We start from the raw sequence: 57,671 nt of genomic DNA, 5'->3' as shown, positions 1-57,671 counted from the left end.
GAAAGTAAAGACGCCTTTGCCAATGCCGAAGTCGCCAAGGCGGCGAAAGCTTTCCTAAAAGAGCAAAAAGAGACCAAAACTAAGTTCTCAGCCGACAGCCCTGAGCCAGAGGAAAGTTATAAAGCAAAAATCATTAAGGCTAATAAACTCATCGATGAAGAAAAAGCTCTGAAAAAAGCGGTCAAAGTAGCACAAATCGCACTGCACTTAAAAACGAAAACCACCATCGAAGGTTTAACCGACGAGCAAGTGAACGAATTACTGCGCTTAAAATGGATCGCGCCATTAAGCCAAGAGCTTGCCGCCATGCCAAGCGCCGTGATTACTCAGCTCACCAGCCAAGTACAAGCCCTTGCCGATAAATACGCGGTGACCTATTCGCAAGTGGCGAATGAGATTAAAAGTACGGAGATTGAGCTGGCAGACATGATGGGCGAACTTACGGGCAATGAGTTTGATCTGCAAGGTTTGGCTGAACTGACTAGCTTATTGAAGGGCGCATAAGATGAGTATGGAAAAGAATGTGCCTGAAATTCGCTTTAATGGGTTTAGTGGGGAGTGGCGAAGGAGAATTTTGGGGCGCCTCTGCGATATTGGAGATATAGACCATCGAATGCCGGAATCTAAAGCAACGGGTATTCCCTACCTAATGACTGGTGACTTCTATGGAATTAACGGGCTTGATTTTAAAAGTGCCAAGTTGATATCAATTGAAGATTACGAGCAATTATCAAAAAAAATAAAACCTGAATTTGGCGATATAATATTTGCTCGTTATGCGTCAGTTGGGTCTGTGAGATATGTTGAAACAAAAATTAGATTCTTAATTTCTTATTCTTGTGCAATTCTAAAAACGAAGAACACCTCTTATGGCAAATATTTGTTCTATTTTTTTCAAACAACCAGAGCCAAAGAACTAATTGAATTAGATATAAATACAGGATCTCAAAGAAATATTGGCACTGACTCACTTAAAAAGTTGGCGGTTTCTTTACCAAAACCTAAAGAACAAACCCAAATCGGCAACACCTTCCAAAAACTCGATAACCTAATCAACCAACACCAACAAAAGCATGACAAGCTCAGCAGTATTAAAAAAGCCATGCTGGAACGCATGTTCCCCAAACAAGGCGAAACCATCCCCGAAATTCGCTTTAAAGGGTTTAGTGGAGAGTGGGTGGAAATGTCCTTTAGGTCATGCTTTGCCAATGTACCAAACAATACTCTTTCTAGGGCAGAACTAAACTACCAATCAGGAATAGCAAAAAATATTCATTATGGAGACGTATTAATTAAGTTTGGTGAGACTCTTGATGCTGAGAGTGAACTGATACCATTTATTACAAATAATGATGTATCTAATAAACTAAAACATACTGCTTTACAGGATGGCGACATAGTTATTGCTGATGCGGCTGAGGATAATACTGTTGGCAAATGTTTAGAATTATTCAATGTAGGTGAGTTTTTGGTTTTTTCTGGATTACACACGATTGCAGTAAGGCCTATTTTACCCTTTGCATCAAAATATCTAGGCTACTATTTGAACTCAGTCTCATTCCACGATCAGCTTTTATCGTTGATGCAAGGTACAAAAGTACTATCAATATCAAAAACTGCAATACAGAATACCTATGTAGTATTTCCAAAAATGGTGGAAGAACAAGCAGCAATAGGTGGGTACTTTCAAAAACTAGATGAACTTATCAATCAACACCAACAACAAATCATTAAACTCAATAACATTAAGCAGGCCTGCTTGAGCAAAATGTTTGTTTAGCAGGGAGCACAACCATGACAACGTTTAAAACCGAAGCGCAATTTGAGCAGGCCTTTATTGAGGTGCTTACCCACAAGGGCTGGGAAAGTGAGATACTTAAAAACAAAACCGAAGCGGATTTACTACAAAACTGGGCGAACATTTTATTTGAAAACAATCGCCAGCAAGACCGTTTAAACGACGTGCCACTGACGGCAACGGAAATGCAGCAGATTATTGAGCAGATCAAAGAGCTAAAAACACCGCTTAAACTCAATGGGTTAATTAACGGCAAAACGGTAGCCATTAAGCGCGATAACCCCGCCGATGCCTTACATCTTGGCAAAGAAGTCAGCCTAAAAATCTATGATCGCCAAGAAATTGCTGCTGGTCAAAGCCGTTACCAAATTGTGCAACAGCCGAAATTTGAACGCGGTAGCCCACTGCGTAATGACAGACGTGGTGATGTGCTGTTACTGATTAACGGTATGCCGGTTATTCATGTGGAGCTAAAGCGCAGCGGCATACCGGTAAGCCAAGCGGTTAACCAGATCGAAAAGTATTCCAAAGAAGGTATTTTTAGTGGCCTATTTTCACTGATCCAAGTGTTTGTCGCTATGGAGCCAGACGAGGCCAAATACTTTGCTAATCCCGGCTCTTATTCAGGGAGCGATGGCAAATTTAACCCAGACTACCAATTCAATTGGGCCGATTTCAATAACGAGCCCATGAACCATTGGAAAGATATTGCCTCGACGTTGTTATCCATCCCCATGGCGCACCAGTTAATTGGCTTTTACACTGTTGCCGATGATACTGATGGTGTGCTTAAAGTGATGCGCAGTTATCAGTATTACGCCGCCAATGCGATATCGGATAAGGTAGCCAAAACCAACTGGCAGCAATTGGGTAGCGCTGCTAATAACCCAGACCGCTTGGGCGGCTATGTGTGGCATACCACGGGTTCAGGCAAAACCATGACCAGCTTTAAATCAGCACAGCTCATTGCCCAATCGAAAGATGCCGATAAAGTCATTTTTTTGATGGATCGCATCGAGCTGGGCACCCAGTCGCTGGCGGAATACCGTAATTTTGCAGGCGATGGTGAAGATGTACAAGCCACCGAAAATACCCATGTATTGGTAACCAAGTTAAAAAGCACGTCACCTGCCGACACCCTGATTGTTAGCTCTATTCAAAAAATGAGTAATATTTTTGAGGCGATGGATGACGAGGGGGTAGCCACCAATAGTGCCGATATTGAAAAAATCCGCGCTAAACGCTTGGTATTTATTATTGATGAGGCGCATCGTTCAACCTTTGGTGACATGCTAATTGTTATTAAACGTACTTTTCCTCGTGCCTTGTTTTTTGGTTTTACTGGCACGCCGATCCAAGAAGAAAATGAAAAAAACGGTAATACTACCAGTACCGTATTTGGCAATGAGTTGCACCGCTACAGCATAGCTGATGGTATTCGAGATGGTAACGTACTCGGCTTTGATCCCTATAAAGTGCCTACTTTTAGAGACAGCGACCTAAAACAAGCCGTTGCCCTAGAGCAAGCTAAGGCGGGATCTGTAGCGGAAGCAATGGATAATCCCGCCAAAAAGAAAAAATTTAATTATTTTATGAATGAAGTGCCTATGGCTGGCTACAAAGACGCCACAGGTAAATACCACAAAGGTATTGAAGATTATGTGCCAAAAAGTCAGTACCTAAGCGAGACTCACCAAACCAAAGTGGTAGAAGATATTCTGCATAAATGGAATGTGCTAAGCCAAGGCAATAAGTTTCATGCGATTTTGGCGACTAACAGTATTGCTGAAGCCATTGATTATTACCGTCTGTTAAAGGCTGCTAAGCCTGATTTAAAAGTATCAGCGCTATTTGACCCCAACATTGATAATGACGGCAGTGGCGACCGTGGGCCAACGTTTAAAGGTGATGGTCTGGATGAAATTATGCGTGACTATAATTCGCGTTATGGCCACGATTTTGATTTTTCCCGTCATGCAGCATTTAAGAAAGACCTAGCTGCACGCCTTGCTCACAAAAAACCTTATGAGCGCATTCATACCGATCCTACAAAACAGTTGGATCTATTGATTGCGGTTGATCAAATGCTCACCGGTTTTGACTCCAAGTGGCTGAATGTCTTGTATTTAGATAAGGTAATAAGATACCAAAATATCATCCAAGCCTTCTCTCGTACCAATCGATTGTTTGGCCCCGATAAGCCTCATGGTGTTATCCGTTACTATCGTTACCCGCATACGATGGAGCAACATATTAACGATGCAGTAAAACTATACTCTGGCGACAGACCCATAGGGTTATTTGTTGATAGGCTAGAAAGTAACTTAGAAGCAATGAATGAACTATTCGGTGATATTACCGAGTTGTTCATCAGTGCCGGTGTGGCAAATTTTGAAAAACTGCCAGAAGATGTTGAGGCGTGCGCAAAGTTTGCTGAACTATTTAAAGTATTTAACCAGCATCTAGAAGCCGCGAAGGTACAAGGTTTACATTGGGAGCAGTCGGTCTATACATTCACGACGGACGCTTCAACAGGCGAAAATGAGACTGAGCATGAGGTGACTCTGGCCATTAATGAACAAACCTACCTGAGTCTTGCGCTGCGTTATAAAGAGCTCGCATCAAAAGGTGATGGTGGTGGTGCGGGTGGCGGCGATGTGCCTTTTGATATTAGTGGCTATTTGACGGAAATTGATACTGGAAAGATTGATGCCGACTATATGAATAGTCGTTTTGATAAATATTTAAAAGAGCTAAATCAGCATAATGATCAAGCCAGCATTGAACTTACGCTCAACGAACTGCACAAGTCATTTTCTTCACTAACGCAAGTTGAACAAAAATACGCCAAGCTTTTCTTACATGATTTACAGCGTGGTGATGCAAAGTTAATAGAAGGCCATACTTTCAGAGATTACATCAACACCTACAAAGACAATGCTGAAAATGCCCAGATTAATGCCATTGTTAATGCGCTAGGTTTAGATAAAAGCCTGCTTGTAAGCTTATTAAACGATAGTGTTAATGAGAAAAACCTTAACAATTTCGGTCGCTTTGATGCGCTTAAAGACACTGTTGATAAGGCAAAAGCCAAAGTTTATTTTGAAAAACTAGATGGCCTAAGCATTCAACCCTTTAAGCTCAATATTCGCATCGATCAGTTTTTAAAGCAGTTTATTTTTGCTCAGTTAGATGAGATAGAAGATACTGAAGAAATTGTTTTGAGTATGGTTGCAGAAAAAGAATCTACGATGTCAGAAAAAGAGATTTATGACAAAAAAATACGAAAATATGTAATAGATAAAGATGGAAACGGAGTATATGAAGTATGACAACGGACTTGCATTCAGTAAATATTAGTAAAGAAGCCCTCTTTGATATGATCTTGGCAGGACTTGAAGCTTATTCGATAAAGCATGATGGCCAAGATATCGTTGCTATCGAGACTTTTGCGCATATGTGGGGAAGAGTTAATAAAAACTTACCCTTTAAATGCTATGTTGATCATCTAACACCGGAAACATCTGCAACTCGGACGAGAGGCTCCGTTGCCGCATTTGAAATTTCATTGGAGCTCAAAAAAGATATTGCTGCCGTTTTTGGTAAAGGCTTTGAATATATTGGCACAATGCATTCACACCCTTACCTTAAGATTGAAGAAGAAGAGGGGATTGTTTACGAGTATGATGCAAAATCTATTCGTAAGAAAAAGTTTTACCAATGTTCAGATGGTGATCATGAGTCTGAGTTTACAAGCTCAACTGTCACGGTTGGCAAGCGCGAATACAGTGTCGCGATTATTTTAACGGTACATGCGATGGATAGGGCCAGGGATGAGCTCGATGGTGTAATTGATGAACAAGTTTTTGAGTTTTCGTTGGGGAATTTAAAAATGTGGCTTTTCGCACAGGTTTTCGAGCATGTTCATAATGATGACCTAACTGATCAAGATGCCTTTGAATTTGGAAAGTTTAAACTTGATATTAATGAATTTGAAGATGAGTTTACTTTTCCAATCCCTGTATCGACTCAATTAAATTGCGAAGCCTTAGGCACATCAGGTTTTTTATTTGAAGGATTTGGGCGTTTAAAAATAAGCGATAAGGATTCTCTATACACAAATAAGAGACAAGCAGAGAAGCGATTCTGGCATAATATTTAGCTTGTAAAAAATCAACTCAAAGTGTGAGCTTCACTTTGTCTCTTGGCTTGATTTACTAATCCATAACCTCAATCACGCTGGTACCGTAACAGGTACTTTCATATATGAAGTATCTTTGCTTGATCTGATACTCTGAGCACTTAAAGGAAATTAAAATGAGTACAACTGCAACATCACGTATCTTAACGAAATATGGCATCCTAATTGAAGATATCTATGGAGATGTAGACCAATTAGGAAGGGTCCCTCATGCAATTCCAGATGAGACCTTTAAACAGTGGAAAGTGCGCTTATTTGGTGAAAATTTACCTGATATGGCTATATATGTACCTTGGATTCCTACTCAGCAAACACGAATGTCAACTTTAAAAGACATGTGTGCAAGTGAGTACATCCTACGAGCCATGAAAGAATATCGTGCGCTATCAAAAGAAGAAGCTGAGTCGGTATCTCAAGATGCTAAAAAGCAAATTAAAGAAGCTAAAAGTCAGATAAAGGATGCGAAGGCTTCTAAAGAAGTTTTAGAAGCTCAGCTTGCTGAAAAAGATAAAGAGCTGAATGCTATGTACATGGTTCCAATGGAGGTATTGGAAGATCTTGTTGTTCAAATGGGTGATGATATTCAGCCTTCAGTTAAAGAATTTATGGATCGCCACTTAAGAGAAGATCATGAAGAAGTCGATACTAAGAAACTGTTAGCACAGTTGTTAAACCTGTATAACCGTGCTGTTGCTCAATATCGAAAAATTGATCCTGATCTTAAATAAGTGACCTCTAATCACTCATCTACTATCTCCGTCACGCTGGCGCCGTAATAGGTGTCAGCGTCGACGAAGTGCCTTAGCTTGATCTGATATTCTGGCATCTAACTGTCATATTAGGGGCTGTGCAGTTCATCTTCGATTTATCACCAGCCGATTCTGTGATCACAATTTGGTGATTTAATAAATCATTTTCTAATGTAGTGGACGGGATTTTAAGTGCTTCTGGCGTTCCGCTACCTTGTGTATTTCCCAAACTGGTTACGTTTTTAGTTGATGTTTATTTAGTTAGAACGTAAGCTAATGGTTACAAAGATAGTTAACGTTTTTCTTTTATTTCAATAACTTAGGGCGACATGTTTTGTCGTTCTGCACTGCTATAGTTGTCCCTGTTGAACGTCAAACATGAGGACACTTCTATGATTATCCATTCTCACAATTTACGCTTTTTTCCAGATTCAAACTCAGTTCACCGTATGGGTAAGATCGCGCCGGACTTCTATATTCCCCGTGTGAAGTATGTGTACGAGCTTGATTTGTACACCTTTGATGAGTGCAGTGATCACGGTAATTATTTATTGGGCAGAGCGGTACAGGGCCTTAAAAACGCCATAGTCGATGCTTTGGAGGAGCGAGTCTATAACGAGGCTAACTTGGCAGCTACTTTTTGGGTATCGCGTCAGCGTGTATCGGATTCAATCGCGACGGATCCGATCTACATTGCTTCAGTGGAGGACCTAGAAGAGTGGATTGACTTTGAGGAACTAGCAGAGCGCTATGAAGAATGTTTTAGTTTAGAGGATTTAATCAACGAGACTGGGTTTATGCGTTCTGTCAATGTGTATATTTGGCGGGAAAGCACCTTCAAAGTCGAGCCATTGCTTCACGTTGAGAACAGCCAAATCTGGTATCCAGATCAACAGCAGAAGTGGTTCCTATGGGATAACGGTGAAAGAGTTGAGTGCGGTAGTTTTAGTTGCTTCGATGAGAAAGGTGGCAAGGTGAAACTTTCTCGTAAGAACATTTTGAAAGATGGCGACCGTACCATGGTGGAGTACGGTGGTGAGCAGCACGCGCAAGCAGAGCTCTTTTATTTACTAGAGCATATGCTGGCTAAGATCGTTGGTCATCGCTCGGATTGTATCAGCGTTAAATCGATTAAGTTTGAGCTGCATGATAAGCCAGGCGAAAAGAAAGAGCCGCTAAAGGCTGTGCCGAGGTCGTCTGAAGAGTGGGTGCCTCGCAAGATCAATCGTAATCCATCACGTAAGTCTAAGAAGTAGGGAGACTGACTATGGCTATCTTACGTGAACACATAGCAGCCCGCGGCAAGCGATTAGCAGAGCTTGTCGATAAGCAAACTCAAGATGGGGCATTCTATCTAGAGGACTCAGCACTGATTTGGGACATTACAAACCCAATCAAAGAGAAGCTGCTTATCATGCCATATTTACCGATTCAAGAGGGCATCGTCATTAAGCGCAGAAAGCTTAATGACGAGCGTTGGCAGGAAGTCGAGCAGGACGCAGGCCTGCCATTGCTCACTTGGGCTCAGACCTGTCCGATATTGGCTGAGGTCGTACGTTTTTTGCCGGAGGACGCAAAGAAGATGGCGCTGTTGGTTCGCTACCTTCAGATCTCGATGCTGAATACTTGCCTTCAATCTGATGCGTTCAAACAGCTGTGTGAGTCAGATTTTAATTTGGCTTGGCTTTTCTTGGGCTGTGCTCAAAAGGCGCAACTGACCGAAAAGGACATTGAACATTGGCTGACACGGCCGCGTTTAGATTTGTTAGAGCTGGTCGCTGGGCATCGACAGAAATGGATGCTGAAGTGGCTACGTAAAGTGACAGCCAGTATTGGAGATGTGCACGAATGGGAGCGCTTACAGAAATGGATTCGTGATCCGCAGCAAGTCGCTTATTTAAACGGCTTTGAGGCCGTCAGTGTGTCATTTTTGCAGATCATGACGTTGTTGGATTTGCCGATTGATATTCGCAAATGGCGTGATGACTTGGAAACACTTAAACCACTGTCTGGCAAAGATGTACGCAGTTGGCTTTGGCAAGTGAGAGAAACGGCAGAAGATGTTCAGCGCATGGGCAAGGCGTTAGGTATTCCAGCTTATAGTCATTTTGATAACGTGCATTCGTTTGCAGGTTTAAAACGTCGCCATGATAAATGGATGAAGCGATTGCTTTTGTTATTACCGGAAGAGGAAGGTTTAAGGGGCGTGTTTCCCATGCCTCCGTTTGAGGGCACAGAGACTATCCAACCGATTTTGACGTTTATGTCGTTGTGCAAGGAGGGGCAACGTATGAGGCATTGTGTCTCTAGTTATCGTGAAAATATTGAGCAGGGCGAAAGCTATATTTATCGTTTCCTAGGTGCACAGCGTGCCACGGTTGAGCTGATATGTTCAAAGGGAGGGTGGAGTCTTGGGCAGATCAAAGGGCATCATAATACTGAGCCCACTGCAGAAACGTTAAGTGACATTCAAGCCTGGTTCGACCAGTACGAAGGTTCGAAAGTGTCCTATCTAGAGCGTCGACGCTCTTTGTCTGCTCGGCCCAATGATGTGTTTTTTCCGTTGCCTCCATTCGTCACCGAATCGCCACTTATTGCGCTTGAGAGTGAACAAATGTACGAGCGAGAGCAGCGCTACATGAATGGACAAATCCAAAGCACTGTGGAGCAAATACACAAAGGCGAGCGGTATGTCTTTCGAGTAGAGCGCCCTGAGGCTGAGCGAGTCATTGAGTTTGAATGTGCGGCTAATGGCCAGTGGCAAGTCGTAAATGTGGCGTGTCGTGAGGTTGCTCGCAACCAAAATGATGTGGATCTATTGGATTGGTGGCTTGCTATGAGCGACATACCTGAAGGTTGGTCGGTATTGGAAGTAGGGGATGATCAATGAATACTAGTAATCAAAATAGCGTATTTGAATTGGTCGATGATACCACGCCCAAAATACTCTTGGTTGGCATTGGTGGCTGTGGGTGCAGTGCAGTGGAAGTGATGGGACAAACGGCCATCGCTTCAAAGGTCACGCTGGCTGCGGTTAATACCGATCAACGTGAGCTCAAGTTGACGCAAGTTTCGTTACAGGTTCCGATTGGAGACGTTATTACGAAAGGACTGGGTGCGGGCTCTATGCCGCATGTTGGGGAACAGTCTGCGCGAGAATCGCTGAATGCTCTGCAAGACATGATTCATGGATATGATCTGGTGATCACCATCAGTGGCGGTGGCGGTGGAACCGGTACAGGCGCGACACCCGTGGTATTAGAGCTGTGCGAACAGCTTAATGTGCCGACGATTGCGTTTGTCGTGCGTCCATTTGCATTTGAAGGAAAACGTCGCTTGCTGTTGGCAGACACGTTAATAGAGCGTTGCCGACAGTCTGCTGGCACGACTTTTGTTTTAGAAAATGCCAAGCTTCAACAAGCGCTAGGCCAGAATGCCAAACTTGATGATGCCCTCGATGCGGCAAATCAGTATATCAATGAATTGATATCTGGACTGTTGGCAATGGTGGACAGTGATGCGGTGGCTCGGATCGACTTCGCCCATTTCATCATGGTTCTATCTGGGCGAGGTGTGGGCTATGGTGCAGTGATTGAAGCGGGCAACTATGGCGATATCGTCGATAAACTGACCGATTTTCCTTTATTGCAAGGTATGCAGGATGCACATACTGAAGCCCATGTGATTATGCATATTTGGGCCCCTGAAAGCTTTACCTTGTCCGAATACTCGAACCTCAGCGAAGCACTGCATGGGCAGTTAAGCGGTAATTTGGATGTGTCTAGCGGGTTCAGTGTATGGGAAAAAACGAGTTTCAAAGTAGTGTTGTTTGTGAATCATACTGTGTAGCAGCTTAGCTTCTTATGTGGTGGAGCGTGCTGTTTTTTATGAATGACACAACACGCTCTGTTACTCATTTTCTTTGCTATCCTTCAACTAACGAACAACAACCGGCAGCGGACCAAACTGAATTTGGCTGCTTTACTTGCTGCTGAATTCTATTAACCCCCACACACCGCCCAGTCACTGCCGTCGGTCCAGACTGTTGCTTCTTGTTTTTCAATGTCTTGGTTTGTAGGGGTGGCGCCGAAGAAGGCGCCGTAGGTGGTTGACGGCGCGCGTCCATGAACGTTGATTTGGATGCGGTCTTTTTCCACCGCTGCGACGTGTCCAATGCTGTTTTGCCATGTGCACACTTGTGTGCCGACCGATTTAGGCTGTTTTAGGTTGTGTTCGAATCGTGCCTGACGAGACTGCGCTTCTTGCTCTACTTTCGATTGCTTTTGTTTGGCTTGTTGCTGGCTCTGTTTGATGTCTGCAATCAGTGACATAGCCTTTTGCTTCTAAAAATGCGGCTTGGCAGGCTTTCTATAGAGTTGGATCGAATGCACACCCAGTGCGATACCAACGCAGGTAATAATGGCGATAGAAAGCGATAGCGGCCAGAGCTCGACCATAATAGGTGACACCTGTGAGCAAATGGCACCAAACGCCAGTTGCAAGAACCCCATTAATCCTGCGGCTAAACCGCCATTACTGCCGACACCACCAATCGCCGCCGATTGATAAGACGGCTGACTGATGCCTCGACCAAGAGTGACTAAGCACATCGGTAGAAAAAGCGTTAGGTAGTGGGTATAGGTGATCATTGGGATCAACAGCAATAATAGTGCACCGAGTAACGCGATCCCGTTACCTAATCCAATGGCGCGATCTTCATTGACGTACTTTGTGACCCGTGTGCTTAAGAAGCCACCTAACATGAAGCACAGGGTGATGCTCATAAACCAATAGCCAAATAAATGACTTGATTGATCAAAGGTCGCGGTGATGTAAGGTGAAGCACTGACAAAAAAGTAGAAGCAGCAGGCAATCAACGTATTGGCAATGGCGTAGCTGCGAAACGAGGCGTCTTTAAGTAAAGTTTGATAGAGCGTTAAGGTGTCGCGAAAGGAAAACCGTTTTTTGGTCTCCGATGTTGCTTGTACATATCGTGTGGCCAGCAGAAACAATAAACCGCCAAGCACTCCGGTCATCACAAAAATATACCCCCAGCGTAAGCGCCCTTATATCAGCTCCTATAACGATACGATCAGTTCTGCTAATCTAGCTTGCTTTCGGCATGTTCTAGGGCAACAGCGCTTCGAGTTTTTCTAAGGTATCCGCGTCAGCTATATGATCGAGCACGTATTGGATATAACCCGATGGCTCTAGGCCATTGGCTTTGGCGGTTTCTATCAGTGAGTAGCAGGTCGCGCTGGCACGGGCGCCTCGGGCGGAGTCTGCAAACAACCAATTGCGTCTGCCCACCGCGAACGGGCGGATAGCATTTTCGGCCAAGGCGTTACTGATGTGGACGAAGCCATGGTCGCAGTAAGCGATCAGAGATTCCCACTGATTGAGGGTATATTGGATCGCTTTGAAGGTCAGCGAGTCTTTGGGAACCTTAGGGTGATTGGTTTCCAACCATGCTTTGAGGTCTTGCAGCACTGGCAAAGCCAGTTCTTGGCGAACGGTGTATTTTTCCGACTCGCTTAAGTTCTCTATTTTGCTTTCGATGGCATAGAGCTTGCGGATTTTACCGATGGCGACATCGGCTTTCGATGGTTTGGCCTTATTGCTTTTTCCTTTTCCTTTCTGAGGCGCCGCACCGCGCGCGGCTTCGACAAACTTACGTCGCGCATGATCCCAGCAGCCAATGCGAGTGATATCAAGCTCTCGGCAGACCTTGCCATAGCCACTGTAGCCGTCCACTTGTAATACGCCACTAAACCCTTCCAATAGGCGTGCAGGAACGTGACCCGCTCGGGTCGGATCATACTCAAACAACACGGAAGGTGTATCCGGTGGTCCGCCCCGCGTGACCCACATCCATTTATCACTTTGAGCAGTTTTACCCGTTTCTTTCAACACTTGGATACGGGTCTCATGCGCTTGGATATAACGACCGTGGTTTTGTTGTTCCCGCATTAAGTTGATCAGAGGCTTAAAGACACCATCCAGTCGGATGATCCAATTCGCCATATTATTGCGACCAATTTCATGACCAAGACGAGATAACATGCCATCTAAGCGATACAGAGGTAAGCCATCGGCATATTTTGACGTGATGATGTACGCCAACAAGGAGGTAGTGGCAACGCATTTACCCAGAGGATGAGTTGGCCGTTTTGCTGCGATGATTTGCTCGCCAGTCAAAGATTCAAACACCGCTTTTTCTTGCCAGATCTCGATCACGTTAAGCTGAGCGGGGATAAACTCCAGCTCTTCTTTCACTTTGGTGAAGAAGGTTTTGGCTGCACCAGCTTTCTCGTCATCGCTTAGACTGATCTCACGACGGATTCGGTTTAATGAGAACGAGAACCCCCGCTGACGCTGACGACTTTTCTTGGTTTGCGCAAGCTCCTGGCTCAATGAGTCTTCTGGAATTTCATCAATCAGATCGTCAATCGCACTTTCCAGCTCCACTTCATCAAACAAGGTGATCTGCAACGGCTGCTTCTCACTCTTGGCGGCGAAGCGTTGTACTTTTTGCAGACGGATGATCTCTTCAAGACGCTCGATATAGGCATCGCGCTGAGCTAAGACCGAGTCTTTTTGCAACAGCAAAGACATCAGCTCAGCTTGTGATAACTGACTGTAATCTGGCGTTTTGCAATGAGATTTGGGAGCGATTTTCATGACGCTATGATAGCAGAAATGACCGCCAAAATCCTCAGCAAAGTGCCTCATAATGCAAGGTTTTATGGCCTTGCATTAGGCTAAGATCGTAGCCATCTAACAGCCAATTTATCTGCTCGCCAGTGAGGGATACCAACTCATCTGAGGCTTTGGGCCACTTAAACTTTTCCTCTGCGAGGCCTTTGTAGTAGAGCACGAAGCCATTGTCTTCCCACATCACGCATTTGATTTTATTGCGATGCCGGTTGGTAAACGCGTACAAGGCTCCAGAAAACGGATTGTGTCCTAGCTCTTGCTCGATCAGCACCGCCAGTCCATGGGCCTGCTTTCTAAAGTCCACCGGGTCTCGGTATAAAAATATCTGGGGTAAATTTAACGCAGGGCGCAGATAACGGGGCTTCATAAAGCGGTGACCAAGCTAGTCACTAATGAAATATTACCCGCATCAATGCCACGTATGACCACCCCACTGGGGGGCAGCATTTCTAGATCGAGAGCCTGCTGAGAAGGCGTTGCCAATGCTACCGGCACTAATTTTGATTCATTTGGCTAGTCATCCGCAGATGAAAACTTCTGCCGCCAATAGCCGAACTGGTGATAGACCAACCCTTCTTGCTCACAAAAAGCTTTGGCGGATAGCCCAGATGACCGCCACTTTTCGATATGGGCAGCCCAAGTTTGGTTTAATACAGTGTTTGTGCTCATGTTGATTACTCCGTCGATTATTGGGACGAAGCACAGTGTGGAAGGGACTAAGCACGAAAACTAGAGGCTGATTTAGTGACGCTTACTTTAATGTTGCGGTAGTGGCATTGGCGAATAAGTTAGCACGGATAGCGTGGTCAGTATTAAAGACACAACAAGCGTTTGAAATCAGAGTATAACCCGAGTTTGCAGATGATAAAGAAGATGACAGAACGGTCAGACCACTAGATTGAAGACCTGACATAAAAAACAGCAGAAAATGCTATGGGCTTTTTGAGGACAATCTAGCGCGGATCTCATCGTGGAGCGAGGTGAAGCCTAATAACGACTCCGAATACATTAGCGCAAACCAACCTCGTTATCGAAAATATCATTTGCAATAACGAGGCGGACCATACATTTTTATATCAGTTAAACTTATAGCTGACGCGAGCAAGAACGCTACGCGGTGTGCCTGGCATAGAGCTAGAACGCCAGTATTCTTTGTCTAATAGGTTGGTGATGGCCAACGAGGTGCGCCAAGGCCCAATATTGTAGCCAACGGCTGCATCAACACGATTGAAGCCTTCTAGCTTGCTGGTGTTGTCCGAATTGGTCCATGTATCGCCCACGTGTGTCACACCCACCTCTGTGTAAGAGCTCTCAGTTGGCAAGTATCTTAAGAACAGGTTCCCTGTATGACGAGGTACGCCAGATAACGTTTTGCCTTCATTTTCAGGGCTTGTTTTATCTTCTTTTACGGTTGCTTTGTTGTAACCATAGCCACCACGTAAATATAGGTCCTCCGTAACGCGGCCGATAAAGCTCAGCTCAACCCCTTGTGATTCTTGTTCGCCTTGAATCGCCCAGTGGTAAGGATCGTTATCTGGGTCAGGGCGGTAACGAATATTACTTTTCTCAATGTTGAAGACTGACAGCTGTGTCATTAATCGTTGGTTTAACCAATCACTCTTAACGCCCACTTCATATTGGTCGTTGTATTGTGGTTCGGCATTGAAAAGATCCAAGTCTTGGCTCGAACGGACGCTGTTTACACTGACGCGTCCGCCAAATGGCGCAAAGCTACGACTGTATGACGCATAGACCGCGTGCGCGGATGCGGGACGCCAGACAATGCCTACGTTTGGACTGAAGGTGGTATCATCAACGCTGCGTTCGAAGTTTTCATCACTGGCATTAAGCAACTTATTCTGAGCCGTACTTTCATATCGGTCAAAGCGCGCGCCGATCATGACATCGAGATTAGATGTTAAGCTGATTAGGTCTTGAGCAAAAAGACCAACGTTGACCGAATCATAGTAATTGTGGGTATTGATCAGTAGATCACCAGTACCGCGAGTGCTTTGTTTCTCTCCTGTTAGAGGGTTAACATAACCATAAATGCTGGAGCCATCTTGATTCGTATTTGCCAGTTTGGGCTCACGCTCTTCAAGAGACATGTCGAGTCCGACGACCATGCGGTGACGTAACGTGCCGGTCATAAAGTCACCCAGTAAGCTGACATTATTGCTTAGCGTGTTATTGCCTGTTTCTTGCCAGTAATAAACCTGATTGATATCGCCAACATGGCCGCTACAACTCCCGCCGAGTAGTGCTCTTGCCAAAGCGGTACAGTACAGTCTCAATCAGTGGGGCAAGCTGATGCAATATCTTACATCTCCTGAGCTTCAGCTGGACAACAATCGAGCGGAAAGGGCGATTAAGCCGTTCGTCATTGGACGTAAAAACTGGTTGTTCTCAAACACAGGTAACGGCGCGAAAAGTAGCGCGGTGCTCTACAGCATTATCGAAACAGCGAAAGCGAATGGATTAATACCATACGACTATCTGGTGACACTGTTTGAAGAATTACCAAAATTAAACGATGAGAATAAAGAACACGAGTTAGAAAAGTTACTGCCGTGGAATATCAAGTAGAGAGAACTGAAAAGAGTATTTTCCGCTGCCTCCTTGCAGCACAGTATCATCCTGAAAGCGACAGAGCCTCCATCCTGGAGGCTTAGACCAATCCGTTAGCCCTCTGTCTGAAACCAAAAATAGTACACTAAACGACCCATTACAAGAGCTCATTTAATTAATGATACTTTACTAGGTGTGGTTTGCCGGACGCTTACATTTCACTTAACGATTTGGCCGATTTGATTAATTCTTCTTCATCAGTGTAAATTGAAAATGACTCCGCGGCTGAAACAATGTTTCGAAAGAGTGAAAGTATTTTCGTTTTCGTGTCAGCCTTAGTGCCGCTAATAGGGGTTATGTTTCCCGTTTGTAATTGGCATTCAATGAATTGATACGCATAATTGCCAACGACATTGTGGTTGGCGTCCATATCTGGATCTGTTGAATGTACTGCATAAGCTGTGCAAGCGGCGATAATGGCGTAGCCTTCTAGTTTTGACGAAAGTTCCATGTTTTTCTTCCTATTTTAAAGTATTAATGGTGTAGAGAATATTCTAAGGCAGACAGTGTTGCTCCTGAATCAAACCGCACCTTGCATTTAGCCTCCCTCAAAGCGTTAAAGGAGAAGCCTTAGTATGTGATTTCTAATGGCATGACTAAAGTTCAGCTTTAAATAAAAAGGGATAGAAGATAGGCAGTTCGCTTGGAACGCAGCCATGGTTTACAGCAAGAAACTCGATGCATTTTGCATAGATGCTAGACGCAGATAGCGAGGAGAGGGGGAGAAAATATTTTTCTTCTTTAGAAAAGTTGAAATAGGCCAAACAAATCGGGTCGTTGGCCTTGTGTTGAGACATGTCTTTGAGCTGAAGTGTAAAGTTACGACCACCGCGAGAGCAGATTGTGATGTTTGTGGATTTGGTTACTTTTTTAAACGCATGGACTCGAAGCCGGTTAAGGCTATAAGCAAGGTTAAGTATGTCTTCAACATCTAACAGAACTGAAAAAGGTGAAAAACCGGCGGCATTTGATACTAACGACAACATGTATTCGAAGGACTTTATCTCATTTTCATATATGTTGTTCTTTTTTGTGATCGTGAATGAGGCGGTGCCTTTGGCGTTGCTAATGCTAACAGATGACCTGTCTACTGTTTCGTATTGAGAGGGGGAGTCGTTTTTTGGCTTCATTTGCCATCATCCTTTTTTTCTGGAAATAGAGCAAACCAGTTTTGATCTTTAACCAATCTGATTGCGTTCATTTTTTTACGACTGGTTGTTTTTTGTTTTGGGACGATTTCACCGGCCACCAGCGTCACCTGGAGACGCGGAAGGGTCACCCTGAACTCGGAATCGCTTGCAATTTTGTAAATAATCAGGGGGGAAACGATGGGGAAGGATTTTTCCCATGACTTTTCTTCTTCGTATTTAACAGAGAGTACTGGAGCAGGACGTTGCTTAAATCGGACGACAAATTTAGCGTCTGGATATTTATGGATGGCGTTCATTAGCTTGATTTGCTTCTCAGTGCGTAGTGAGTGTTCTTCAGGAAATCTTTTTAGTGCTTCTTGATAGTTCCCCCTTGATTTTTGAGTATCCCCTGAGGTTTTCCAACTGAGTGTCATACGTTCAAGTGTTTTGTCGATAGCGGCTTGTCGTGCGTGTCGAGTAATGATCTCAAAGTTATCTTGTTCGAGAATGATGTTTCTTGAGATAAGCATGTTGTTAATGGAATCGTATTGGGAGCGATAGATTTTAAATTGTTCGGAAGCCAGGGCTTTAAACTCGTCTTTACGCAGATTTAATGCTACGACGTTATTAAATGTGTTTGTTTGGTTCTCAGAGCAAATGATATAGCCCACATAGCGGTGGTGAGCATTGAGGGCGCGGTGAGGAAGAGAAGAAAAGCCATATATGTCATGTATGGATTCGCTAAGATTTCTAGGTTGAGGGTTGTAGTCGAGATTGGTCAATTCGATAGAGACTTCGCCATCGTCACTTTCGGAAACCTGTAGGGGTTTTATGTAATAAATATGGTGTTGATGAATGGGGTCGAAAGGGGGTTTAACTTTGTTATAGCCAGATCGATGGGGTTGAATGGCGGCTTTTTGGAAGAAGGGAGGTTGATTAATTAGAGAGGACTTTATTTCGTGACTAAGACGTTTGATTTCGGAGAATAGAGAAAGTAGTTGGTTATCGATAGGGTCGGACATGAAGAGAACCATTGCGATTAAAGAGGTAGTTATCATATCACATTGGCGAGGAGCATTACTATTTTTATACGGAACATATTGATCAACCTATCTAACCATTCCTTTCCCTTTCCATTCACTTTCTCTTAACCTCATGAAATCTTGCTAAGCCCACACGCGAGCTTTTGCTTTTTTCACTTTTTCTCTTTTTCTTTTTTTTCTTTTTTCGGGGAAGGGCGGAAGACAGGGCCACAGCGTTAATAGGAAGGATTGCATTTTTGAGGCCAATTTACTTTGGTGGTTTGACCTTGGTTAAGGTAGAGTGAGTGGGTGTGTTGTTAGATGGGAGGGGAAATAGGAAGAAAGGAGTGTTTTGATGAGATGAATGCAATGGAATATGTTCCGTATAAAAAATGCTTGCAGCACTTGATGTATTTCTGAGGTATTATGTGAAACAACAAAATCACAAGTGGGTAGATGGTTCAGCTCTAAAGACCGAGTTAAAAAATAATTCATTACGAAAGGCCATTCTTAATTATACAAACGTTCAAGGAGTGAATATATGAAAAATTTACAAATGCTATTAATTAGCTTAGAACAAATTACACTTCAAGACATTTCAGAAATCCCCCATGACAAGCAGCATGAAGTAGCCATTCAGGTTGAAAAACTACAAGAACAGTTGCGTCAAATTCAAAAAGAAAGAACAATTTATCGTTGTGCGACCATGTCTGCTATTTAATATTAATGTTTGATGATTTCAAAGAGTGATCACTAGCCATGTGAAGCTTGAAAATATCAAACTTTAATATCGTCGTGCACCAGGTATTCAGTACTTGAGTTTTGCTTGTAACACTTGTTGCGTGTGCTACAATTAAATGATGCATTGGACACAGTATGAGGTGTAGTCATGACCATCCGTTCATTTAAACCATCAAAAGCAAAACATAATCGCGGCCTTCTGTCTGAACTGGCTCTTTCGGCTGATCCGGTTAGCGCGTCTACGCAAATCGAGTCGGGGTTTGATCCAGACTTTGTTAGTGTCGTCGTAACGAAATCTAAAATTGCGTCTCGAATAGTTGGAAAAGCGATTGGGGTTGATAGAGCTACAATCACCAGGCATGCAAAAGGCCGACGATGGGAGGGTAAAGCCGCTGTCAGAGCCTACATGGGAGCGCGTTTGCTTGATTCAGTACTTTCACTTTTCGACAACGATAAGGATAAAGCAGAGGCTTGGCTGGAAAAACCAGCGATGGCGCTTGGAGGTATTAGCCCAGCGAATTACGCTAAAAAACCACTTGGCCAAGAGGCCGTAATTGACTTGATTGGTAAAATAAAAAATGGCGTGATCGTGTAATGATTTTTTACCGATTGTGCGAAATGAAGTTTGCTGATTCTGCATTCAGTGGTTTTGGCGCAGAACAGTATGGTGGGCGTTGGAACAACAAAGGTTTAAAATGTGTTTATTTAAGTGAGTCTAAGTCGTTGTGCATACTTGAGACAGTTGTTCACTTAGACACCCAAACTGTTTTGAGTGACTATGCTATGCTTAGCATTGAGGTGCCAGATGACGAAATTATGAGGCTAGCGAGTAGCGATTTACCTAATAACTGGCGATCGTATCCAGCGCCAAAAGAATTGGCTGATTTGGGGAGCGATTGGATTGAGAGCCAGCAAAGTCTCGTTTTGTTAGTGCCCAGCGCTATTTCTGGCGACTGGTGTGCACTGCTTAATCCAGCGCACCCAAAAAGCAATGAGTTCGTAAGCCAGGCTCAGAGAATGGCCTTCGGTATTGATTCTCGGCTTGTCAAAGGGGTTTAATCAAATCAGGTTAAATGCTGGTGGTTTTTCTTTCTCTGTCGGGCTGAATCCACACATATTAAGCACATCTCATTGTGTTTCTAGAGATGGGGAGAACACCAACACTGTCTTACCAAATTATAGATGGTTACGTTTTCATATTATTCCCCAAACCCATCAAAGCCGATCGGTGCTAAGGTAATGTCGGATATTTCAACCGCACTTTGCTTGCAGTGCTTAGCAATCTCTTCTTGAGCGATAGATGCGCCAACGATAATACCAACTTTATGTAATTCATCTGCCTGTTTATCAATTGTTTTTATTGAGAATGGCTTGTTTTTGTTAAAATTCATATACCCTTCAAGCAAGCCTTTAGCAGAAAAGATAGCTTTTTCACTATGTGCGTAGTGATACGGATAGAAATCAACAAGCATTGCAATGGGATAGACTTAGGATAAGTGATCTTACTACAGCAACTTATTTTTTAGGACATCCAGATTCAAAGAATTTGACAGAGAAAGAAGCATGTGAGGCATGGGCAGCGAAAACAAAGAATAAGTTATTAAGTCTTTAGGGGTTTAAAGTAGTACCTCAATGAAGTGTCTAAGATCCAATCTTAGGTTTGTGGTAAAAAAGGGGCCGTTCAAAATTCTGTGTCAGCTTAAAAATTTAAATATCGAGCACACTATCTAAACTGTAGTAGCTCAAATCTAAACTAACAGATACCGTTCAAAACGGGTAACTGTCAGATCGGGTCTGAGCTACTACACCTTATGTGGTCGTTCGTTATTGTAAAACCATAACCACTTAGTTGCATAGCATTCTACTTCATTTAATGTTTCAAAAAGGTGTTTACTCACCCATTGGTCGTTCAGTGCTTGCCGGCGATTAAATTGTTTTTCTTTGTCACGCTTACTTTTCACTTGAGCTAGTTGTTTATTGAGGATTTCTATTTCAGCAAGGGCTGCCAGCTTTTCTTGTAAGCTTGGCGGCTGTACTGTTTTCACAATAGTTGGTGATTTTGAAATTGAGCCAGATTCTTCTATCGCTTTGCTCGTTAGTGTTTCATTTATGCCAGGTGCTTCTGTTCTTGTAGCGGTTTTTGTTGGCACTTGGTATGAAGGCAGCTGCGGTAGTAATGCTTCTAATAATAACTGATATAAGCCTTGTAAGGTGGTAGCTGCTGGTAATGGTAAAACAGCGGTATTATCTTCAGCTAGCCAAGGAAGATGCGAATAAGTCCTTCTCATGAGACAATTCATTTTTAACCTTCGAGCTTGACCATGTCACATCAACTCACTTTTGCCGACAGTGAATTCAACAATAAGCGTCGTAAAACACGCAAAGAAATTTTTCTTTCTCGGATGAATGAGTTGATGCCTTGGGATCAGCTTGAAGCGGTAATTGAACCTTTCTACCCAAAAGCCGGAAAAGGAAGAAGACCGTATCCGTTGTCCATCATGTTTCGTATTCACTGCATGCAACATTGGTACAACATGAGTGACCCTGCCATGGAGGATGCGCTTTATGAAATCACGTCAATGCGCTTGTTTTCCGGGCTGTCGCTGGACAGTGCTATTCCTGACCACACGACTATTATGAATTTTAGGCACTTGCTGGAAAAACATAAGCTCTCCCGTCAGCTATTTAAAGAGGTCAATAAGTGGTTGTCCAGCGCAGGAATTTACTTAAAAGAAGGCACGATTGTCGATGCCACGATCATTGAGGCTGCCAGTTCAACGAAGAATAAAGCAAAAGCATGCGATCCCGAGATGCACCAGACACAAAAAGGTAAGCAGTGGTTCTTTGGATTAAAAGCTCATATTGGCGTAGACGCTAGAACTGGCCTAACGCACAGCTTAAGTACGACAGCGGCTAACGTACATGACATCACAGAGACAGAAAATCTGCTTCATGGTGACGAGACTTTTATATCAGCGGATTCAGGTTATCGGGGCGCGCAAAAACGAGAAGAACTTAAAGACATCAAAGCCGATTGGTTGATTGCTGAGATGCCAAGTAAGGTACGCCTTCTCAAAAAGCATCCGAGAATAAACAAGCTACCGATCCAAACGGAATACATTAAAGCCAGCATTCGAGCAAAAGTAGAACACCCATTTCGGATCATAAAGCGTCAGTTTGGTTTTAGGAAAGTGGTCTATCGAGGTCTTAAAAAGAATGACAACAAACTGGCGATGCTGTTTGCCTTAGCCAATGTGTTTAGGATCGATCAGATGATACGAGCGGCAAGGGGTTAGTCCGTTCAAAACCCACTTAATAAGGTCAAATTGGCTCACTTAGTTACGAAAAGCACTAAAATGAATGACATATCGTGATTTTTTTCTCGAATGAAAAAAGTTTAGTGCATTGTGACTTCTTGATCGCAGCTTCCCTAGAAGCAGATGAAAAACTAGAAGCAGCAAAAAAACAACTAGAATATAGTAGAATCCCTGAAGTCGATAAAAAATTGGGGGAATTAAAATTAGACTTAGTAAACAATAATGAATCCATAGAAAAAATAAGACTCTACTTCAAAGCCCAGTTTTTAAAAGAATAATAACTTAGAGCAGAATTTTCTGTAGTTTCACTTGGGTAAAACTTACCATAGTAATTGATCCACCCTCTTAACTGAGGATTAATCTTCTTCACTATTTGGTCGATATTTAGAGCACTTTTATCAAAAGGGCGATAAACCGACACCTAGGACAAATCTATTCGCCGCTAAATGCTGCAACCTGAGCTTGTTTCGCATAACGCTCAACGGTCGTAATCGATTGCCCTGTAATTTTGCTGATTGATTCATAAGACATGCCGCCCTCTACTTGTCCAACCACTAGCCCCATTCGCACTGAATGGCCGGATATTAAACCTGCGGTAGAAAAGTCAATGTCGGAACTGAGCGCGTAATCTCTAAGAATGTTATCAAAAGTTGTGGCCCCCAGAGTTTGTGGAACACCTTCTTTTTTATAAACTTCTCCGCGCCTATTTGACCTTAGAAATATTTTGGTTTCACCAGTTACGCTTTTGTCTTTTGTAAGGAATTCTATGTACTTTCTTATGATATGGACGGCGCATATTTTTGAGCTGGTGGACATTGATATTTTGCCTTTAAATGAGTGATCACGGCTTCCATTCTTCAAGACAACTCTGCGATAGTCGATATAATTATCATAAATATCAATGTCTTTGATTCTCATGCCGAACGTTCCAAGCAATTCAGATTCACGCGCACCGGTTACGGCCGATAAGGCAAGAAGAGCGGAGTCACGTAATTTGACAAATTTTGGTTTGCTTCTCATTAATGGAGATAGCACCATCGCCTCGATGTCACTCCAGCGCAGTGGGTACGCCTGACCTCGTTTTCGAAGAGGTTTTTTCTGGTCAGAACTCATTTTTAGTTGCTGAACAGCCTTGGATACGTTTTCTCTCTGTTCTTCATTCAGTCGCTCCCCATCTCTTGCCAGTAGTTTCAAAATTGCCCAGCGTCTTCTGTCGAGAGTAAACGGGGATACGCACCCGCCATTACTGAGTTTTCCTTTTTTCTTATCGTATTTTGAAAGCACCCCATTATATTGATCCACTAAAAAATTAATTATGTGGATGTCGGTGACTGGCGGCTGTGAGTTTGTTTGAAAGAACCATGCTTTGAATACTCGATAGTCGCTTTCATAGCTTGCTAGCGTGCCTGTAGAGTTTGCGGCGCGTGTAAACGTCTGTTTAGCTAGCTCTGAGAGTTCAGGCGTAGTCCTGTGCGCTTCAGGGAAGTTGTTAGAGCTATGGGTTGCCGTAGTCTCAGAAACATCATGAGTGGCCATTACCGTAAATCCTCTGATTTTTGAAAGTACTGAAAATATTAACTTAGTACCGTACTTGTATCAACAATAATTACTTTATGAAATGTATGTTTCATAAAGTAATAAATTTAACTTAGGGATACTTAAAAAAATCATATAAAACAATTACTTAATGTATATTATTGATAGGTAATTCAATTTATTTTTATAGAGTTTTTAAAAATTTAAGTACTCTGATGAAGGTAATTCTTTCACCAGTGCACTCTCGTGTGCTTCATTTTTTAAAAGTTATTGGGCATAGCGGGCGTGAATCCTTAAAATAAAATAAACAATGTAAACTATTTATCTTATTTATTTAATTTAAAATTTACCTTCATTGATTCCAACGAGTTTGTTTTTTCTATATAGTATCGTAACAATATAGTACCAATACCGTACCAAGTTAATTTTTTAAAGTTTCACTGGGAGTGCATAAATTGTCAGAACATACGCAAGCAAAAGGCAAACGAACCAAGCGCATTTTGGTAAAAAACCTTTTAGTCGGTGAGCTGAAGTCGGTTATTCAGTCAGCTATTGATAGAAACGTTATTAATGCAGATGGATCTATGAGTTTAGGGTTATTAGACGTATTAAAACTCTCAATCAAAGAATGTAAAAAACTGGAGCACGATCAAAGCTTAACGCTTTCAGACATTCGAAGAATCGCAAAAGAAAACGAGGTTGTTAATAACCTCAGTCAATCGTCTGCAATAAAAATTCGCGACATGATATATGTGGCTCATGTAGTTGCGAGCAGGGGGCCTGATGTTGATGTGGTTGAATATGCAATTCAGACTCGTATCGCAGCTAGGATAGCAAAGCCCGGAGCACTCGAGGATACAGAAACATTGTTTGAAAAAATAAAGGCGTTCAACAACCTTGTTGTTTTTCCGTTGCTGATCACTAAGGCGCTGGCAGAAAAAACGGGATCAACACGAACTCTGCCGCCCTTGGCGTGTCGATTTAATAAAGTCTCACTAGCTACCGCAGAAGCGTTAGTAACACTCTTAGAAGACCCAGAGAACGAATTCAATGCTTCCAACATTCAACAAATAATCAAGAAAAAAAATCAAAAAACAATGTCTTACAATATGATAAAGGACATTCTTCAGACAGTAGCTTGGGTTGAGTTGAATGTTGTCTCACTTGATTGTCTTGAGCTTTGTAACACAAACACATTGGTTTTATTAAAAAATACATTAGCTCATGTTGTTGAAAACTGTAGTAAAGATCAGGCTATAAAGGCGATTTCCACGATATTATATGGTTATTACAGCGCCATAGCGTTAAATTCAAAACACTCAACAACAGGTATGGTGATGTTTGATTAATACAGATTTTACTAGCTCAGACCTAATCTGACATGTGCAACAAATGGTTAGAGAGTGGTGGTGCGGGATGGAAAGACTTAATGCGAGTCTCAGGCATCAAGCAGAAACGAACACTTGAACGAAAAGTAAGACCGCACGAACGAGAATTAGAAGCGGTGTTATCGAAATTGTACAGTCGAGTCAAAATACCGAACTCCACAAAATAACGCCATGAGATAGAGATATTAATGACAATCTACAGCAAAACCAAGACAAGCTACTACAGACGCTTATATGTAGCCTATTTGATTGATTCTGGAGTCAACACAGCACCCTTGTTAATTGAGAAAGCAGGAATGCCTAAACGCACCTTGCAAGATACGTTGGTGGCATTGTCTGAGCTAGACATACTGCTTGAAAAAGAAGGTGGGACAAAGAACCTGACTTACCAGATTAGCGATTGGGGTGCTATTAACAAGAAATGGATTGAAAATAATTTGCAGAACGTCAAAGGCGTGCTACAATTAACTTAATAAATCAGCAAATGGAGTTTTGAGTAAATGACTATGAATCGCTCCTAGTTTCTGAATCGCTCCTAGTTTCCTAGACACTGCTTTGTTTAAAAAAATAGTTCTTTTCATACTCCATTGGTGACAAGTCATCATTATTTCCATGACGTCGAGTTGGATTATAAAACAGCTCAATATAATTAAATATATCTGCTTTACCTTCCTCTTTGTTCTTATAAATTCTACGACGAATACGTTCTCTTTTTAACAGTGCAAAAAAGCTTTCTGCACACGCATTATCATGGCAGTTTCCTCTACGACTCATGCTTGGGACTAAATTATTAGCTTTAAGCATACTTTGCCAATCATAGCTCGTGTATTGACACCCTTGGTCTGAATGAACAATAACCTCACCCTTTGGCTTGCGTCGCCAACAAGCCATTGTAATAGCATTAAGTACCAAATCTGTATTAATACAGCCATCCATAGACCAGCCAATTACTTGTCTTGAAAATAGATCAATGATCACAGCAAGAAAAAGCCAGCCTTCTCGTGTACGAAGTAGAGTAAGAGGCAGAGCGTAGTCGAACTATTTCTCTGCTTCTCCTCCCCGAACCGTACGTGCACCTTTCAGCGCATACGGCTCTCCGTTTAATTGTGGCTAACAGCCATTGCAACATCAATATAGCGAGACGTGACAGTATTCCTAATTTCATCTCTAAGGTAGGGGTTTGATTCAGGTAATCGCCAACGAAATTGTAATTTAGAACTACTCACTAATCTAAAGAGTGACGCACCACATAAATTACCTCGATTGCTTTTACCAAATAGCACCCAAGTCTTAGCCTGATTTGGTGTCGGACGTTTGATCCATTTCATCATTAACGACTTAATAGAGCAACGATATTTCCTAGCCAACCACTTAGCAAGTTTCCAGAAAACGATACGATCAATCTTACTGTAAACTTTTGCGGTATAATCAGTATGGCGATAAAATTGTGCCCAGCCTTTAAGTTTTCGACTGAGTTGTTCAACCTTGTCTATCTTGCTGCAACTGAGATCACTAGATAAAGCTTGGCTCAATGAATGAGAAAATGCTTTAGCCTTACCATGTGGAATACCAGACACCACACGCATATTACCTTTAGGACCACGTTTTCTTATGATTCTATGCCCAAGGAAGATAAAACCATCATCCACATGCGTAATATGGGTTTTCTCCATATTGAGTGTGAGTTTGAGCTTACCTTCGAGGAAGTTTCTACATTGGTCACGAATTGTTTCTGCTTGTTGTTTATTACCTTTGACAATCACAAGAAAATCATCGGCATAACGACAATAAGCAACCGCAGGTTTCCATTGTCTCTTTTCCTCTCGCGCAATGTTGCGTTTATCTTGGATAGTACGATTCCAGTACCAGCGGTCTTTACGTGCTTTCTTACTCAAGTAACATTTGTCCAAGTACTGGTCGAATTCATTCAGCATGATATTTGACAGCAATGGAGAAATTACGCCCCCTTGTGGGACACCTTCGCTTGTTGCACAGAATAGGTTGCGTTCAATATGTCCCGCTTTGATGAATCGCCAAAGCAATTCATTAAATCGTCGGCAATTGATGCGTTTACGTACGCATGTCATGAGTAGTTGATGGTGAACCGTATCAAAGTAGCTTGATAAATCTCCTTCAACTACCCAGCGTCCCCGTGGCACATTGGTATCAGTTAGCTGTAACTTAATTGTACGAATTGCATGATGAACACTGCGCTCAGGTCTAAAACCATAGGATAATGAATGAAAATCATTTTCCCATATAGGCTCCATTGCCATGAGCATGGCACGTTGTACTATTCTGTCTCTTAAGGTGGGTATACCTAAAGGGCGCTGCTTTCCATTTGCTTTAGGAATATAAATTCGTCTGGCAGGCATTGGTTGATAATTACCTGAGAGTAAATCATTTCTGATTTTATCAAGGTAAATATTCAAATTAGCCTGTAAGTGAACTTTAGTGATCCCATCAACGCCAGGCGTTTTAGCGCCTTTTGCAGAAAGTGTTACTTCAGCCGCTTGGCAAAGCCATTGCGGGTGACTGATCAGGCGCAACAATCGATTAACGCGACGCGTTTTATCGGTTGCTGTCCATGTTGCTAATTTACGTTGCAGTTCGCTGATTATCAAAGGTCTTCACCTCATTAAGGTCAGGTAATTTGCTTGCGCAAATCAATTAAACTGCGTCCCTTCGCCATGTAATGGGCTTTCCCCATCTCAGACTACTACGGACGCTCCGCCAACTTGCATGTCATCGGGGTCTGCTCCCTTAGCATTCATTACAAGCCTTCCTCGGTTCACCTATTTGAACTCAAACATAGTGGGGTGGATGCCGATCGCAGTCTTTAACCTTATCGTACTGTAAGGTGATAGTGCTCAAGTACAGAATTGTGATTTTGTACTCATCCATTGATAAGAACCTACATGTAACTTACCAACTCGGTAACATCGACGCTACTTGTAACGATGTCTCAGCACCATATTGCCTGTTAATTCGTGTAGGCAATGGCGACGTTTCAGCCCATAGATGCGGGTTAATCGGTTCATGTTCTTCATCCGTCCACTACTTAGTCTAGAAAAGCATCTTGGCTTAACGAATTCGCCTCACTCCCCGTTGTCAGCGAGTTACATCACCTTATCAGCATACAATAAGTCACTGCCGCTCAGACTCTGCTATCTGCACAACCAGATAACGCCATAAACAGGCTAGCTCCTGCCATTTTATTTATGAATTTCAAATAGACTCGTGGTTCATTAAAGCATTCCATGCTAGTGCTGAACTCCGAGCACACTGTACGTAATATCAGTTACCCAAACGGTATTTGGCTTTTCAACGTCAAACTCTCGGTTAAGTAGGTTAGGTGCAATCGTTGATCGTTCTCCACCGCCATAGTTATTTTTCCTCTTATATCCTCGTTGAGCTTGAAGCCCCTCCGTTCGCATCAGTCGATATACGCGGTTCTTGCCACACTGTTCACCTGTTGATCGTAAATCTTTATAGACCTTGCGATAGCCATAAACACAGCCACTTTCTAGCCAATATTGCTTTATGAAACCCAGTAAATAATCATCTTCTTTGGCGCGTTTGCTAACGGGGTTTGAAAGCCAAGCATAAAAGCCACTGGGGTGGACTTCTAATGCGCGACAGAGCGTACGCACAGGGTATTTCTGTCGGCGAGCTTTTATTAACGTGTATTTTTCTTCGACTCGGCGGCAAAGAACACGGCGGCTTCCTTTAGGATGTCGCGCTCTTCTGTTACACGTTTAAGTTCTGCTTTAAGTCTGCGTAGCTCATCAGAATTGGATTGTTTTTCTTGGTAGGAGTGAGCGTTTTCGCCATAGCGATCACGCCAGTGATAAAGGCTTTTAGTCGTTATCCCTAAACGCTTAGCAACATCAGCAATTGAATAACCACCTTCAGTTACCTGCTTAACCGCTGCCATCTTAAATTCTTCGTTATATCGTTCGCCGGCCATGTTGGGCTCCTCTTTAAAGTACATTATATAGTTAAAGAGTGTCTAAGATAGAGGGGGCGATTCAGGATAACTTTTGCAAATTACTTCCTTACAACAATTTAAAAATTATCCATCTACTCCGTCTTTTTAATCTTAAGTACTAGGGCGAGGCGGTCGTTGACATCAAACTTATCAAATAAATTGCGCACGTGAGATTTAACGGTACGCTCTGATATGCTCATTTGCTCGGCAATTTCTTTATTGGTTTTGCCTTCTAAGATCGCATCCGCGGTTTCTCTTTCACGGACAGTCAAGCCACAGCACCAAGACTTTGTATTTTCAGACGCCTTAATATCAGGTGTTGCTTGGGCTCCTTGAATCAAAGCACTCATCACATCATGCCCGATCCAAACGTTGCCTTGTCGGACGGTTGTTATGGCTTGTTCTAAAGTGGCAAGTGGCGTATTGGCTTGAATATAACCTTTTACTCCCATTTTAAATAATGCAATTCCCTCACTTGGAGTGCTCTTTTTTGTAACCACTAAAACCCACTTGTGATGTCTTATGCACTGCTCTAGCTGCTGGCTCTGTTGTGTAAAGTTATGCAGATGAAATATCGCGACAACACGCGTATCTTGTTTCCCCGTGCACTCTGGAACTACGTGGATATCATTGCGTAGAAAGAGCCACTTTTTAAATGCTCTAGGCTCCTGTGTATAGAGTACGCAGTGTTCTTTTGCTACGGATCGATTATGTACTTCAACTGTACTCATTAGGACTCTCGTAGGGCTAGTTCTTTAGTCTTCAAGATGGGCTTGAGGAGATAATCTAGAATAGTATGTTTGCCGACAATGACATCGACATTGGCCATCATACCTGGCATTAGACTCAAAGGCCACGCTTCAGTGCCCAAGTAGTTTTTTTCTGTGCGAATCCGAACCAGATAATAACTTTTGCCTTCTTCATCTGTCAGGGTGTCAGCTGATACCTGTTCGACCGTACCGTCTAAGCCACCGTACACGGCAAAATCGTACGCCGTAAACTTCACTTTCGCAGGTAGACCTTTTTTGATAAAACCAATATCAGATGGCTGAACCCGTGTTTCGAGTATGAGAGAGTCTTCAATCGGCACGATTTTGGCGAGGTCACTGCCGGGTTGAACCACTTCCCCAAGGGTATTGACTAAAAGTTCTGAGATCACACCACTTACAGGAGACTTGATATTCGTACGCTGTACCTTGTCTTCTAAGGCAACATTGATGTTTTCTAGCTGTGAAATACGGGCTAAGGTTTCATTGAGTGATTCTTGTGCTTCATTACGATTCGTTTGTCGAATTTCAGCGATTTTTTGCTGAGTTTCTGCGATGAGAGCGCGATATTTAGGGATAGACAGCTCAATAGAGTTGAGCTTACCAAAGGTATCATTACGCTCACGGCGCGTTTTGAGTAGACTGACTTCTGAAGCGAAGCCCCGTGTTACTAGCGGCTTCGTCATTTCGATTTCTTGGTCCAAAAGCTTGAGTGAATCGCGCAATTGGTCAAGTTGTTCACGAGCATTATCCAGCTCGGTTTGGTGTTGTACGATCTGCTGCTGAATAATTTCAATGGCAATGCTTTGCTGCTTTTTACGCTTTAAAAACAGGCTTTGTTCACGCTGGTAAAACTGTTTCTCAAAGTCTGAATCGTATTGCTTTGGAGTGACAAAATCAGCCGAATTGGCTTCGGCGGCCAGGCGTGCTGCTTTAGCCTGCAACGCTTGCATCTCCAGTAATTTTTCACTGAATGAACTGGCAAACTGTGTATTATCCAACTGAATAAGCGTTTGACCTTTTTCAATGACATCGCCAGAAGAAGTTAAAATCTCACTGATAATGCCACCTTCGAGGTTCTGTACGATCTGTACTTTGTTCGACGGGACGACTTTGCCTGAGCCGCGAACGATCTTATCCAACTCCGCCATATTGGCCCAAACAATAAGCCACAAAACAGCCAGTACAATCGTCCAAGTGATCAGAGTAGAGTAACGTTTAGGCTGCTCAAGCGTGGCTTGGCTAAGGCTGGACACAAACTCAAGATCTTCTTTAGGTAAGTTTTTCTTTGTGGGTTCGGATGACATGCTCAAGCTTCCTTCTGTGCGTTCGAAGAGGCCTTTTGCTGCAAGCTTTTAAGTACCGTATTTTTGTCGCCATCGGCCACTAACTGCCCGTCTTCTACGACTAGTAAGCGATCAACCAAGGCTAATAAGCTCATTTTGTGGGTAACCAACAAAAATGTGGTATTTAATTCAACCTGTTTAAGGTTTTTAAGGAGTTTTTGCTCCGTCGTACCGTCCATCGTATTCGTCGGTTCGTCCAATAGAAGAAAAGGTGCATCTAACAACAAAGCGCGGGCAATACCGATACTTTGACGTTGGCCGCCAGAGAGGTTTTGACCGTTTTCACTGACTTGTAGAGCATATCCTGCTGGGTGGCGTTTAATAAATTCATCCACGCCGGCAAGCTTAGACGCACGAATAATGACATCGTCCTCCACATAAGGCGCACGGTAGGCAATATTTTCGCGCACATCACCACGAAAAAGCACCACGTCTTGCGGCACATAATTGATATTACGGCGCAGCTCGGCAGGATCGAGTTGCTGGATATCAATACCGTCAATCAAAATACAGCCAGAATCGACCTGGTAAAAACCTAGGATGAGTTTTTCGATGGTGGACTTACCGCAGCCGATACGACCAATGATGCCTACTTTTTCGTGTTTATCAATTTTGAATGAAACATTCTTTAGGGTTGGCTTTGTTTCACCTGGGTATGTAAAAGTCACATCCACAAACTCAACGCTACCCTCAAAATTAGGGTGAGCAATAAAGCGTTTACTTTCAGGACGTTCAATATCTTTGGACATCAAGTCATTCAGCGAATTGAAAGCAGTTTTCGTTTGTTGATAGCTGCCAAGCAGTCCTGCTACTTGCCCCATAGGTGAAATAGCGCGCTGACTTAAAATGACAGTAGCGATCAAGCCACCCAGTGTTAAATCGCCATCAGCGATTAGGTACACCCCTGTGAGCACGACAAGTACCGTACTCATCTGCTGCATGTAGCCCGTCATACGAGATACAGAGCTTTGTAGCATTTTAGATTTTAGGCTGGTGCGAGCAATTTCACCGACGGCTTGCTCCCATTTCCATTGCATTTTTGACTCAACACCTAAGGATTTGACGGTCGACATGGTCGAAAGCGATTCGATCAGTACGCTGTTTTTTTGATCTTGTGCCTCATAGGTCGCTTCAATACTACGTTGGATCGGCTTCCTAATGAGTAAGCTGTAAGTCACCATTAACAAAATAATAATAATCGGCACCCAAACGATTTGGCCTGCAAGATAAAAAATAGCCGCTAAGAAAATCGTAACAAATGGCAAATCTACCAGTGCCGAAATAGCACTGGAAGTAATAAAGTTACGAATGCTGTCAAACTCTTTAAGCTTGTTCGCAAAGCTACCGACGGTACCGGTTCGGCTCGCTTGGCTTAAGCCTAGCGTTTGCTCGAAGAGCTTAGACGAAATCAAGACATCACTTTTTTTGGCGGCTGTTTCTAAAAAGTGTGTACGTAAGTACTTGAGCGCGAAATCAAATAGATACACAACACTGATGCCCAGTACCAACACCCACAAGGATTCCATAGCATTGTTTGGTACGACCCGATCATAGACATTCATGACGAATAGGGGATTGGCTAACACAAAAATGTTTATCACGAAAGAAGCCGCAATAACATCACGGTACATGGCTTTGTTGCGCCAGATAGAGGACCAAAACCAGTGCTTGTCGGTATTGTTGATCAAAGGTTTAGTGTTGCTATCGTGTTGTTGCAGATGACTTAAGTATATCGCGTAGCCCAGATACTCTTGTTCTAATGTGTCCAAAGCGACTGACTTCCAGCCTTCTGGAGCAGAGCTAAAAATGACCTTGGCTTGACCTGTTTGATGATCAACTTCTTGTAATACACAGGCTGATTGGTCTTTAAGCGTTAGAATGCAAGGCAGTACCAGGCGAGGTATCTCTTTTATTGTACGTTGTTTAAAACTGGCTTTTACCCCTGCTCGCTTGGCTGCTCGCTTAAAGAGCTCTAGTGTCAATGTGCCATCGTTGAGTGGTAAACCAGCAGTTAGCGCATCTTTTGTATAAGGTGACTGAGCAAGTTTGGTATAAATGACCAAACACTCTAATAGTGGATCATGAGATTCAACATGCAGTGCATCTTGATCTACTTGGTGCTGCAATGCTTCGCTCATAGTGGGATCGGACTGCTAAAATAGTAACCTTGGAAATAAGAAACGCCAGCTTGCTTGAATGTTTGCACTTGAGCGTCTTTCTCAATCGACATAGCAAATACATCGATGTCAAAGTTATTCGCAGCCTCACAAATACTTACGACATAGGAGCCGGTGTGATCATCTGACTCGATTTGATCGCTGAATGACGCGTCCAGTTTGATGTAGTCTGGCTTCAAGTCTCTTAAATAGCTTAGATCGGCTACCTGAATCCCAAAGCGGTCAATGCCTACTTTGAAGCCCAATTGACGCAAAATATGGAATATCTTCTGGGCTGCATCGAGGTTTTCGTTGACCGCAGACTCAGGAAACTCAAACGCTAGGTTAGCCCCTCTCGCTTTTTCAAACTTAGGTAACAGCGCTTCAAATTGCGGAATATTACTGAGCAGTGCTTTGCTTAAGTTGATAGAGTGGTGGTTGGTGCTGTGGTTGTTCTGTAAATGCTCAGTGACAAGCTCTAAAACCACCCCATCTATCGTGCTTTGCATGTTCAGTTGTTCGACCGCTGGCATGAAGTAAGCCGCGGATTGAATTTTTCCATCTTCGGTCGCCATGCGCACCAATAATTCACTGTCATAGACGCTGCCATTTGCATCATAAGCTTCTTGTTTAAACAGTTTGAATCGTTGTTCAGTGATTGCAGTCTGAATAAGATTCTGCCAAAGCTGGTTATTAAAGGCATGGTTTGCACTCTCTGGTTGCAGTTGAATTGGCTCAGCATGGTCTGCTTCCGTCTGTTGAATGAGGAAATCGAGCTGACTAAACAGGTGGGACTTCGACTCATTCGGTTGATAACGAGAAATCGCAAACGTTAATATGATCGGCATTTCTTCAAAGTTTAATTCTTCTTGCAAGGCTTGCGGATAAACGAGCAGCGCACTTACCTTTTGCTTTAGCTCCAAAGGCTCGATATTTGGCAATACCGCGATCAGCTCAATGCCGTTTAAGCGCGCATAAAAGCCTGAACTATTGTCCAGTACATCATGAAATTGCTGCGCTATATGCTTAACCAGCTCGTTACCTAACTGATAGCCATATTGAGTGTTCAGCTCTTTCAGACCGTTGATGCGTAATAAACATACGCTGCCTTGAGCTGTTGACTGCTCTTCATCGACAATGCTGTTGAACGTCATATCGAAGTAATGGCGGTTGTATAGCCCCGTAACGCTATCTTGATACGCCATGGTGCGCAGTTTTTCTGCCACTTGTGCTTCACGAGTAAACACCTGCTGCAATTTTAAAACCATGCTATTCATGGCGTGAGCTAATTGACGAAACTCAGTTGTCGCAGGAAGCGGTTCTTGGAGAATATACTCTTTGTTGACAATAGCATGGGCTTGCCTTTGTGCTTTTTTTAGTGGGCGCAATAAGAAACGAATAGCAAAATAGGCGGTGCTTAGAAAGATAGCAGCGGCCACTAAAAACCACTGTACTAAGCTCTTAAATACAAGCCAAAGTTCAATATAGGCATAGTCTTTTTGGGCTTGTACTTGCAATTTTCCGATTGGCATCCAGCCTTTTTGTACAACGGCATTGGACGTAGCAATTTCAATATCAACAAATTCAACAAACCAATTAGGAACACTGGTATCAACAGGTTTGGAAGTTCGTTTATAAATGGATTCGCCTTCCATGTTCACAAGCTCAATGACCGAAAAGTGCCCACGATCAAATACGGCATCGATCATTGTCTGAGCGCTCGATGGATTATCGGCGACCGCACTTAGGGACAGCCCCAAGGAGTTCGCTGTATCATAGGAGTGCGACTGCAGCTGCTTTTCTAAAAAAGCTTGAGTGGTCGACATATTTAAGCCAAATGTGCCAACTAGCAGCACCAATAGCATAACGCTTATAAAAATTAGAATATTTGACTTAAAACTCATACTTAATCCATCGTTGAGTAAATGTTAAAGGGTTACTTTAAAATACTTTGTTTCATACGGTTAACCATCTGTCCCCATTGGTGCATAGAGCTACCAAAGCCTTCTTTACTAGAGATTTGAGAAGAGTCTCTCAAATCTTTGGCATTAAAGCTGTAGATCGGGATCAAATCTGAGCGAGCACTTGCTTTGAGTACGCGATCAGTCAGACTGTCTAATACAAGCGGCTCTGAAGATGGGGAGCGGAAGTAAGTGAGAACCATGTGAGAGCGTTTAATTCGCGTTGCGGTGACGTATGAAAAGTACAGCTTCTTCTCATCGACACCCATTGCAATCAGTGTGAAGTACTTAGCAATCGCGAAGTCTTCGGCATCGCCTTTATCCTTCGCCAGCAGTTCAGCAGGTGTCGCCCAAAAATCAGTGGCACCCCATACTCTGCTGTCTTCCATATAGGTTACCTTACTGAAGAAATCATTGACTAGATTGACTTTCAATCGCTCGGGTCTTCTGGAATTTTCCTCTATCAATGTTAGTAGTGCTTGCATGCGTCTCGTAGCAAGCACTCCATATTTATTGCCCGCTGTATCAATTTCCTTTTGGGTGATTACGCGAATAGATGTTGTGCTCTGCACTGGCAAAGTAATAAGAAAGCAAAATATCATCCATCTAGAGCATTTATGCTTTACGTTCACGATCTTTATCCATTGAAAGCACCACTCATATTATTACCGAACTATTTAGACCATAAGGTGACTTTATTCTTGCGGAAGCTGTAAAACTGCGTTTTGCGGCAGTGAGTCATGTATCATCACCTTAAGTTCGATACGACGGTTTTGTTGACGACCAACACTGGTGCTGTTATCAGCAACTGGAGCAGACTCACCTTGACCAACAAGATAGATCTGCGCGGATTCTACGCCAGAATGCGACATCAAGTATTGTTTCACACTGGCTGCACGATTCCAAGAAAGGCGCATATTCGCCGCATCACGACCAACACTGTCAGTATGGCCAACGATCAAAACCACTTCGTCTTCCTGTAGATCCTTGAGTGTGCTCAAATCTTCCATTAAAAAGGCTTCTTGGTCTGGGCGAATCTCCCAAGACGCCGTATCAAACACGATGTTAACCAGCAAAGATGTGCGAGGTTGACAGCCAAACTGATTCACTTCCACACCTGCTGGCGTATCTGGGCACTGGTCAATATTGTCAGTAACGCCATCATTATCCGAGTCACCGATAATCTTACAGCCATTTGCGTCTACGCGAGTACCAAGAGGTGTCAATGGACAGCGATCTATTGAATCCACGACTCCATCGTTATCAGAGTCCGCCTCACAGCCTAGGAAGTTCACTTTACGTCCAGCTGGCGTAGAAGGACATTGGTCATTTCTGTCAAAGATACCGTCCAGGTCGGTATCCAAATCACAACCAATGGTATTAACCATCGAGTTCAACAATGAGTTTTGGCACTGGTCATTTTTTGTTAGAGAGCCATCTAAGTCTCGATCAGCATAGATTTCATTCACTTTATTAGGTGAAAGGTCTTTGTTGCCAATTTGTGATGGCTGGCTTGTTTCTGCAAGAGTCATTTGACTGGTAAGCAGTGCTGCAGTAATTGGTAACCATACAAGCTTCATAAAAACAGTCCTTTTGAGTTACTTAACGCGATTAACGTTATTGATGCGAGCTGTGGACTTTTCAATTAATTGCTCAGCGATATCATTGGCTAAAAATGAAAAAGCGTCTTTTTGAGCTTGTAGACCACCCGCTGAAGAATAGGTAGTGACACTGCTTAAAGTATGGAATGTTTGGTTGCTGCGATTTTTTAACTCAAAATCAGCAATAAGCTCAACTTCACCTTGATCGCTATAGGTATCGATAAAATATTCCAGTATCAAAGACGGACGACGAGCGCTGATATTTAGCCCTTCCGATTTAAGTTCTTTAATAAGAGAGGTTTCAAATTTTTCTGTCTCAGGTGTGAAGGCATCTAAACTAATCGTAAAATCACCAAACAGTTTATTAAGCTGTAAATCCATTAGCTCAGCCATTTGGGTATTAGCAAGTTTTGGGGATTCATTAAATCGTTCCTCTAGTGCAACTTGTAAAGCTTTACGTTGCTCAAGAGTCGGCAATGCAGGTAATAGCGCCCATAATTGCTCCTGAGCACTACCGCGATGGGTGGCATGTTTAAAATGACTTAAGCGAGTGTCAGCCTGATTTAAATCAGCCAGTAATTCTTCTTTCGATGCATTGGCCAAATATTCAAAATCGATATTGAGCTCAGTACGAACTTTATTGCGAAGTTTTGCTTCAAACGAATTTACCGCAATTTCACCGGGCTTCCGATGTGACAGCATAGTGCTACTAAAACGGCTATGTAACTCATTTGCAGAAAAGAATATCTCGTTATCTTCAATGTTCGAGTCAACCTGTTGGGTGCTGCATGCAGTCAGTGCAATACTGCTAACAATCAGCGATAACATTAGATAGTTTTTTCGTGTCATCATGATAAAATCCTTTTATTGATCATTTTGAGTAAGTTGAGTATCGGCTTCAATAAAGTCGTAATTCAAACCAAAGCTTGGTAAAAGTGTCCCCATGCCATCCATCACACGGTAATTCGCTTTTAAAAATTCGTATTCGCTGCTGATCAAGTTTTGTGTGGCACTGTAGTACTCATTTTCAGTGTTTAGAAGATCGAGTAGGGTACGACGGCCAAGTGTAAACTGGTTGCGGTAACCCGTTAACGTGTCGTAGGTAAGTTTAATGTGCTGCTCAATGTAAGAAAGCTGTTGCTCGACGTAAGTCTTAGCATTCCAAGCATAGCGAAGGTTTTCAATCACTTGGCGGCGTGTATTGTCACGCACTTCGTTAGCCTCTTGATATTCGTGTTGCGTACGATCTTTATCGGCAGAGTCACGACCACCGCTGTACAGATTGTAGCTTAGACGAAGCATAGCTTGGAGGTTATGGTCTTTGCCTTCTACACCAGAAATGTCGTGATCAAATGTCTGTTCTACTACTAGATCCACACTAGGATAGTGAAAGCGACTGGCGGCTTTGTATTGATATTCAGTTTCTAGAACGTCGTTATTTGCTGTACGCAAAGTTGGGTGTTCGTTCAGTGCAAATTCTGTTGCTTCTTCCAGTGAGTCAGGCAATGTTTCTTGGAAAACAGGTTTAACCAACATATTGTCAGGGTCACGCCCCAGCACGCGGCGAAAACGTGCTTGCGCATCGAAATAGTTATTTTCAGCCGCAGCATAATTAGACTCAGCCAGAGCTAAACGCGCGCTGGCCTGGTCTACTTCAACTTGGTCACCAATACCTGCGTTGTTACGTTGTGTGATTTGCTCGAAAATTTGCTGATGGGTGCGCATATTTTCAAGGGCTAATTGACGAAACTCTTGTTCCTTCAAAAGATCGATATAGGACTCGATTGTTTCTAAAGCGATGTCATTAGCACTTGCAATGGCAGAAAATGCCTGAGCGTTGGTGCGGTATTCTTGACGCTTTACTTCATTAACGTCCCCGAAGCCATTGAACAAGTTTTGCGTTAAAGCAATGGATGCTTCCTTACGAGTGAGGCCTTCCCCTGTATTATCAATGCTCTGGTTATCGACTTCTTCATAACCAATACCTGCTTTTAAATCAATACTTGGTAGATAGCCGCTTTTAGAGCCGCGTAAATCAGATTGATATGAGTGATAGCGTTTTACTTCAGCTCTAAATTCAGGGTTATTGATAACAGCATCATTGACAGCTGACTCTAAGGTCATGCCAAAGCTAAAGGTAGAAAGGCTAAATAAAGGTAAAAATAGTGTATAAGATCTTAATCTTGTTAGCATAATTTTCCATTGCTCATTGTTATGGCTTGATTATTTGCTATTAGATAACAATTTTCATTAATTCAAAACTAAAAGATACATTTTAAGATTCAAGATGCAACTTTTGCCTAATGTTTCCTTAGTCTGCTGCTGTAAATTCTTAGCGATTGAAAAGTTACTCGCGAATTCAACTCCGAAGTTCACCACTCTCTAAATTACGCTGCACTTCGTAGTTTATCGAATACGACCGCAGGTTGTCTATAGCCAAGACACTTTCTTGGTCTAAGGTTTAGCGACCTTTGCACCTTCGCAATCTCTTCATCGGTCACCGTTCTGAGGTCCGTTCCCTTAGGGATATATTGTCTCAGCAGGCCGTTAAAGTTTTCATTTAAACCACGCTCCCAAGAGGCGTAGGGGTTAGCAAAATATACGTCGGTCTTGAGTTTCTGGGCGATACTTTCGTGAGCACAGAACTCTGTTCCGTTATCTGCGGTAATCGTATGTACGTGACGTCGATAACGCCACAGCATAACACCAACGGCTCGACAGACATCTTCAGCACTTTTCTTGGGCACTTTTCGGATTAAGTACATTTTGCTCTTTCGCTCAACCAAGCTAACAATCGCTCCAGTGCCTTGTTTACCTAAAACGGTATCAACCTCCCAGTCGCCAAAACGTTGTTTGGTATCCACTATCTCTGGGCGTTCTTCGATGCCAATTCGATTAGGAATAATGACCCGTTTGGCGCGGCTTCCTTTGCGGTATCGTCTGCCGTTATGTCGTAAATGCTTATAGAGCTTACCGCCTCGGCGTTTGTCTCTATGCACATAACCATAAACCCATTCATGGCTAACAGGTAATCCTACTAGGCGGCTTACGCCTGATATTTGTTCAGGGCTCCACTTGAGGGATAAGCCAAACTCAACATAGTTGATAGTTTTCTGTGAGATCTGACTTTTAGCAGCACAGTGTCGTCTATGTTGGGCTCGCCGCTGCGCAACGTTTGGCTCGTAAATGCCATTGATGGTATGCCGTCTCAACTCTCGGCTGATACTGGAATTGCTAACATTGAGTCGTCTGCCGATCTCTCTATAACTTAAATGTTGGCTCAGATAGGCTTGAATCTGGTATCGTTGTCCTTCGATCAACTGCTTGTAGCTCATGGTAATACTCTAATTGTTTGGCGACGTTAGAATACCACCTATGGGCAGTTGATCTCTCGCCACCTACTCAACCATGAGTGGTGCACTTATTATCTGAATTTGCGCTGATTGAATTTTATCTTTTCAGTTTAATTCTAGAAAGTCATGTAAATTTACATATCCTTTTGTGTCATTTCGTATTTAATTTTAAATACTGTCCATGAGTACAGTGTTCTGCCAGAATAAGTTGATATATTCTTCTGAGCAAATATTTTGAGAAACTGAAGGAAGCTTGTTATGGCTGTAGCAGCAGGAAGAATCATCGGTATTAATGGCGATGTGCTAGTTCTAGACACTGAAACACAAGAGGTTAGAGCGGTACAAGAAGGATCGGAAATTTATCTGAATGAAGTCATTATCACTCAAGAAGAAGCAACTGTTGCAGTTGAAACGATCGATGGTAATACCATTACGTTAGGTGGTGATACGCAGTTTGTTCTAAGCAACGACGTTGTCCCTCTGCAAGGCCTTGAAAGTTTACCTAACGAGCTTGTAGGACGCTTTGAGTCGCTACAGCGAGCAATTATTGATGGGCAGTTCGAAAGTGCTGACGGTACACAAATCACGTTAGCTGCAGACCAGCAACAAGTTATCCAAGCTCAAGCCGAAGTCATCAATCAGTCTAATCAAACTGATGAGGAGCTCAGTTCTTCTAGCCAAACTGGTGTAGAAGAACAGCGTACCGCAGGCGAAGGTGAAGTCACCGCGGGTTACGTCACTGAGACTCGCGATGTCGAGACAGAAGTCGATGCTCAGCAAACGGTCGATGAAACACCTCAATTAATCATTCCAGAGCCAGAGCCAGAGCCAGAGCCAGAACCAGAACCAGAACCAGAACCAGAACCAGAACCAGAGCCAGAGCCAGAGCCAGAGCCAGAGCCAGAGCCAGAGCCAGAGCCAGAGCCAGAGCCAGAGCCAGAGCCAGAGCCAGAGCCAGAGCCAGAGCCAGAGCCAGAGCCAGAGCCAGAGCCAGAGCCAGAGCCAGAGCCAGAGCCAGAGCCAGAACTGGAGCCACCAACGCCTACGCCTACGCCAACACCAACACCGCGCACGTTGATTAAAATTGTTGCAGCGGAAGCTGATGGCACACCACTTAAAGATGGCGATGGAAACTATATTCAGGTTAATGAGATGCCTGAAGGCGGTGAGGTTTACTATGTTGCCTTAGCGTTTTCACCAAACACTAGAGTGTTTAATGATGACTCTCGTCTAGACTCGCAGGTAGGTACCGTTGACTTTACGTTTACGGACGATTCTGCGACTCGTAATACCGAAGGCGATGCGTCAGAGGGTTCTAATGACTTTTTACCTCAGTCTTCTTTGACGTCTATTGAATTGGGAACGGCCGTCTCTGCAGAAGCGTTGGATGACTATTTGTCTGATAATGGTGAAACCTACACAGTTACCATTGATAACTATCAGGCAAGTGCAACAAGCTCCTATCGAGCGGTTTCGATTGTCAATGATAATGTAGAAACAACAATAACTGATAACCCAGCTAAAATTGACCAGCCGGATACCAGTACTGATCCAGATGATCCAAGCTCGGGTAGTTACGGCCCAGAAGATACGATCTATGCCATTATCGAAGGTCCTGCACAGGTTAACGAAGGTGATGCTACAACCGTTTATACGGTGAAATTGGTTGATAAAGATGGCAATCCAGTCACGGTGACAACCGATACAGATATCACGGTTACCTATAGAAATGATACGACCGAAGATGGTGATACGGTCTATGACGACGGTGATACGATCACTGTGACCATCCCTAATGGTGGTTCAAGTAATACCTTTACAGTTCAAACGGTTGATGATCCTTATAAAGATAACGGTGAAGAATACAACCTGACGATTACCGATATTGAAGAGACTGGTGAGTTTGAAAACATCGCCATTGGTGATATCAATGGTAATTACACCAGTGTTACCACAGAAATTTTGGATGATACCACTCCCGGTACAGAAACTGACAGCGATCCAGTTCGTATAGTATTGGTTGCGGTAGACAGCGCGACTACGACGATTGCTGATCTGGTTGATGGAGACGGTAAGCTTGTTTTTGATGCCGATAATAGCACGCCAGAAGGTGATGCTTTGTACTACATTCCTGTGGCAATTGATGCAAACGACAAACCATTAACAATACAGGATGGCACAGTCACATTTACGTACGGTAGCACAGCTGACGCGGGTGATCAGGATGCTGTGGGTGATGACAGTTCGGTTACGGATGCTGACTATGATGACACGGTCGTTACCTCAGCAACTGTAGGTCAAGTTTTCAAAGTTGATGCGAACGATGATTACTTTGCTGAAGGTGATGAAACCTTTACAGTGACCATCAGTAATGTCACAGGCAGCTCTTATGAGACACCGTCTATCGACACCAATCATGATATGGTGACGTCAACTATTAGTGATAACCCAGCACAAGATTCAGACAACTCCGGCACGCCAACGGAACCGACTAATCCAACCGATCCGACGGATACACCTAGTTATGGTGCTGAAGATAGTGTGTATGTACGCATTATCGATAGTGATGTAACACCTGAAGGCGATGTTCTGACGCATAAGGTGCAGCTTGTGGATGCATACGGACAAGCGGTTATTGTGCCTGCCGATGAGATCATTACTGTAACGTTAACTTATACTGGAACTCAAACGTTACCAAATACAGATAGTGCGGCGGAAGTAAATGATTACACAGCCACGACTACAGTTGAAATCCTTGGTGGAACGAGTGAAACCTCCTTTACTAATACAGCTACAGATGATTATTTCGCTGAGGGCATTGAAGAATACACAGCTACTGTAGCGACAGCTGTTCAAGCCAATGATAGCTTTGAAAATGTAACTATTGATGCAAACTTTGATCATGTAACAGGGCAAATCACAGATAACCCATCAAGTACAGAAGAAACTGATGATAATCCAGGTAGTGATGATCCAAGCTCGGGTAGTTACGGCCCAGAAGATACGATTTATGCCATTATCGAAGGTCCTGCACAGGTTAATGAGGGTGATGCTACAACTGTTTATACGGTGAAACTGGTTGATAAAGATGGCAATCCTGTCACGGTGACAACCGATACAGATATCACGGTTACCTATAGAAATGATACGACCGAAGATGGTGATACGGTCTATGACGACGGTGATACGATCACTGTGACCATCCCTAATGGTGGTTCAAGTAATACCTTTACAGTTCAAACGGTTGATGATCCTTATAAAGATAACGGTGAAGAATACAACCTGACGATTACCGATATTGAAGAGACTGGTGAGTTTGAAAACATCGCCATTGGTGATATCAATGGTAATTACACCAGTGTTACCACAGAAATTTTGGATGATACCACTCCCGGTACAGAAACTGACAGCGATCCAGTTCGTATAGTATTGGTTGCGGTAGACAGCGCGACTACGACGATTGCTGATCTGGTTGATGGAGACGGTAAGCTTGTTTTTGATGCCGATAATAGCACGCCAGAAGGTGATGCTTTGTACTACATTCCTGTGGCAATTGATGCAAACGACAAACCATTAACAATACAGGATGGCACAGTCACATTTACGTACGGTAGCACAGCTGACGCGGGTGATCAGGATGCTGTGGGTGATGACAGTTCGGTTACGGATGCTGACTATGATGACACGGTCGTTACCTCAGCAACTGTAGGTCAAGTTTTCAAAGTTGATGCGAACGATGATTACTTTGCTGAAGGTGATGAAACCTTTACAGTGACCATCAGTAATGTCACAGGCAGCTCTTATGAGACACCGTCTATCGACACCAATCATGATATGGTGACGTCAACTATTAGTGATAACCCAGCACAAGATTCAGACAACTCCGGCACGCCAACGGAACCGACTAATCCAACCGATCCGACGGATACACCTAGTTATGGTGCTGAAGATAGTGTGTATGTACGCATTATCGATAGTGATGTAACACCTGAAGGCGATGTTCTGACGCATAAGGTGCAGCTTGTGGATGCATACGGACAAGCGGTTATTGTGCCTGCCGATGAGATCATTACTGTAACGTTAACTTATACTGGAACTCAAACGTTACCAAATACAGATAGTGCGGCGGAAGTAAATGATTACACAGCCACGACTACAGTTGAAATCCTTGGTGGAACGAGTGAAACCTCCTTTACTAATACAGCTACAGATGATTATTTCGCTGAGGGCATTGAAGAATACACAGCTACTGTAGCGACAGCTGTTCAAGCCAATGATAGCTTTGAAAATGTAACTATTGATGCAAACTTTGATCATGTAACAGGGCAAATCACAGATAACCCATCAAGTACAGAAGAAACTGATGATAATCCAGGTAGTGATGATCCAAGCTCGGGTAGTTACGGCCCAGAAGATACGATTTATGCCATTATCGAAGGTCCTGCACAGGTTAATGAGGGTGATGCTACAACTGTTTATACGGTGAAACTGGTTGATAAAGATGGCAATCCTGTCACGGTGACAACCGATACAGATATCACGGTTACCTATAGAAATGATACGACCGAAGATGGTGATACGGTCTATGACGACGGTGATACGATCACTGTGACCATCCCTAATGGTGGTTCAAGTAATACCTTTACAGTTCAAACGGTTGATGATCCTTATAAAGATAACGGTGAAGAATACAACCTGACGATTACCGATATTGAAGAGACTGGTGAGTTTGAAAACATCGCCATTGGTGATATCAATGGTAATTACACCAGTGTTACCACAGAAATTTTGGATGATACCACTCCCGGTACAGAAACTGACAGCGATCCAGTTCGTATAGTATTGGTTGCGGTAGACAGCGCGACTACGACGATTGCTGATCTGGTTGATGGAGACGGTAAGCTTGTTTTTGATGCCGATAATAGCACGCCAGAAGGTGATGCTTTGTACTACATTCCTGTGGCAATTGATGCAAACGACAAACCATTAACAATACAGGATGGCACAGTCACACTTACGTACGGTAGCACAGCTGACGCGGGTGATCAGGATGCTGTGGGTGATGACAGTTCGGTTACGGATGCTGACTATGATGACACGGTCGTTACCTCAGCAACTGTAGGTCAAGTTTTCAAAGTTGATGCGAACGATGATTACTTTGCTGAAGGTGATGAAACCTTTACAGTGACCATCAGTAATGTCACAGGCAGCTCTTATGAGACACCGTCTATCGACACCAATCATGATATGGTGACGTCAACTATTAGTGATAACCCAGCACAAGATTCAGACAACTCCGGCACGCCAACGGAACCGACTAATCCAACCGATCCGACGGATACACCTAGTTATGGTGCTGAAGATAGTGTGTATGTACGCATTATCGATAGTGATGTAACACCTGAAGGCGATGTTCTGACGCATAAGGTGCAGCTTGTGGATGCATACGGACAAGCGGTTATTGTGCCTGCCGATGAGATCATTACTGTAACGTTAACTTATACTGGAACTCAAACGTTACCAAATACAGATAGTGCGGCGGAAGTAAATGATTACACAGCCACGACTACAGTTGAAATCCTTGGTGGAACGAGTGAAACCTCCTTTACTAATACAGCTACAGATGATTATTTCGCTGAGGGCATTGAAGAATACACAGCTACTGTAGCGACAGCTGTTCAAGCCAATGATAGCTTTGAAAATGTAACTATTGATGCAAACTTTGATCATGTAACAGGGCAAATCACAGATAACCCATCAAGTACAGAAGAAACTGATGATAATCCAGGTAGTGATGATCCAAGCTCGGGTAGTTACGGCCCAGAAGATACGATTTATGCCATTATCGAAGGTCCTGCACAGGTTAATGAGGGTGATGCTACAACTGTTTATACGGTGAAACTGGTTGATAAAGATGGCAATCCTGTCACGGTGACAACCGATACAGATATCACGGTTACCTATAGAAATGATACGACCGAAGATGGTGATACGGTCTATGACGACGGTGATACGATCACTGTGACCATCCCTAATGGTGGTTCAAGTAATACCTTTACAGTTCAAACGGTTGATGATCCTTATAAAGATAACGGTGAAGAATACAACCTGACGATTACCGATATTGAAGAGACTGGTGAGTTTGAAAACATCGCCATTGGTGATATCAATGGTAATTACACCAGTGTTACCACAGAAATTTTGGATGATACCACTCCCGGTACAGAAACTGACAGCGATCCAGTTCGTATAGTATTGGTTGCGGTAGACAGCGCGACTACGACGATTGCTGATCTGGTTGATGGAGACGGTAAGCTTGTTTTTGATGCCGATAATAGCACGCCAGAAGGTGATGCTTTGTACTACATTCCTGTGGCAATTGATGCAAACGACAAACCATTAACAATACAGGATGGCACAGTCACACTTACGTACGGTAGCACAGCTGACGCGGGTGATCAGGATGCTGTGGGTGATGACAGTTCGGTTACGGATGCTGACTATGATGACACGGTCGTTACCTCAGCAACTGTAGGTCAAGTTTTCAAAGTTGATGCGAACGATGATTACTTTGCTGAAGGTGATGAAACCTTTACAGTGACTATCAGTAATGTCACAGGCAGCTCTTATGAGACACCGTCTATCGACACCAATCATGATATGGTGACGTCAACTATTAGCGATAACCCGGCTAAAATTGATCAGCCGGATACCAGTACTGATCCAGATGATCCAAGCTCGGGTAGTTACGGCCCAGAAGATACGATTTATGCCATTATCGAAGGTCCTGCACAGGTTAACGAAGGTGATGCTACAACCGTTTATACGGTGAAATTGGTTGATAAAGATGGCAATCCAGTCACGGTGACAACCGATACAGATATCACGGTTACCTATAGAAATGATACGACCGAAGATGGTGATACGGTCTATGACGACGGTGATACGATCACTGTGACCATCCCTAATGGTGGTTCAAGTAATACCTTTACAGTTCAAACGGTTGATGATCCTTATAAAGATAACGGTGAAGAATACAACCTGACGATTACCGATATTGAAGAGACTGGTGAGTTTGAAAACATCGCCATTGGTGATATCAATGGTAATTACACCAGTGTTACCACAGAAATTTTGGATGATACCACTCCCGGTACAGAAACTGACAGCGATCCAGTTCGTATAGTATTGGTTGCGGTAGACAGCGCGACTACGACGATTGCTGATCTGGTTGATGGAGACGGTAAGCTTGTTTTTGATGCCGATAATAGCACGCCAGAAGGTGATGCTTTGTACTACATTCCTGTGGCAATTGATGCAAACGACAAACCATTAACAATACAGGATGGCACAGTCACACTTACGTACGGTAGCACAGCTGACGCGGGTGATCAGGATGCTGTGGGTGATGACAGTTCGGTTACGGATGCTGACTATGATGACACGGTCGTTACCTCAGCAACTGTAGGTCAAGTTTTCAAAGTTGATGCGAACGATGATTACTTTGCTGAAGGTGATGAAACCTTTACAGTGACTATCAGTAATGTCACAGGCTGCTCTTATGAGACACCGTCTATCGACACCAATCATGATATGGTGACGTCAACTATTAGCGATAACCCGGCTAAAATTGATCAGCCGGATACCAGTACTGATCCAGATGATCCAAGCTCGGGTAGTTACGGCCCAGAAGATACGATTTATGCCATTATCGAAGGTCCTGCACAGGTTAACGAAGGTGATGCTACAACCGTTTATACGGTGAAATTGGTTGATAAAGATGGCAATCCAGTCACGGTGACAACCGATACAGATATCACGGTTACCTATAGAAATGATACGACCGAAGATGGTGATACGGTCTATGACGACGGTGATACGATCACTGTGACCATCCCTAATGGTGGTTCAAGTAATACCTTTACAGTTCAAACGGTTGATGATCCTTATAAAGATAACGGTGAAGAATACAACCTGACGATTACCGATATTGAAGAGACTGGTGAGTTTGAAAACATCGCCATTGGTGATATCAATGGTAATTACACCAGTGTTACCACAGAAATTTTGGATGATACCACTCCCGGTACAGAAACTGACAGCGATCCAGTTCGTATAGTATTGGTTGCGGTAGACAGCGCGACTACGACGATTGCTGATCTGGTTGATGGAGACGGTAAGCTTGTTTTTGATGCCGATAATAGCACGCCAGAAGGTGATGCTTTGTACTACATTCCTGTGGCAATTGATGCAAACGACAAACCATTAACAATACAGGATGGCACAGTCACATTTACGTACGGTAGCACAGCTGACGCGGGTGATCAGGATGCTGTGGGTGATGACAGTTCGGTTACGGATGCTGACTATGATGACACGGTCGTTACCTCAGCAACTGTAGGTCAAGTTTTCAAAGTTGATGCGAACGATGATTACTTTGCTGAAGGTGATGAAACCTTTACAGTGACCATCAGTAATGTCACAGGCAGCTCTTATGAGACACCGTCTATCGACACCAATCATGATATGGTGACGTCAACTATTAGTGATAATCCAGATAAAATTGATCAGCCGGATACCAGTACTGATCCAGATGATCCAAGCTCAGGCAGTTATGGTCCAGAAGATACGGTTTATGCATTCATAACCGGTAGTTCTGAAGTCAATGAAGGTAGTGATGCCTCATATACCATCACATTAAAAGATAGTGAAGGTGCTAACGTTAAAGTAACCAGCCCGATCACTGTGACTGTTACTTTTACCGACAGTGGTGCGGAGAGTGGTGATTACGTTGATACAAGTAATAATCCACTTAGCGGACAAACTCTGGATATTATAATTAATCCAGAAGGAGGTGGTGCAAATGGCTACAGTGCTACTTTTGACATCACAGCCATTAATGACTTTGTTGCTGAGTACGTTGCGTCTGGAGTAGGTCAAGATTTAGAAGACTATACTGTGTCGATCACGGGCTTTTCTAATACGGATCAGTTCGAGAATATTGTAGTGGACAACACCAATAGCTCGGTAACTACGCAGATAAAAGATGTTATTTCTTTAGGTACGCCTGATAGCGCTTATGTGGATGAAAGCGACTTTAGTTCAACTGCTAGCGAGCTTACTGGTAAGTTATGGGATGATCAGGGGGTAGCCGATCCGCAGGGGGATAGTAGTAGTGGCTTATCAACAGGACTGGGTATTGTTACATCGGATGCAAACTATAATAACTACTCTTTAATCTTCGATGGTAATAATCCGATAGCGGATGTTGGCGGTACTATAAAGTCTAGTGGTATTGAACTAGCTTATGACTTCACTCAGGCGGGTAAAGTGATTGGCTATTTATCCACGGGTAATGCTATCGATGATAAGGTTTTTGAAATCGAACTTAACAAAGAGAGTAATGGTGGAGCTGACGATGTCTATGTCTACACCCAATATCAGAATATTGATCATCCAATAGTCGATTCAGATGACTCACTTACGATCAGTATTGGTTTTCAAGTAATCGACGCTAATGGTGATACTTCTACCGCTAAGACGCTAAATATTAGAGTTAATGACTCTTTGCCTGAGGCTGGTAATAAGTCAGTAACAATGGACGAAGATACATTAGCAACGGATTCTGACGCAACATTCTGGTTGTCCAATGAAGACTTCAAAGATGGTCAAATTACCATCAATAACGGTGCAGGTGATCAGCTCCTTCAGGCTAACGATACGATTAACTTATACGACTCTAATGATTCTGACCACTCAAATGCCATTGGTGTTTTAACGAACAATGGTGACGGTTCGCTAACCTTTGTGCCAAGCGCAAATTACAGCGGCAAACCAGATTTTACGTATACCGTGACCGATAACGATGGTGATACGGCGACTGGTACAGTAAATATTACCGTGACTCCTGTAACAGATAAGCCACTTGGGTCCGATGTTAACATCAAGATTGTCGAAGATGATGCTAATATTCAGGAGGGCAGCTACTCGGTGGACCTAGGACTGAGTTTGCCAACATCCGGCGATGCAACAGATCAAACGGCAGATGATAGCGAGAACGATGAGCCGGAGCGCTTTGGTTTCATTACTCTTTCTGATATTCCGGATGGTGTAATTATAGAAAAAGCCGATGGAACGGATTTGTTTACAGCAGGGGCTGGAGCAGGCAATTCATTTACTATCTATATAAATGATGTTGCACAATTTCATCATACCGGTATCGATGCTGTTAATGCAGATTTATCGCTTTCTCAGACTGAATTTGAAGGTCTGAAGTTTATCCATGTTGAAGATGATGCCACTAACTTCACAATCAAACAGAGCGTTACCGCTTTTGAAGTAGATGACGCTGGTGCAATTCAAAGTGGCGTCGAGGGTGTTACTAAAGAAGTTGATATTAATATCGATATCCTAGCCGCGACCGATCCTGTAACACTTGTCTTTGATGATGGTGATGCATCACCTGGTGATGGTGATGTTGAAGATAATGAAGCAGGTGATGACAACAAAGTGTACTTACAAACAATGGATGAAGACACTTGGTTTGATATCGACGATATTCTGCGTGAAACCGTCAATGATAACGACACGTCTGAGACCTACAGCATCAAACTAACTGGTTTGCCAGAAGGCTCAACCATCAAAGTGGGCAGTAGTGAGCATAGCATTACAGCTTCCGAAGCGAACAATGGCTACACGTTTGAATTATCAGGTAAAGAAATTCCAAACCTTGAATTTAAACCGCCACAAAACTTTAGTGGTGATATTAAAGGCATCGGCATCCAGCTGATTGCCCACGACGATGATACGGATTCAAGTCACAGCGATGCTTCAGAAACAGGTACAACGGCGACTGATAATACAACCATTTATGATACCTATGATCAGGTGACACTGAATCTCTACGTTAGCCCAGATGCAGATGATGTAAATCTACCTGACCGCAGCACTCAGGAAGACACTGCAGTAAAAGCTTTCTCGGGGCTCGCTTTAAAAGATACAGATGGTTCAGAAAGTATTACTCAAGTGGCCATCAAAGGTCTTCCAGCGGGTTGGGTGCTGACAGATCATAATGGAAATGTTGTGTTGACGGGTAATGGTACGGATGACTACACCGTTGACGTGACAAATGTCGGCTTAGCGAATTTTAAAAATTACACACTTACTCCACCAGCTCACAGTAGCTCAGATATTGATTTGTCAGTAGATGTCACCGTGAAGGATTCAGTTGCGACGTCTTCGGGCGATGTAACTTATACCACGGATACTGACACTTTTAGTCATACGTTAAAAATTGCTGTTACACCGATTGCAGAAGTTACTAATAGCGATGGCACAGTAGAAGATGCAACTGATACTGACGGTGACAATACTTCTGACTTAACCATTAACCCTGACCATGCTTATGGGGCAAGTCCGTTGGAAGATGGTGATAATGGTACAGAGACACCTGTCTGGTTTGCACTCGGAACAAACAATGGTTTTAACCTGAGGGATGGCTGGACGAACCAAGATGATACAGATTTAGAATATAATTCGAGTAGTCATACACAGACAAACTCTGAACAAACCTTTGCTTTGCTCACCTTTATGGATAGCAGTAATAACCCTATTACTGGCTCTCAATACCGTTACCATGATGGTAATAGTTGGGTGGAACTGACTGATACCAGTGGGCGAGTGGAGGTGCCAGTTGAGTACTTGGATACTCTGGAGTTTATTGCGCCATCTAACTTGTCTGGAGATCACAAAATTCTAGTGGAGGCGAAAACCGTCGATCACGATGAAGACAATCCAAGTACGCAAAATACCCAAATTAGCGGTGAGTCTTACCTAACCTTTACCATTGATCCAGTGGCGGATGATGTCACCGTTGCGATCAAACAGTCATTCGGAAACGAGGATGCTGGGCGTAATGCGGATGGCACGGCGGATGATGCAAGTGCTGCTAACGGTATTGATTTAAACGTGAAAGTCACCACAGAAGATGATGATAGCTCCGAGTCGCAGACGATTATCTTAAGCAAAATCCCTGATGGTGCAGCCGTTTACTACGATGGCAAGTTGTATGAAAAAGGGGATGGCGCTTATGAAAATGGTACCGCTGATAACAATGGACAGTGGAATGACAATGACTACCGAGTCACACCAGCTGATACAAATACTGGCGATGGCACATGGGAGTTGACCATTGATAACTTTGATAACGACGCTAACTTCAAATACATTCCTGTTTATAACGATAACAGCGATGTTGATTTATTGATGGACGCATACTCTGTTGATGGTAGTAACAGTAACACCAGTACCACTGCAGAAGATCTTGCGATTAACGTAAAAGTGCAGGGGGTCGCCGATACGCCGACCCATGACGCAACGGATACAGTTTCTCTAACAGATAGTAACGGCCTGTCCCATGACTACAACGCCATTGTGCACGAAGGTACTGCCAGTGTTTCGTTACAGGATTTGTTTGTTAATGATCAACCAAACTTTAGCTCTGCAGACATCGCTGGTGGTTATGGCTCAGAAGATTTGTTTGTCACGATTAAGCTTACTCAAGATCAAGTGGATGCAGGTTTTGGTATCAGTGGCTCAGGCGTTACTCAAGTTATGGCAACAGAGTGGATTGTTGAATCCGCGAACTTTGATAATGCCAACCTAGATATCCCTACAAACTTTAACGGCACGGTTGGTTTTAACTTAGACCTGCAAACGGTTGAAAACGATGACTTGAGCGGCAATACCCAAGGGGATTCAGATAAAGTTAATATCGCTCTATCTGTACTTGTTACACCTGAAGCTGAAGGCACGGTCAATAACAGCGCAACCCAAAGTGAAGATACAGATCAAATTTTAGATTTCACTTTCTCTGGTAATGGTGGTCCGAATGAGCAATTAACAGGTGTATGGATCAATACGGAGTCTATTCCGGAAGGTATTGAACTCATTACGCAAAACCATGGAACACTAACACAAACAAGTGCTGGTTCAGCGCAATGGGTGCAACTTGACGTCGCGAATAATACCGTTGAGCAAGTGACAGCGCGCTTCCAAGACAGCCGTCACGACGGCGATGAAGATTACACCTTCGACTTCCGCTATACCGTATCGGACAGCACGCCAGCGGGGGATCATCCGTATACAGACACGACGCCAACAGGCAATAGTTATGATGCAGCGTCTACAGATTACGTGTCGGCGACTTACAACGTCACAGTCAATGCCGTGACGGATGCCGCGACCCTAAATCTAGGCGCCATTACTGATGTAGATGGAGATGGCAATAGTGACCTGACCTATGATGCGGCAACAAGTACAGTAACCGTTACCGATAACACGATCTTCGAAGTACCTTTCACGCTTATTGCTAATGATATGATCGGCGAAGGGAGTTCTGGCAACGGTCAGGATATCGATGGCTCAGAAACGATTAAACAAACCGTTGAGCTATTTGGTGTACCAGAGGGTATTGATATCTTAGGGGGCACTTACCTTGGTGATATCACTGATGCCGACGGCAACGCCGTACATACAGGGCGCTGGCGTGTAGATATCAGTGATGATCTGATCATTGATAGTGCGTCAGGTGAAACAAACAGTATTCGCTTTATCGTTGATCGTGCAACTTATACTGATATCGATCAAATAGTGACTATTCGCGTAAGCCATCAAGATACGGATGCTGATGTGCTATCAAATGATGTTACTTTCAGGCTTGCGATCGATGGCGATACATTTGCGGGCAGTGGCCCTGCGCCAACCGATCCAATGGATCTTGTTGTTACGCTTAATGATGTAGATTTTACGGAAGATACTCCACGTAACTTAGATGAATTGGTATCTGTAACGGATGGTGCTACATCAGGAGATAGCAGTAAATATACGATTACGATCAAAAATCTTGAAGGTGCTTCTTTATCTGGTGCTGAGTATGTCGACGAGGACGGTGGATACTACACATTATCAGGTGAAGGTGACGTGAATGCTGTGATTGCTTCGCTAGAGCAGCTAACATTGACGCCGAATAGTAATGAGAATATTAACTCTTCAACTTCAGCGGACTTCGATATTGCTATTACGACCTATGGTCTAAATGAACACCATAGTTACCCAATTGATAATGCTACTTTTGATATTGCCCCAGTAACGGATGAGAGTACCCTATCCATCACTGAGCCAGCAATTCTTGAGGATACAGCAACCGATTTTGTGATTAATTTAGCGAATGATGCCGATAATCCACGTCAGTTGCTTATTGATGGGAAACTGTATATCCAAGTGACTCAGACAGCTAGCTCTAATGTCGGTGACTTAGGAACATTTACGCTAAACGGTAGTTCTTTACCGAGCACTATTAACTTTACAGCGGGTCAATTGACAGATGGTCAAATACCTGCGAATGAACTACCAGCAGGTGATTATATTGTAATCGATGGCGCAAGCTTTGGTAACAGCATTACTATCACTTATACACCGCCAGCGAATCAGCACGGTAATGAAGTGAGCATTAAGGCTTGGGCGTTAACGCAAGAAGATCCTCAATCCTCCGGCTACAGCACGGCTACTTGGCTTACATCGAGTGAAGTCACCGCGACAGTACAAGCGGTAAACGATGGGCTTACTAATGCGGATCCGACGATGACCGGTGATGAGGATGGCATAGCTCTACTAGATTTAGGTGACAACGTCGCGCTTGCTGATGCAAATAGTGAAAATATTACCTCTGCAACGTTAACGGGCGTACCGCTGGGTTACGAGGTATTGCTAAATGGTGTCGTGCAAACGGGTACTATATCGGGTGTGGACGCAAATGGAGATTACCTATACGACTATATTCTTAATGTCGCCTCTATCACTGATCTAGAAACCATTGGTATTCAGCGCACTGCGGCAGTAGAGCATTTCTCGGGTACGATTGAGGTGGGTTTAGCAATTACTTCTGGTGAGTCTGGTATGGAGACCGCACAGTCCTGGCCTAATTTCCAAGTAAGCTTCAATCCGGTAGCGGATGACTTACTAAATATGGAAGCCACTAAAACCTTCGGCGATGAATACACGTGGGTAGCACTGAATTTGAACGCCAACGTCGCGGATACCGATGGCTCCGAAACATTAATGGTAACGTTCGAAGGTGTAGCAACAGCCTTAGACGATACTGCATTGTTCCGCTTAAATGGCACCTTGCTAGATGCACCTCAAGCGAACTTTGGTAGTGGTAAGTGGGTCATTACGGATGTGCCTTATGACCAGATCGGTAATATTGAAATGCTATACCACTCGTTTAATGACGATGTGAACGTAACGGTGCAAACAGTGGACAGCGCAACAGGACTACCGACCAGTACTTTGACTTCTGGATCGACTGATACCTTTAACTTACGCTTAGACGAAAGCCAAACAATTACCACAGGTGATGAAGATAACAACATTGTTGTGAGTGCGACCAGCGGTGCGACCATAGACTCTGGTGCCGGTAATGATACCATTGTCGGTGGTGCAGGGGATGATACAGCTGTATACGGTTCAGATATTACCGCTTATCAAATGAGCTACGATGCCAGCTCAGGAGAACTAACAATCTCAGGGGCAGAAGGTATAGATACGCTTATCAACGTAGAGCAACTAACGTTTAACGGCGAGACCTACACCCTAGAACTGGGCAGCAACAATGATGACACGATCAACGTGGCAGGTAGTGGACGTTACCTGATCATTGCCGGAGCTGGAAGTGACAACATCACAGCAGACGCTGATGATTATGTTGTCTCTGGTCCTGCTAGTAGCTTGACGACGCCTGTGTTATTCAGTTCGCTGGATACGGCAGATAACTCGGAAGAGACTCCTAATAATGGCATCATTATCGATGGTATTATCGAAGGCATGTACTACGAAACCTCCTCAGGTATGACGGGTTACACAGATGCTCAAGGTGGCTTTAGTTACCAGAACGGTGACAGCGTTACCTTTAGTGTGGGTGGTGTATTGATCGGTACCGCGATGGCAGACGACCTGGCGCGTGGCAATGTCTTCTTGCAGGACCTTGCGGACGTATCTCGTACTGACCTATCTAACGACTACGTACAGAAAATGGCTGTGTTCCTACAGTCACTGGACAGCGAAGGCAACACCGCTGGTGGTATTCAAATCTCTGCTGCATCACGCGATGCCCTTGCTTCGACTTCGTTGAACTTAAACTCAGCGAGCATGGATGACGTTAATAATCTATTGGTTAATCAAGGTTTTACGCCAGTAGAGCTTATGACGGCAATGGAGCACGTCCAAGACATGCTGGTCAACTACACCGAGCTTGACGAGGAAGATTTCGGTGATGCCCTAGACGAATTTATCGTAGCCGAAGAAACACTAGAGCAGGCTCTTGAAGAGACGGCAGGAGAAGAGGTTGTTGAGTCTGATGAAGTTGAAGTAATCGACGAAACATTGATAGAAGATGACATCGAAGGCGCTCAGGTTGTCGATACAGATGTGGTCGAAGAAACAGAAAGTGATGGCAACAACGGTAATGTTGATGAAAACATCACCGAAGTCGAAGATGTGCTTTCACAACCAGCCGACGCTGAAGATGAGTTAGAACAAATCGAAGAAGTTGTTGGATCTGACTTGGCAACAGATTCAGAAGAGCCGGAAACTGACGAAGTGGTTGAGACAGATGTAGTCCCTGAAGTGGGAGAGGTTGCTATGGACAATAACGACCTTCTAACCGACCGCAGCTTGATGTTTGATGCTCCTGAGACTGAGACTGAGACTGAGACTGAAACTGAGACTGCTGAAGAAGAGAGCTTTGATAGCTTACTGACTGACGACGCCATTATCATCGAAGACAACGCCTTCGACGAAGAAGATTCTGAAACAGGGCCAGAAGACGAACTTCCAGCAGAAGAAGAAATCTTCGAACCCGAGTCAGAAGAAGTGCCGTTGTCAGAGCCAACAACTGAGCAACCAGCTGAAGAGCAGGAAAGTGCAGCTGAGCCAGCATCTTCGAGCGACAGTGTTGTTATCTTGGAGAACCCAGATATTCAACCTGTTCAAGAACAAAGTCATAGCGATTTTTAGTCTTACTAATATTGTGAGTCAAAATATTTAAATTCCCTCCGGTAATAAGAGCTTTATATTATTGGAGGGAGTTTAAATTCTGTTCTTTGGAATTTTCTTTATAAACTTAAAATAAAGAACATTGCGAATACATACCTAGCCCCTTCTATAGCTTTTCCAGTTTGTGGATTGATTAAATTCACTCCTAACCATCCAA

41 protein-coding genes and 3 pseudogenes (2 of these 44 cut by a window edge) are annotated in these 57,671 nt (G+C 43.4%); 17 read left to right on the top strand and 27 right to left on the bottom strand.

What is annotated here, in order from left to right:
* From IEZ33_RS20415 to IEZ33_RS20380, 8 genes are all read left to right on the top strand, one after another.
* Positions 1-504, top strand: partial view of a type I restriction-modification system subunit M gene (locus IEZ33_RS20415; RefSeq protein WP_191603757.1) — the 3' end only. It extends 2,136 nt beyond the left edge of the window; the window shows 504 of its 2,640 coding nt (coding positions 2,137-2,640); its start codon lies off the left edge, out of view; the stop codon is at positions 502-504.
* A 1-nt stretch (position 505) separates the two neighbouring features.
* The gene (locus tag IEZ33_RS20410; RefSeq protein WP_191603756.1) at positions 506-1,780 is read left to right on the top strand and encodes a restriction endonuclease subunit S; all 1,275 of its coding nucleotides are present in this window, start codon (positions 506-508) and stop codon (positions 1,778-1,780) included.
* Between the two features lie 14 nt (positions 1,781-1,794).
* Positions 1,795-5,130: a type I restriction endonuclease subunit R gene (locus tag IEZ33_RS20405; RefSeq protein ID WP_240009718.1), complete on the top strand. Its 3,336-nt coding sequence runs from the start codon at positions 1,795-1,797 to the stop codon at positions 5,128-5,130.
* Complete coding sequence (locus tag IEZ33_RS20400; protein WP_191603755.1) at positions 5,127-5,960, top strand: hypothetical protein; 834 nt, start codon at positions 5,127-5,129, stop codon at positions 5,958-5,960. The genes IEZ33_RS20405 and IEZ33_RS20400 overlap by 4 nt, the downstream gene beginning before the upstream one ends.
* A gap of 155 nt (positions 5,961-6,115) precedes the next feature.
* Positions 6,116-6,727: a hypothetical protein gene (locus IEZ33_RS20395; protein ID WP_191603754.1), complete on the top strand. Its 612-nt coding sequence runs from the start codon at positions 6,116-6,118 to the stop codon at positions 6,725-6,727.
* 506 nt (positions 6,728-7,233) lie between these two features.
* A complete protein-coding gene (locus tag IEZ33_RS20390) occupies positions 7,234-8,004 on the top strand; it encodes a hypothetical protein (RefSeq protein ID WP_191603753.1) in 771 nt (256 codons plus the stop codon).
* 11 nt (positions 8,005-8,015) lie between these two features.
* Positions 8,016-9,638 carry a PcfJ domain-containing protein gene (locus tag IEZ33_RS20385; RefSeq protein ID WP_191603752.1) on the top strand — a complete coding sequence of 541 codons (1,623 nt, stop codon included), beginning with the start codon at positions 8,016-8,018 and terminating at the stop codon, positions 9,636-9,638.
* Positions 9,635-10,597 (top strand): FtsZ/tubulin family protein, encoded by a 963-nt coding sequence (locus tag IEZ33_RS20380; protein ID WP_191603751.1) that lies wholly within the window; start codon positions 9,635-9,637, stop codon positions 10,595-10,597. Before IEZ33_RS20385 ends, IEZ33_RS20380 begins: the two co-directional genes overlap by 4 nt.
* Positions 10,598-10,749: 152 nt before the next feature.
* On the opposite strand, the gene IEZ33_RS20375 is transcribed toward IEZ33_RS20380, so the two are convergent.
* The 7 genes from IEZ33_RS20375 to IEZ33_RS20350 all read right to left on the bottom strand — a co-directional run bounded on the left by IEZ33_RS20375 (position 10,750) and on the right by IEZ33_RS20350 (position 15,738).
* Positions 10,750-11,079, bottom strand: a complete 330-nt coding sequence (locus IEZ33_RS20375) for a hypothetical protein (RefSeq protein ID WP_191603750.1) — start codon at positions 11,077-11,079, stop codon at positions 10,750-10,752.
* Positions 11,080-11,091: 12 nt separating this feature from the next.
* Entirely contained in the window at positions 11,092-11,793 is a 702-nt protein-coding gene (locus IEZ33_RS20370) for an MFS transporter (RefSeq protein ID WP_275672821.1), read from the bottom strand.
* An 82-nt stretch (positions 11,794-11,875) separates the two neighbouring features.
* Positions 11,876-13,429: an IS66 family transposase gene (gene tnpC, locus IEZ33_RS20365; RefSeq protein WP_191603748.1), complete on the bottom strand. Its 1,554-nt coding sequence runs from the start codon at positions 13,427-13,429 to the stop codon at positions 11,876-11,878.
* Positions 13,430-13,463: 34 nt separating this feature from the next.
* A complete protein-coding gene (gene tnpB, locus IEZ33_RS20360) occupies positions 13,464-13,832 on the bottom strand; it encodes an IS66 family insertion sequence element accessory protein TnpB (RefSeq protein ID WP_191603747.1) in 369 nt (122 codons plus the stop codon).
* A complete protein-coding gene (locus IEZ33_RS20925) occupies positions 13,829-13,960 on the bottom strand; it encodes a hypothetical protein (protein WP_275672819.1) in 132 nt (43 codons plus the stop codon). The genes tnpB and IEZ33_RS20925 overlap by 4 nt, the downstream gene beginning before the upstream one ends.
* A gap of 18 nt (positions 13,961-13,978) precedes the next feature.
* Positions 13,979-14,134 carry an IS66 family insertion sequence element accessory protein TnpA gene (tnpA, locus tag IEZ33_RS20355; protein ID WP_191603746.1) on the bottom strand — a complete coding sequence of 52 codons (156 nt, stop codon included), beginning with the start codon at positions 14,132-14,134 and terminating at the stop codon, positions 13,979-13,981.
* A gap of 407 nt (positions 14,135-14,541) precedes the next feature.
* Positions 14,542-15,738 (bottom strand): TonB-dependent receptor, encoded by a 1,197-nt coding sequence (locus IEZ33_RS20350; RefSeq protein ID WP_191603745.1) that lies wholly within the window; start codon positions 15,736-15,738, stop codon positions 14,542-14,544.
* Here IEZ33_RS20350 and IEZ33_RS20345 point away from each other — a divergent pair.
* A pseudogene (locus IEZ33_RS20345) lies at positions 15,722-16,051 on the top strand (IS66 family transposase); the annotation flags it as partial. The gene IEZ33_RS20350 and the pseudogene IEZ33_RS20345 overlap by 17 nt on opposite strands.
* Before the next feature lie 193 nt (positions 16,052-16,244).
* On the opposite strand, the gene IEZ33_RS20340 reads toward IEZ33_RS20345, so the two are convergent.
* The 3 genes from IEZ33_RS20340 to IEZ33_RS20330 all read right to left on the bottom strand — a co-directional run bounded on the left by IEZ33_RS20340 (position 16,245) and on the right by IEZ33_RS20330 (position 18,245).
* Complete coding sequence (locus IEZ33_RS20340) at positions 16,245-16,544, bottom strand: hypothetical protein (protein ID WP_191603744.1); 300 nt, start codon at positions 16,542-16,544, stop codon at positions 16,245-16,247.
* Positions 16,545-16,689: 145 nt separating this feature from the next.
* Entirely contained in the window at positions 16,690-17,223 is a 534-nt protein-coding gene (locus tag IEZ33_RS20335) for a hypothetical protein (protein ID WP_191603743.1), read from the bottom strand.
* A complete protein-coding gene (locus IEZ33_RS20330) occupies positions 17,220-18,245 on the bottom strand; it encodes a hypothetical protein (protein WP_191603742.1) in 1,026 nt (341 codons plus the stop codon). Before IEZ33_RS20330 ends, IEZ33_RS20335 begins: the two co-directional genes overlap by 4 nt.
* Before the next feature lie 541 nt (positions 18,246-18,786).
* On the opposite strand from IEZ33_RS20330, the gene IEZ33_RS20325 reads away from it, so the two are divergent.
* From IEZ33_RS20325 to IEZ33_RS20315, 3 genes are all read left to right on the top strand, one after another.
* The gene (locus IEZ33_RS20325; RefSeq protein WP_191603741.1) at positions 18,787-18,966 is read left to right on the top strand and encodes a hypothetical protein; all 180 of its coding nucleotides are present in this window, start codon (positions 18,787-18,789) and stop codon (positions 18,964-18,966) included.
* 168 nt (positions 18,967-19,134) lie between these two features.
* Positions 19,135-19,581, top strand: coding sequence for an antitoxin Xre/MbcA/ParS toxin-binding domain-containing protein (locus IEZ33_RS20320; RefSeq protein WP_191603740.1), 447 nt, complete (start codon positions 19,135-19,137; stop codon positions 19,579-19,581).
* Positions 19,581-20,045, top strand: coding sequence for an RES family NAD+ phosphorylase (locus IEZ33_RS20315; RefSeq protein WP_191603739.1), 465 nt, complete (start codon positions 19,581-19,583; stop codon positions 20,043-20,045). The genes IEZ33_RS20320 and IEZ33_RS20315 overlap by 1 nt, the downstream gene beginning before the upstream one ends.
* Positions 20,046-20,185: 140 nt before the next feature.
* Here IEZ33_RS20315 and IEZ33_RS20310 read toward each other — a convergent pair whose 3' ends face one another.
* Together IEZ33_RS20310 and IEZ33_RS20920 are read right to left on the bottom strand one after the other, a co-directional pair.
* On the bottom strand, positions 20,186-20,458 hold the full coding sequence (locus IEZ33_RS20310) for a hypothetical protein (protein ID WP_191603738.1): 273 nt from the start codon (positions 20,456-20,458) through the stop codon (positions 20,186-20,188).
* Positions 20,459-20,788: 330 nt separating this feature from the next.
* Positions 20,789-21,274 carry an integrase core domain-containing protein gene (locus IEZ33_RS20920; protein WP_275672818.1) on the bottom strand — a complete coding sequence of 162 codons (486 nt, stop codon included), beginning with the start codon at positions 21,272-21,274 and terminating at the stop codon, positions 20,789-20,791.
* 33 nt (positions 21,275-21,307) lie between these two features.
* On the opposite strand from IEZ33_RS20920, the gene IEZ33_RS20300 reads away from it, so the two are divergent.
* On the top strand, positions 21,308-22,282 hold the full coding sequence (locus IEZ33_RS20300) for an IS5 family transposase (protein WP_191603737.1): 975 nt from the start codon (positions 21,308-21,310) through the stop codon (positions 22,280-22,282).
* A 119-nt stretch (positions 22,283-22,401) separates the two neighbouring features.
* Entirely contained in the window at positions 22,402-22,581 is a 180-nt protein-coding gene (locus IEZ33_RS20295; protein WP_191603815.1) for a hypothetical protein, read from the top strand.
* On the opposite strand, the gene IEZ33_RS20290 is transcribed toward IEZ33_RS20295, so the two are convergent.
* Together IEZ33_RS20290 and IEZ33_RS20285 are read right to left on the bottom strand one after the other, a co-directional pair.
* Positions 22,551-22,724 carry a group II intron maturase-specific domain-containing protein gene (locus tag IEZ33_RS20290; RefSeq protein WP_191603736.1) on the bottom strand — a complete coding sequence of 58 codons (174 nt, stop codon included), beginning with the start codon at positions 22,722-22,724 and terminating at the stop codon, positions 22,551-22,553. The two genes, IEZ33_RS20295 and IEZ33_RS20290, sit on opposite strands and share 31 nt — an antisense overlap.
* Before the next feature lie 11 nt (positions 22,725-22,735).
* Positions 22,736-23,839, bottom strand: a complete 1,104-nt coding sequence (locus tag IEZ33_RS20285; RefSeq protein WP_191603735.1) for a tyrosine-type recombinase/integrase — start codon at positions 23,837-23,839, stop codon at positions 22,736-22,738.
* Between the two features lie 455 nt (positions 23,840-24,294).
* Between IEZ33_RS20285 and IEZ33_RS20280 the strand changes: the two genes are divergently transcribed.
* Both IEZ33_RS20280 and IEZ33_RS20275 read left to right on the top strand, forming a co-directional pair.
* Entirely contained in the window at positions 24,295-25,188 is an 894-nt protein-coding gene (locus tag IEZ33_RS20280) for a hypothetical protein (RefSeq protein ID WP_191603734.1), read from the top strand.
* 227 nt (positions 25,189-25,415) lie between these two features.
* Positions 25,416-25,700, top strand: coding sequence for a helix-turn-helix domain-containing protein (locus IEZ33_RS20275; protein ID WP_191603733.1), 285 nt, complete (start codon positions 25,416-25,418; stop codon positions 25,698-25,700).
* A gap of 70 nt (positions 25,701-25,770) precedes the next feature.
* On the opposite strand, the pseudogene IEZ33_RS20270 reads toward IEZ33_RS20275, so the two are convergent.
* The 12 genes and pseudogenes from IEZ33_RS20270 to IEZ33_RS20215 all read right to left on the bottom strand — a co-directional run.
* A pseudogene (locus IEZ33_RS20270) lies at positions 25,771-26,247 on the bottom strand (IS3 family transposase); the annotation flags it as partial.
* A gap of 80 nt (positions 26,248-26,327) precedes the next feature.
* Positions 26,328-27,851: a group II intron reverse transcriptase/maturase gene (ltrA, locus tag IEZ33_RS20265; RefSeq protein WP_191603732.1), complete on the bottom strand. Its 1,524-nt coding sequence runs from the start codon at positions 27,849-27,851 to the stop codon at positions 26,328-26,330.
* A 663-nt stretch (positions 27,852-28,514) separates the two neighbouring features.
* A pseudogene (locus IEZ33_RS20260) lies at positions 28,515-29,197 on the bottom strand (IS3 family transposase); the annotation flags it as partial.
* A 113-nt stretch (positions 29,198-29,310) separates the two neighbouring features.
* A complete protein-coding gene (locus IEZ33_RS20255; protein WP_191603731.1) occupies positions 29,311-29,949 on the bottom strand; it encodes a response regulator transcription factor in 639 nt (212 codons plus the stop codon).
* Positions 29,949-31,292: an HlyD family type I secretion periplasmic adaptor subunit gene (locus IEZ33_RS20250; RefSeq protein ID WP_240009716.1), complete on the bottom strand. Its 1,344-nt coding sequence runs from the start codon at positions 31,290-31,292 to the stop codon at positions 29,949-29,951. The genes IEZ33_RS20255 and IEZ33_RS20250 overlap by 1 nt, the downstream gene beginning before the upstream one ends.
* A 2-nt stretch (positions 31,293-31,294) precedes the next feature.
* Positions 31,295-33,469 (bottom strand): type I secretion system permease/ATPase, encoded by a 2,175-nt coding sequence (locus tag IEZ33_RS20245; RefSeq protein ID WP_191603730.1) that lies wholly within the window; start codon positions 33,467-33,469, stop codon positions 31,295-31,297.
* The gene (locus tag IEZ33_RS20240; protein ID WP_191603729.1) at positions 33,466-35,391 is read right to left on the bottom strand and encodes a bifunctional diguanylate cyclase/phosphodiesterase; all 1,926 of its coding nucleotides are present in this window, start codon (positions 35,389-35,391) and stop codon (positions 33,466-33,468) included. Before IEZ33_RS20240 ends, IEZ33_RS20245 begins: the two co-directional genes overlap by 4 nt.
* Positions 35,392-35,423: 32 nt before the next feature.
* Complete coding sequence (locus tag IEZ33_RS20235; RefSeq protein WP_191603728.1) at positions 35,424-36,080, bottom strand: transglutaminase-like cysteine peptidase; 657 nt, start codon at positions 36,078-36,080, stop codon at positions 35,424-35,426.
* Positions 36,081-36,143: 63 nt separating this feature from the next.
* Entirely contained in the window at positions 36,144-37,028 is an 885-nt protein-coding gene (locus IEZ33_RS20230; protein WP_191603727.1) for an OmpA family protein, read from the bottom strand.
* 18 nt (positions 37,029-37,046) lie between these two features.
* Complete coding sequence (gene lptE, locus IEZ33_RS20225) at positions 37,047-37,901, bottom strand: LPS assembly lipoprotein LptE (RefSeq protein ID WP_191603726.1); 855 nt, start codon at positions 37,899-37,901, stop codon at positions 37,047-37,049.
* A gap of 12 nt (positions 37,902-37,913) precedes the next feature.
* Positions 37,914-39,242, bottom strand: a complete 1,329-nt coding sequence (locus tag IEZ33_RS20220; protein WP_191603725.1) for a TolC family outer membrane protein — start codon at positions 39,240-39,242, stop codon at positions 37,914-37,916.
* Positions 39,243-39,436: 194 nt separating this feature from the next.
* Complete coding sequence (locus tag IEZ33_RS20215) at positions 39,437-40,384, bottom strand: IS30 family transposase (RefSeq protein ID WP_191603724.1); 948 nt, start codon at positions 40,382-40,384, stop codon at positions 39,437-39,439.
* Between the two features lie 276 nt (positions 40,385-40,660).
* Here IEZ33_RS20215 and IEZ33_RS20210 point away from each other — a divergent pair, with 276 nt between their 5' ends.
* On the top strand, positions 40,661-57,475 hold the full coding sequence (locus IEZ33_RS20210) for an Ig-like domain-containing protein (RefSeq protein WP_191603806.1): 16,815 nt from the start codon (positions 40,661-40,663) through the stop codon (positions 57,473-57,475).
* A gap of 98 nt (positions 57,476-57,573) precedes the next feature.
* Here the strand turns inward: IEZ33_RS20210 and IEZ33_RS20205 are convergent, their stop codons facing one another.
* A protein-coding gene (locus tag IEZ33_RS20205) for a hypothetical protein (protein WP_191603805.1) crosses the window boundary here: on the bottom strand, positions 57,574-57,671 show its 3' portion. Its footprint extends 1,099 nt past the window's final position; the window shows 98 of its 1,197 coding nt (coding positions 1,100-1,197); its start codon lies off the right edge, out of view; the stop codon is at positions 57,574-57,576.

The sequence above is a fragment of the Marinomonas algicola genome (genome assembly GCF_014805825.1).
Taxonomy (GTDB): domain Bacteria; phylum Pseudomonadota; class Gammaproteobacteria; order Pseudomonadales; family Marinomonadaceae; genus Marinomonas; species Marinomonas algicola.
Note: the sequence above shows the minus strand (reverse complement) of the source record. Positions and strands in the feature narration are given on the sequence as shown.

Bases quoted from the DNA above. Each gene is read 5' to 3' on its own strand.
- IEZ33_RS20410 (WP_191603756.1), top strand. From the start codon at position 506: ATGAGTATGGAAAAGAATGTGCCTGAAATTCGCTTTAATGGGTTTAGT.
- IEZ33_RS20405 (WP_240009718.1), top strand. From the start codon at position 1,795: ATGACAACGTTTAAAACCGAAGCGCAATTTGAGCAGGCCTTTATTGAG.
- IEZ33_RS20400 (WP_191603755.1), top strand. From the start codon at position 5,127: ATGACAACGGACTTGCATTCAGTAAATATTAGTAAAGAAGCCCTCTTT.
- IEZ33_RS20395 (WP_191603754.1), top strand. From the start codon at position 6,116: ATGAGTACAACTGCAACATCACGTATCTTAACGAAATATGGCATCCTA.
- IEZ33_RS20385 (WP_191603752.1), top strand. From the start codon at position 8,016: ATGGCTATCTTACGTGAACACATAGCAGCCCGCGGCAAGCGATTAGCA.
- IEZ33_RS20380 (WP_191603751.1), top strand. From the start codon at position 9,635: ATGAATACTAGTAATCAAAATAGCGTATTTGAATTGGTCGATGATACC.
- IEZ33_RS20375 (WP_191603750.1), bottom strand. From the start codon at position 11,079: ATGTCACTGATTGCAGACATCAAACAGAGCCAGCAACAAGCCAAACAA.
- tnpC (WP_191603748.1), bottom strand. From the start codon at position 13,429: ATGAAAATCGCTCCCAAATCTCATTGCAAAACGCCAGATTACAGTCAG.
- tnpB (WP_191603747.1), bottom strand. From the start codon at position 13,832: ATGAAGCCCCGTTATCTGCGCCCTGCGTTAAATTTACCCCAGATATTT.
- tnpA (WP_191603746.1), bottom strand. From the start codon at position 14,134: ATGAGCACAAACACTGTATTAAACCAAACTTGGGCTGCCCATATCGAA.
- IEZ33_RS20340 (WP_191603744.1), bottom strand. From the start codon at position 16,544: ATGGAACTTTCGTCAAAACTAGAAGGCTACGCCATTATCGCCGCTTGC.
- IEZ33_RS20335 (WP_191603743.1), bottom strand. From the start codon at position 17,223: ATGAAGCCAAAAAACGACTCCCCCTCTCAATACGAAACAGTAGACAGG.
- IEZ33_RS20330 (WP_191603742.1), bottom strand. From the start codon at position 18,245: ATGTCCGACCCTATCGATAACCAACTACTTTCTCTATTCTCCGAAATC.
- IEZ33_RS20325 (WP_191603741.1), top strand. From the start codon at position 18,787: ATGAAAAATTTACAAATGCTATTAATTAGCTTAGAACAAATTACACTT.
- IEZ33_RS20320 (WP_191603740.1), top strand. From the start codon at position 19,135: ATGACCATCCGTTCATTTAAACCATCAAAAGCAAAACATAATCGCGGC.
- IEZ33_RS20315 (WP_191603739.1), top strand. From the start codon at position 19,581: ATGATTTTTTACCGATTGTGCGAAATGAAGTTTGCTGATTCTGCATTC.
- IEZ33_RS20310 (WP_191603738.1), bottom strand. From the start codon at position 20,458: ATGCTTGTTGATTTCTATCCGTATCACTACGCACATAGTGAAAAAGCT.
- IEZ33_RS20920 (WP_275672818.1), bottom strand. From the start codon at position 21,274: ATGAGAAGGACTTATTCGCATCTTCCTTGGCTAGCTGAAGATAATACC.
- IEZ33_RS20300 (WP_191603737.1), top strand. From the start codon at position 21,308: ATGTCACATCAACTCACTTTTGCCGACAGTGAATTCAACAATAAGCGT.
- IEZ33_RS20285 (WP_191603735.1), bottom strand. From the start codon at position 23,839: ATGGCCACTCATGATGTTTCTGAGACTACGGCAACCCATAGCTCTAAC.
- IEZ33_RS20275 (WP_191603733.1), top strand. From the start codon at position 25,416: ATGACAATCTACAGCAAAACCAAGACAAGCTACTACAGACGCTTATAT.
- IEZ33_RS20255 (WP_191603731.1), bottom strand. From the start codon at position 29,949: ATGAGTACAGTTGAAGTACATAATCGATCCGTAGCAAAAGAACACTGC.
- IEZ33_RS20250 (WP_240009716.1), bottom strand. From the start codon at position 31,292: ATGTCATCCGAACCCACAAAGAAAAACTTACCTAAAGAAGATCTTGAG.
- IEZ33_RS20245 (WP_191603730.1), bottom strand. From the start codon at position 33,469: ATGAGCGAAGCATTGCAGCACCAAGTAGATCAAGATGCACTGCATGTT.
- IEZ33_RS20240 (WP_191603729.1), bottom strand. From the start codon at position 35,391: ATGAGTTTTAAGTCAAATATTCTAATTTTTATAAGCGTTATGCTATTG.
- IEZ33_RS20230 (WP_191603727.1), bottom strand. From the start codon at position 37,028: ATGAAGCTTGTATGGTTACCAATTACTGCAGCACTGCTTACCAGTCAA.
- lptE (WP_191603726.1), bottom strand. From the start codon at position 37,901: ATGATGACACGAAAAAACTATCTAATGTTATCGCTGATTGTTAGCAGT.
- IEZ33_RS20220 (WP_191603725.1), bottom strand. From the start codon at position 39,242: ATGCTAACAAGATTAAGATCTTATACACTATTTTTACCTTTATTTAGC.
- IEZ33_RS20215 (WP_191603724.1), bottom strand. From the start codon at position 40,384: ATGAGCTACAAGCAGTTGATCGAAGGACAACGATACCAGATTCAAGCC.
- IEZ33_RS20210 (WP_191603806.1), top strand. From the start codon at position 40,661: ATGGCTGTAGCAGCAGGAAGAATCATCGGTATTAATGGCGATGTGCTA.